Annotated in this window: 50 protein-coding genes and 1 pseudogene (1 of these 51 running past the window's edge); 20 read left to right on the top strand and 31 right to left on the bottom strand. The window is 61.9% G+C overall.

All coding sequences use genetic code 11. The features are described from left to right. Together LAN64_11940 and LAN64_11935 are read left to right on the top strand one after the other, a co-directional pair. On the top strand, positions 1-692 hold the 3' portion of the coding sequence (locus tag LAN64_11940) for a VWA domain-containing protein (GenBank protein MBZ5568550.1). 550 nt of this gene lie to the left of the window's left edge; 692 of the gene's 1242 nt are visible here — the last part of the coding sequence; its start codon lies beyond the left edge, outside the window; it ends in the stop codon at positions 690-692. Between the two features lie 172 nt (positions 693-864). Next, on the top strand, positions 865-1116 hold the full coding sequence (locus LAN64_11935; protein MBZ5568549.1) for a hypothetical protein: 252 nt from the start codon (positions 865-867) through the stop codon (positions 1114-1116). 27 nt (positions 1117-1143) lie between these two features. Here the strand turns inward: LAN64_11935 and LAN64_11930 are convergent, their stop codons facing one another. From LAN64_11930 to LAN64_11895, 8 genes and pseudogenes are all read right to left on the bottom strand, one after another. After that, complete coding sequence (locus LAN64_11930) at positions 1144-1644, bottom strand: DinB family protein (protein MBZ5568548.1); 501 nt, start codon at positions 1642-1644, stop codon at positions 1144-1146. Next, positions 1641-1910: a CDGSH iron-sulfur domain-containing protein gene (locus LAN64_11925; protein ID MBZ5568547.1), complete on the bottom strand. Its 270-nt coding sequence runs from the start codon at positions 1908-1910 to the stop codon at positions 1641-1643. The genes LAN64_11930 and LAN64_11925 overlap by 4 nt, the downstream gene beginning before the upstream one ends. 528 nt (positions 1911-2438) lie before the next feature. Next, on the bottom strand, positions 2439-2927 hold the full coding sequence (locus tag LAN64_11920; protein ID MBZ5568546.1) for a hypothetical protein: 489 nt from the start codon (positions 2925-2927) through the stop codon (positions 2439-2441). 202 nt (positions 2928-3129) lie between these two features. Beyond that, positions 3130-4447, bottom strand: a pseudogene (locus LAN64_11915) (sigma-54 dependent transcriptional regulator). Beyond that, complete coding sequence (locus LAN64_11910; protein MBZ5568545.1) at positions 4444-5910, bottom strand: response regulator; 1467 nt, start codon at positions 5908-5910, stop codon at positions 4444-4446. Before LAN64_11910 ends, LAN64_11915 begins: the two are co-directional and overlap by 4 nt. Positions 5911-6191: 281 nt before the next feature. After that, positions 6192-6881 (bottom strand): hypothetical protein, encoded by a 690-nt coding sequence (locus LAN64_11905; GenBank protein MBZ5568544.1) that lies wholly within the window; start codon positions 6879-6881, stop codon positions 6192-6194. Between the two features lie 196 nt (positions 6882-7077). Beyond that, complete coding sequence (locus tag LAN64_11900) at positions 7078-9129, bottom strand: transcriptional regulator (protein MBZ5568543.1); 2052 nt, start codon at positions 9127-9129, stop codon at positions 7078-7080. A gap of 213 nt (positions 9130-9342) precedes the next feature. Continuing rightward, positions 9343-10929 (bottom strand): hypothetical protein, encoded by a 1587-nt coding sequence (locus LAN64_11895; protein MBZ5568542.1) that lies wholly within the window; start codon positions 10927-10929, stop codon positions 9343-9345. Between the two features lie 481 nt (positions 10930-11410). Between LAN64_11895 and LAN64_11890 the strand changes: the two genes are divergently transcribed. From LAN64_11890 to LAN64_11875, 4 genes are all read left to right on the top strand, one after another. Further along, on the top strand, positions 11411-12805 hold the full coding sequence (locus LAN64_11890) for a sigma-54 dependent transcriptional regulator (GenBank protein MBZ5568541.1): 1395 nt from the start codon (positions 11411-11413) through the stop codon (positions 12803-12805). Positions 12806-12887: 82 nt separating this feature from the next. Next, positions 12888-14786, top strand: coding sequence for a PAS domain-containing protein (locus LAN64_11885; protein MBZ5568540.1), 1899 nt, complete (start codon positions 12888-12890; stop codon positions 14784-14786). Between the two features lie 40 nt (positions 14787-14826). Continuing rightward, complete coding sequence (locus LAN64_11880) at positions 14827-15426, top strand: hypothetical protein (GenBank protein MBZ5568539.1); 600 nt, start codon at positions 14827-14829, stop codon at positions 15424-15426. A 62-nt stretch (positions 15427-15488) separates the two neighbouring features. Then, the gene (locus LAN64_11875) at positions 15489-17087 is read left to right on the top strand and encodes a hypothetical protein (GenBank protein MBZ5568538.1); all 1599 of its coding nucleotides are present in this window, start codon (positions 15489-15491) and stop codon (positions 17085-17087) included. 140 nt (positions 17088-17227) lie between these two features. Here the strand turns inward: LAN64_11875 and LAN64_11870 are convergent, their stop codons facing one another. The 4 genes from LAN64_11870 to LAN64_11855 form a co-directional block, all read right to left on the bottom strand. Continuing rightward, positions 17228-17458, bottom strand: coding sequence for a hypothetical protein (locus LAN64_11870; GenBank protein MBZ5568537.1), 231 nt, complete (start codon positions 17456-17458; stop codon positions 17228-17230). A gap of 459 nt (positions 17459-17917) precedes the next feature. Next, on the bottom strand, positions 17918-19039 hold the full coding sequence (locus LAN64_11865) for a hypothetical protein (protein ID MBZ5568536.1): 1122 nt from the start codon (positions 19037-19039) through the stop codon (positions 17918-17920). A gap of 138 nt (positions 19040-19177) precedes the next feature. Beyond that, positions 19178-20233 carry a sigma-54 dependent transcriptional regulator gene (locus tag LAN64_11860; protein MBZ5568535.1) on the bottom strand — a complete coding sequence of 352 codons (1056 nt, stop codon included), beginning with the start codon at positions 20231-20233 and terminating at the stop codon, positions 19178-19180. Between the two features lie 223 nt (positions 20234-20456). Next, the gene (locus LAN64_11855; protein MBZ5568534.1) at positions 20457-20810 is read right to left on the bottom strand and encodes a PilZ domain-containing protein; all 354 of its coding nucleotides are present in this window, start codon (positions 20808-20810) and stop codon (positions 20457-20459) included. Between the two features lie 326 nt (positions 20811-21136). Between LAN64_11855 and LAN64_11850 the strand changes: the two genes are divergently transcribed. Both LAN64_11850 and LAN64_11845 read left to right on the top strand, forming a co-directional pair. Next, a complete protein-coding gene (locus LAN64_11850; protein ID MBZ5568533.1) occupies positions 21137-22024 on the top strand; it encodes a HAMP domain-containing histidine kinase in 888 nt (295 codons plus the stop codon). Positions 22025-22072: 48 nt separating this feature from the next. Beyond that, positions 22073-23473, top strand: coding sequence for a sigma-54 dependent transcriptional regulator (locus LAN64_11845; protein MBZ5568532.1), 1401 nt, complete (start codon positions 22073-22075; stop codon positions 23471-23473). 103 nt (positions 23474-23576) lie between these two features. Here LAN64_11845 and LAN64_11840 read toward each other — a convergent pair whose 3' ends face one another. Then, positions 23577-23948 (bottom strand): hypothetical protein, encoded by a 372-nt coding sequence (locus tag LAN64_11840; GenBank protein MBZ5568531.1) that lies wholly within the window; start codon positions 23946-23948, stop codon positions 23577-23579. 240 nt (positions 23949-24188) lie between these two features. On the opposite strand from LAN64_11840, the gene LAN64_11835 reads away from it, so the two are divergent. Continuing rightward, positions 24189-24365, top strand: coding sequence for a hypothetical protein (locus LAN64_11835; GenBank protein ID MBZ5568530.1), 177 nt, complete (start codon positions 24189-24191; stop codon positions 24363-24365). A gap of 86 nt (positions 24366-24451) precedes the next feature. Continuing rightward, positions 24452-25801, top strand: a complete 1350-nt coding sequence (locus LAN64_11830; GenBank protein ID MBZ5568529.1) for a DUF4147 domain-containing protein — start codon at positions 24452-24454, stop codon at positions 25799-25801. 140 nt (positions 25802-25941) lie between these two features. On the opposite strand, the gene LAN64_11825 is transcribed toward LAN64_11830, so the two are convergent. Together LAN64_11825 and LAN64_11820 are read right to left on the bottom strand one after the other, a co-directional pair. Continuing rightward, on the bottom strand, positions 25942-26100 hold the full coding sequence (locus tag LAN64_11825) for a hypothetical protein (GenBank protein ID MBZ5568528.1): 159 nt from the start codon (positions 26098-26100) through the stop codon (positions 25942-25944). 222 nt (positions 26101-26322) lie between these two features. Continuing rightward, a complete protein-coding gene (locus tag LAN64_11820) occupies positions 26323-27207 on the bottom strand; it encodes an MBL fold metallo-hydrolase (protein MBZ5568527.1) in 885 nt (294 codons plus the stop codon). Between the two features lie 114 nt (positions 27208-27321). Here LAN64_11820 and LAN64_11815 point away from each other — a divergent pair, with 114 nt between their 5' ends. The 3 genes from LAN64_11815 to LAN64_11805 are packed head-to-tail and all read left to right on the top strand — an operon-like array spanning position 27322 to position 29928. Beyond that, entirely contained in the window at positions 27322-28203 is an 882-nt protein-coding gene (locus LAN64_11815) for an NAD(P)-dependent oxidoreductase (protein ID MBZ5568526.1), read from the top strand. Continuing rightward, the gene (locus LAN64_11810; GenBank protein ID MBZ5568525.1) at positions 28139-28492 is read left to right on the top strand and encodes a DUF3311 domain-containing protein; all 354 of its coding nucleotides are present in this window, start codon (positions 28139-28141) and stop codon (positions 28490-28492) included. Before LAN64_11815 ends, LAN64_11810 begins: the two co-directional genes overlap by 65 nt. Further along, positions 28489-29928, top strand: coding sequence for a sodium:solute symporter family protein (locus LAN64_11805; GenBank protein ID MBZ5568524.1), 1440 nt, complete (start codon positions 28489-28491; stop codon positions 29926-29928). Before LAN64_11810 ends, LAN64_11805 begins: the two co-directional genes overlap by 4 nt. A gap of 93 nt (positions 29929-30021) precedes the next feature. Here the strand turns inward: LAN64_11805 and LAN64_11800 are convergent, their stop codons facing one another. The 3 genes from LAN64_11800 to LAN64_11790 form a co-directional block, all read right to left on the bottom strand. Continuing rightward, the gene (locus tag LAN64_11800) at positions 30022-30810 is read right to left on the bottom strand and encodes an SDR family oxidoreductase (protein MBZ5568523.1); all 789 of its coding nucleotides are present in this window, start codon (positions 30808-30810) and stop codon (positions 30022-30024) included. Between the two features lie 101 nt (positions 30811-30911). After that, positions 30912-31088, bottom strand: a complete 177-nt coding sequence (locus LAN64_11795; GenBank protein ID MBZ5568522.1) for a hypothetical protein — start codon at positions 31086-31088, stop codon at positions 30912-30914. 77 nt (positions 31089-31165) lie between these two features. Beyond that, positions 31166-31822 (bottom strand): alpha/beta hydrolase, encoded by a 657-nt coding sequence (locus LAN64_11790; protein ID MBZ5568521.1) that lies wholly within the window; start codon positions 31820-31822, stop codon positions 31166-31168. 102 nt (positions 31823-31924) lie between these two features. Between LAN64_11790 and LAN64_11785 the strand changes: the two genes are divergently transcribed. Then, complete coding sequence (locus LAN64_11785; GenBank protein ID MBZ5568520.1) at positions 31925-32923, top strand: M20/M25/M40 family metallo-hydrolase; 999 nt, start codon at positions 31925-31927, stop codon at positions 32921-32923. Positions 32924-33029: 106 nt separating this feature from the next. Beyond that, positions 33030-35159 carry a thioredoxin domain-containing protein gene (locus LAN64_11780; GenBank protein ID MBZ5568519.1) on the top strand — a complete coding sequence of 710 codons (2130 nt, stop codon included), beginning with the start codon at positions 33030-33032 and terminating at the stop codon, positions 35157-35159. A gap of 88 nt (positions 35160-35247) precedes the next feature. On the opposite strand, the gene LAN64_11775 is transcribed toward LAN64_11780, so the two are convergent. The 9 genes from LAN64_11775 to LAN64_11735 all read right to left on the bottom strand — a co-directional run bounded on the left by LAN64_11775 (position 35248) and on the right by LAN64_11735 (position 44716). Next, on the bottom strand, positions 35248-36606 hold the full coding sequence (locus LAN64_11775; GenBank protein MBZ5568518.1) for a 4Fe-4S dicluster domain-containing protein: 1359 nt from the start codon (positions 36604-36606) through the stop codon (positions 35248-35250). A gap of 50 nt (positions 36607-36656) precedes the next feature. Continuing rightward, positions 36657-38027: an FAD-binding oxidoreductase gene (locus LAN64_11770; GenBank protein ID MBZ5568517.1), complete on the bottom strand. Its 1371-nt coding sequence runs from the start codon at positions 38025-38027 to the stop codon at positions 36657-36659. After that, the gene (locus LAN64_11765) at positions 38021-39460 is read right to left on the bottom strand and encodes an FAD-binding protein (protein MBZ5568516.1); all 1440 of its coding nucleotides are present in this window, start codon (positions 39458-39460) and stop codon (positions 38021-38023) included. Before LAN64_11765 ends, LAN64_11770 begins: the two co-directional genes overlap by 7 nt. Positions 39461-39671: 211 nt before the next feature. Then, a complete protein-coding gene (locus tag LAN64_11760; protein MBZ5568515.1) occupies positions 39672-40100 on the bottom strand; it encodes a CBS domain-containing protein in 429 nt (142 codons plus the stop codon). A 159-nt stretch (positions 40101-40259) separates the two neighbouring features. Further along, positions 40260-41243, bottom strand: coding sequence for a hypothetical protein (locus tag LAN64_11755; protein ID MBZ5568514.1), 984 nt, complete (start codon positions 41241-41243; stop codon positions 40260-40262). Between the two features lie 195 nt (positions 41244-41438). Continuing rightward, complete coding sequence (locus LAN64_11750; protein ID MBZ5568513.1) at positions 41439-42833, bottom strand: DUF58 domain-containing protein; 1395 nt, start codon at positions 42831-42833, stop codon at positions 41439-41441. 12 nt (positions 42834-42845) lie between these two features. Continuing rightward, positions 42846-43151, bottom strand: a complete 306-nt coding sequence (locus LAN64_11745; protein MBZ5568512.1) for a PGPGW domain-containing protein — start codon at positions 43149-43151, stop codon at positions 42846-42848. A gap of 65 nt (positions 43152-43216) precedes the next feature. After that, the gene (locus LAN64_11740; protein ID MBZ5568511.1) at positions 43217-43810 is read right to left on the bottom strand and encodes a DedA family protein; all 594 of its coding nucleotides are present in this window, start codon (positions 43808-43810) and stop codon (positions 43217-43219) included. Between the two features lie 54 nt (positions 43811-43864). Beyond that, on the bottom strand, positions 43865-44716 hold the full coding sequence (locus LAN64_11735) for an alpha/beta hydrolase (protein ID MBZ5568510.1): 852 nt from the start codon (positions 44714-44716) through the stop codon (positions 43865-43867). Positions 44717-45442: 726 nt separating this feature from the next. Here LAN64_11735 and LAN64_11730 point away from each other — a divergent pair. The 5 genes from LAN64_11730 (at position 45443) to LAN64_11710 (ending at position 52124) form a co-directional block, all read left to right on the top strand. Further along, positions 45443-48265 (top strand): GAF domain-containing protein, encoded by a 2823-nt coding sequence (locus tag LAN64_11730; protein ID MBZ5568509.1) that lies wholly within the window; start codon positions 45443-45445, stop codon positions 48263-48265. Continuing rightward, on the top strand, positions 48262-49701 hold the full coding sequence (locus LAN64_11725; protein MBZ5568508.1) for a sigma-54 dependent transcriptional regulator: 1440 nt from the start codon (positions 48262-48264) through the stop codon (positions 49699-49701). The genes LAN64_11730 and LAN64_11725 overlap by 4 nt, the downstream gene beginning before the upstream one ends. A 260-nt stretch (positions 49702-49961) precedes the next feature. Then, positions 49962-50363 carry a hypothetical protein gene (locus LAN64_11720; GenBank protein MBZ5568507.1) on the top strand — a complete coding sequence of 134 codons (402 nt, stop codon included), beginning with the start codon at positions 49962-49964 and terminating at the stop codon, positions 50361-50363. 151 nt (positions 50364-50514) lie between these two features. Next, a complete protein-coding gene (locus tag LAN64_11715) occupies positions 50515-51297 on the top strand; it encodes an ABC transporter permease (GenBank protein MBZ5568506.1) in 783 nt (260 codons plus the stop codon). Next, positions 51297-52124 (top strand): ATP-binding cassette domain-containing protein, encoded by an 828-nt coding sequence (locus LAN64_11710; GenBank protein MBZ5568505.1) that lies wholly within the window; start codon positions 51297-51299, stop codon positions 52122-52124. The genes LAN64_11715 and LAN64_11710 overlap by 1 nt, the downstream gene beginning before the upstream one ends. 184 nt (positions 52125-52308) lie before the next feature. On the opposite strand, the gene LAN64_11705 is transcribed toward LAN64_11710, so the two are convergent. From LAN64_11705 to dprA, 4 genes are all read right to left on the bottom strand, one after another. After that, positions 52309-52779, bottom strand: coding sequence for a hypothetical protein (locus LAN64_11705; protein MBZ5568504.1), 471 nt, complete (start codon positions 52777-52779; stop codon positions 52309-52311). A gap of 154 nt (positions 52780-52933) precedes the next feature. Continuing rightward, on the bottom strand, positions 52934-55468 hold the full coding sequence (topA, locus tag LAN64_11700; GenBank protein ID MBZ5568503.1) for a type I DNA topoisomerase: 2535 nt from the start codon (positions 55466-55468) through the stop codon (positions 52934-52936). 90 nt (positions 55469-55558) lie between these two features. After that, the gene (locus tag LAN64_11695) at positions 55559-55924 is read right to left on the bottom strand and encodes a four helix bundle protein (GenBank protein ID MBZ5568502.1); all 366 of its coding nucleotides are present in this window, start codon (positions 55922-55924) and stop codon (positions 55559-55561) included. A 49-nt stretch (positions 55925-55973) separates the two neighbouring features. After that, positions 55974-57158 (bottom strand): DNA-processing protein DprA, encoded by a 1185-nt coding sequence (dprA, locus tag LAN64_11690; GenBank protein ID MBZ5568501.1) that lies wholly within the window; start codon positions 57156-57158, stop codon positions 55974-55976. Between the last annotated feature and the right edge of the window lie 513 nt (positions 57159-57671).

Raw genomic sequence — 57671 nt, 5'->3', positions numbered from 1 at the left:
ACCTGGACATCACGGCAACGCTGTCGTCGGCGATCCAGCGCGAAGGAGCGCAGGTACCGCTGAACCTGGAGTACAGCGATCTGCAGGTGCATCAGTGCGAGTACCAGTCGTCGTGCGCGACGGTGCTGATGCTGGACTGTTCGCACTCGATGATCCTGTACGGCGAGGACCGCTTCACGCCGGCGAAGAAAGTGGCGATGGCGCTGTCGCACCTGATCCGCACGCAGTATCCGGGCGATTCGCTGGCGCTGATCCTGTTTCACGATTCGGCGGAAGAAGTGCCGCTGTCGCAACTGGCGCGGGTCAAGGTCGGGCCGTACTACACCAATACGCGCGAGGGCTTGCGGCTGGCGCAGCGCCTGCTGGCGCGGCAGCGCAAGGACATGAAGCAGATCGTGATGATCACCGACGGCAAACCTTCGGCGCTGACCCTGGAGGACGGGCGAATCTACAAGAACGCCTTCGGGCTGGACCCGTTGGTGGTGAGCCAGACGCTGGAGGAAGTGTCCAAGTGCAAGCGCGCGGGGATTCTGATCAACACCTTCATGCTGGCCAGCGATTATGGGCTGGTGCAGTTCGTGCAGAAAGTCACCGAGATGTGCCGCGGAAAAGCGTACTTCACGACGCCCTATACGCTGGGGCAGTACTTGCTGATGGACTACATGAGCAGGAAGACGAAGACCATTCACTGACACACCAGCCAGCCGTCCCTACAGGACTGAAAACTCCCCGACAATTCTCCCGGCACTTAAAGTGCCGCGCTATTCTCATCCCGTCCCTTACGGGACACGAGGCGACAAACTCTCGTGTACGGTATTGCGTATCTGGCGCGTGCGAACTAATCTCATTTTGGAGAGGGGAAGCATGGCAGAACCAAGTTATGAGGAGTTGAAGGCGAAGGTGGAGGCACTGGAGAAACAAGCGGCGCGCAAGCGCAGCGGCCCACTGGAATTCCGCGTCAGCGAAAAGGGCGCGGTGAGCGTTTACGGGATGGGGCGGTTTCCAGTGACACTGTATTACGAGCAGTGGACACGGCTGCTGGAGGCGGCGGACAAACTGAAAGAGTTTCTGGAAGAAAACAAGAGCCGGTTGAAGCTGAAAAGCGCGGCGGAGTGAAACAGTTTCCAGTTTCTAGTTTTCAGCTCACGCGTAGGCGGATTCAGGGCGGCGGAATTCGCTCAGTGCGATGCCGATGTGCTGCAGGTGATGGACCATGTGGTCCACGTAATCCTCAATCAAGAATCCCAGCGTGACGGAGTCTCCGCCGGCGATGGTGCAGGTGCGGGCCAGCGATGAGGCGGGAATCCGGCGCGCGGCCGCCAGCATGTGCTGGTTTAAAGCCTTCCACAGCGCAACTAATTCCATCCAATCGCGATCGTCATAGCCCTGGCGCTCGACCCAGGCATCCTGCTCGTAGCCGGGAAGCGCGGGCGCGGATTCGCGTTGCACGCGAATGATGCGCACGTAATTGTTGACCGCAGAGTCAACAAGGTGGCCGAGCTCTTGTTTCTTCGACCACGCGTCGGGCATAGGACGGGCGGCGGCAGTGGTTGACGACAACGCGCTCAGGCGTTGGCCGGCGACGGCGAGTACGGCGGCAAATCGGTCCCAAGTCTGCATGTGGATCAGAGGCTCAGGGTTCATCTCTTCGTGGGGCCGCCGGCGGGGGGATTATTTGCCGCACTATCGGCGGATTTGACGGCGGCTTCGGCGGCCTGGAAGGCGATCTTGGCATGGGTGCCGTCGCAAAAGGGCTTATTCACCGACCCGCCACAGCGGCAAAGCGAGAACGCCGTCCTGCCGGCCAAGTTGTATTCATTGCCGTCGGCATCGGTCAGGGTCACCGATCCCTCGGGCGCCTCCACGCGAAACGGTCCGTTTTTTCTTGCCGTGATCTTCACATCCGCCATGATTTCCCTCCTAGGCTGTAATAGATGACGGGAAGGCGGCGCCGGACACTGAGAAAAGTCTACGCGGCGCAGAACTTCCGGGTGCGCTTTCATGTCCATGCCGGAGGTCCGCCGCATGGCCTAGGTTGTAGTACGGTTCGGGATGCACCAAGCGCTAGGGTCACTGGAGGAGCTCTCGATGAAGTCCATGCAGGGGAAATCCTGGGAGTCGAGAATTCCCTGGTTCCAGACTGGGCAGTTCTCCCCTGGCGTACCAATTCGGGATTCCAGACCATGGTGTGAACACCCCATTACTTCTCATTTTCCCTACGTTATCGCGGGCGAACAGCGGGCAGGCGGGGGGTGAAGCACGCTCATGGAACAGGGTCTCGTCGACAGAAGATCGTCGGAAGCATCGGGATGCCTCGTCGCAGCAGGAAGCAAGGTGATTGGTTGCAATGGGATAGCTAGGGTCCGCGAATGTGGCCCGCCAGTTCTGAGGGGAGCATCGGGACCGCACGGAAGAATGCGGTCCCGGCAATAGACTAGCTAGTTGACAACTCCGAGACGCGAGCGAATCTTGTCTGCCATCTCGTAAACCGACTTGAGCTTGGCTTCGGCCGCGGAAGGCAGCGCAGGCGTCTCGAGCGCCTGTTGTGTCCCAAGCAGGATGCCGGTCAGTTCGCCTCGCAACTGGCTGCGCAAGTCGGCCTCGGCGGCGTGCCGGGCGAGGCTGCGTTCCTGTTCCGCACGGCGGAGGGCGGCCTGGACATCGCGAACCACGCGTTCCATGCGGCTGAGCGCGAGATTCACGAAGATGGGCACCGCTCTTCCGACATGTTTGACCAGCATGTCAATCGTCTTGGGGCTGGGCTCGAGCAGGCTCTCGTCGATGACTACGGCGGCGAATTCCTGCTCGCGCAGACGGACCAGCGCGGTACGAACGTCACGCGCGACTTCAGTCTTGATGCGAGTAGCGGCCAATAGCGCGGTGGCGCACTCCTGGCCGCGGGCGGAAGTAGTGATCAGAAGAATCATGCGCTGGTAATTGCACTTCGTATGCCATCGCGGTGCAACTGAAAACGCATCAGATTGCGCTACTTGGCGTCATCGTTACTTCCCGTAATGGGAGCCTGAAGAGGGAATCGGGAAGGAGCCAAGCGCAATGCCAAGTTTGCCGACATGTCCCGGCACGAAAGAAAAGCCCGGCCGGATTTCGGCCGGGTGCGCCGCTGATGAACTAGTCCTCAACCGCGTACTCCTTGAGCTTGCGATACAAGGTGGTCTTGCCGATGCCGAGCAGGCGGGCGGCCAGCAGCTTGTCGCCCTTGAGCTGTTCAATGGTGCGCAGAATGGCTTCCCGCTCCAGTTCAGCGATGGACACTATCTTGCCCGCGCCGGTGGCTTCCGGCGGCATGGGGTGATTGGCATTCTGGATGGGCGAGGGCAGGTCGGAGGTCTGGATGTGGGGGCCGGAGCTGAGGGCACAGGCGCGCTCCAGGCAATTTTCCAGCTCGCGCACGTTGCCCGGCCAGTCGTAACCCATCATGAGGTTCAGCGCCTCCTCGCTCAAAGTGCGCTGCGAGCCGGTGGCGCGCGACAGCCTCTCCAGGAAGTGCTCCGCCAGCAGCGGGATGTCCTGCTTGCGGTCACGCAGGGGCGGAATCTTCAGGCTGAGCACGTTGAGGCGGAAGTAAAGATCGCGGCGGAAGGTGCCGTCGGCAACGGCCGCCTCGAGCTCGCGATTGGTGGCGGCCAGGATGCGCACGTTGATGGGGACGCGCTTGGTGCTGCCCACCGGCCGGATTTCCTTCTCCTGGATGGAGCGCAGCAGTTTGGCCTGGAAGTCGACGGTCAATTCGCCGATCTCATCGAGGAAGATAGTGCCACCCTGGGCGATGGCGAGTAGTCCTTCCTTGGCTCGCACCGCGCCGGTGAAGGCGCCGCGCACGTACCCGAAGAGTTCGCTTTCGATCAGCGTGGGAACCAGGGAACCGCAATCCACCGGGATGAACGGCTTGTCATGATAAGGCCCGGAGTAGTGGATGCAGCGCGCCACCAGCTCTTTGCCAGTGCCGCTTTCGCCCATGATGAGCACGGGGTGAGTGCTCTGCGCCGCCTTGGCGATGATGCGGTAGAGCTTCTCCATTTCCGATGGCGCGCTCCAGCATGACGCGGAGCTCGTCCAGGGTGAACGGCTTGCTGATGTAGTCAAACGCACCCATCTTCATCGCCTGCACCGCCGAGGGAACCGTGGCGTAGCCGGTGATAATGGTGACCACGGCATTGGGGCGGCGGCCTTTGATCGTGGCCAGCGCTTCCAGACCGCTACCACCGGGCAGCTTGAGGTCGAGCAACACGATGTCGATGTTCTGGCTGTCGAGCACCTTGTAGGCGTGCTCGGCGGAATCGGCGACGAAGGTGTTGAAGCCGGCACTCTGCGCGGCTTCGCGGCAACCTTCGCGGACGGCGCGCTCGTCGTCCACGATGAGCAGGTTGAGCAGATTTGCGCCCGGTAACTCACGGGGTCCAGTGATTGTATCCAAAGCGGAGATCATGGCAATTCCCTCTCCATCGGCGAACCGGGGCCGCCGGCGACAGCAGCCGACGGCCGGTGATCAAGGACTTCGCGCACCTTCTCGGCCAGCATGGCGCGGGAGAAGGGCTTGTATAAGAGCTTGGCTCCGGCAGCGGCCGTGTTGGCCTTGGCCGGATAGCCGGTGATAAAAAGAGCTCGGGTTTCCGGATGAAGCTGCTGGACCTGACGGACGGCGTCGCAGCCACACATCCCGGGCATGACCACATCGCTGATGAACAAATCAATGTTGCCGGTGTGGGCGCGGGCCAGCCGGACGGCCTGTTGGCCGTCGCGCGCCTGCAGCACGCGATATCCCGTTTCCGTCAGCAGATGAGCTACGGAAGAGCGCACGGCAGCGTCATCTTCGGCCAGCACGACCGTTCCCGTGCCGATGCCAGGCTGCGCGATGACGGCACCGGCAGCATCGGCGGCGAGGTCCGCGGTGGAACATGGCAGGTGGATGGTGACGCGCGTGCCCTTGCCGGGCTTGCTGGACACGGAAACCGCGCCGCCGCTCTGGCTGACGATGCCGTACACCATGGACATGCCGAGCCCAACGCCCTCGCCGACACGCTTGGTTGTGAAAAACGGCTCGAATAGGCGCTTGCGCACCTGCTCATCCATGCCGCAACCGGTGTCGGAGACGGTCAGGGTGGCGTATTCGCCGGGATGCAATCCGGGATGGCGCTGCGCCGCGCGCGCGTGCAACGTGCAGGCGCCGGTTGAGATGCGAACCTGGCCGCCCTCGGGCATGGCATCGCGCGCGTTCATCACAAGATTGAGGATGACCTGCTGCATCTGCGCTGGATCCACGTACACCGCGTCGTGATCGCCTTCGGAACGGGTGATGAGTTCGATGTTCTCGCCCAGCAGCGGTTCCAGCATGCCGCGCATGGAGGAGACGATGGCAAACAACGAGACCAGCCGCGGCGCCAGCGGTTGCTGGCGCGCGAAGGTCAACAACTGGCGCACGATGGCGGTGCCGCGCTGTGCGGCGAGATGGATCTCCTCGGCTTCGCGACGGCGCTGGGTGCGCTCCAGCAGCAGGTCGGAGTAGAGCGTGATGGCGGTCAGAACGTTATTGAAGTCGTGCGCCAGGCGGCGGCGATCGGAGACGTCGCGGACCACGTGCAAGACCAGAGGGTAGGAGCCGCGGCGAAATTCCAAGCGAATGGTGTCGAGCTCCGGCGGACCTTCATTGCCCCCAGCGCGTGATTTACGCGCGGCCTTGGCGGGGATGGAGAGGGCCTCTACCGGTTTCCCGATCAGGGAAAGAGGTGTGGAAAAGCCGGCAAGGCGGGCGTAGGCCGGGTTGGCGTAAACCACATGCCCGGCTTGCTCAATCATCAGGCCGTGCGGGCAATCATGGGCAGCCGCCTCCAAGAATTCGGTGCCGCCTCTGAGGAGAGCAGGAGCCGCCGATCTCGAAACGGAACGGGACATATCTGCCGCAAGTTGAGCCCAAGTTGGTACAGACGACCCGAGCAAAGAATAGATTTTTCCGTTTTGGAATGAAGTGACGTAAATCACAGGTGTGGCGGACATTACGAGAGGATATTAGGCTGTAATCGCCCTACTCGCTCCCATAAAAAGACACGTAGGCACAGACACGAAACCCGGAATGGGACGGGGCGGTCCACAGAGTTTCATTTTGGGACGTTTCTGGGTGGGAAAAGCGAGGCGTCAAGAAACGCCAACACTGGCCCGTCGTGGAAGGAGGCACCCTATGCCTTGGTGACCAGGGGTTGGGTGAGGCGGAAAGTGAGCCGGCGTTCCGGCGCGAAGGAGACATCCTTCTTGCCGGTAAAGTACGCACCGGCAGTGCCGCTGCCACCGCCGATGGCGGTGCCGATAAGGGCGCCCTTGGCGCCGCCGGCAATGGCCCCGATCAGCGCGCCAGCGCCCGCGCCTCCACCGATGAGCGCGAGGTTGCGTTTTTTGTGGGAGCCGCCCACCACGAAGACGCTGGAGGTATGCACGGGCTGCGATTTTCCGTCCATCTCAAGGGACACCAGCGAGAGGCGGAGGTAACCCGACTTGTGCAGGTGTCCCGAGGAGCGAGCAGCCACGACGCGGCCGCGAACCATGGCGCCGCGCGGAGCGATGGTGGTGCCGTCAACCACGATGGGATCGTCCAGCACGGCGGCAAATTCGTCGCCAGGCCGATTGGAGGCGCTGGAAATAGCGTTTTGCAAGCGCACGGAAATGGGAGTGCCGGCGGGAACGGTCACCTCATCCAGCGCCAGCGAGGGAGGGGAGAGGACTCCCTTCTTGGCATCGGAGAACGGTGGATTGGAACCGCCGGCGGGTGGGGCCGTAGCGGCATTGACGCTATCCGGGACGGTGCCGCAAGCGACGGCAAACAGGAGGGGGAATGAAATCACGACCAAAGCAACAGCCGATTTGATTGTCATGATAGACCCCATTGCATGGTTACGGGCCACCCGGCAGCAGGGCACTCCTGGTGCCAACTTTTGGCTATGATTTTCAATCACCTGTGGGAATGGCTCAGGTATCCCCGTGTAGTTTTTTCCGGCTTGGAGGGTAATACGGAAAAATGGGAGTCCGGGAAGCACTGGACTCCCATTCGGTCTTCCTGACTGCCGCGGGTTATTGCAAGCTGCCGCCCGCAGTGGCACGCAGCGAGGGTGCTTCGGACTCGGGTTGGGCAACAATGCCCCGGAACGGAGTGATGCCGAGCAGTCGTCCGCCGGCGATGCTGATGGAGCGGATGTGAAGTCCGGCATCGGCAGCGCGGCGCCATACTCGGCCGTCGTGCGTCGAGTAGATTTCGCCCGAAGGCGTCAAACCCAGGAGGCGCTGCGCATCGGCGTCGAAGCGCACCGACATCAGGTTCTGCGGCGGCGTTCCGACCAGCACATGTACCCAGTTGGCGCCATTGTCCTGGCTGTAAAACACACCGGCATGGGTGGCAATCCAAAGGCTTGCGGGAGAGATGGCGACGCCACGCACAATTCCCACATACGGGGGCAGGGCAATCTTTGACCATGCGGCGCCGCCATCGCGCGAAAACACCAACGAGTTCGGGGTTGCGGCCAAGATTTGCTCGCCGGCCGCGTCCATGGAGAAGAAGCTGCGCTCTGCCGCCACCGGCCCTCCACGCCAGGTCAGGCCGTGGTCAAGAGTAGTGTAAACGCCGTCCGAGGTAGCGGCAGACCAGCGATCGCCGGAAACCACGATGCGCGCCACGCGGGTGTTGAGCTCCGATTTCACCAATTCGCGGCGGGTGGTGATTACTTTCTTTTTGGTTTTCTTGGAAGTGGTCTTTACCGTCACCAGCCTTTCGGTGACGACGACGTTAATCGGCCGCCAGCGTGCAACCTTGTTCTCGTATAAATAGACGCCGCGGTGTGTGCCGGCGAGCAGGTCGCCGTTGGCCGATTGCGCCAGCGTGAAGATGTCGTGGCCGGCGAGTCCGGCGTTCATCTGCTGCCAGTGGCTGCCGCTGTCGTGGCTGACAAAGACGCCGCCGAATTCCTTGTCATTGAGCACTCCCGCATAGAGCGTGCTGGACTGGTTGCGATCGGCGAGCACGGTGGAAACCTGGCGATGCGAAAAGCCGTGGTTGGAAGCGCGGACGCTCTGCCCGCCGTCGTCGCTGGCAAGCACTCCGCTGCGGTCGGTGGCCAGCAGTATGTGCGACGACTGGTGCGGATCGGCCAAGACGTCATTCACGATCACGTTGGACGCGGTCGTGCGGCGCCACGTCTTACCGGCGTCAAGGGTCTTCCACAGCCCCTCCGTCGTACCGGCATAAACGACGGCCGGGTTGGCGGGGTCCTGGTGCAAAACGCGGGTGCGCCGCGCCGAGAACGGGATACCCTGAATTTTGTGGAACAGTTCGCCGGAATTCTCGCTCTTGTAGATACCGGAGCACGCGCTCAGGTACACGGTCGTAGGATTCTGCTGGTCAATGATGATGGAGAAGACATCGGAATCGTCCACGATGCCCTGCTTCATGGAGCGCCAGTTGAGGCCGCCATCGGTGGTCTTCCACGGCAGGTGCCAGGTGCCGGCGTAGAGCACGTCGGAGGAGCGCGGGTCTATGGCGATGGACTCGATGTTCTTGATCTCGGCATGGTTGGCAGGCGAGATGCGCTCCCAAGTGTCACCGCGGTTGGGGCTGCGGAAAACACCGTCCAGCGTGCCCGCCACCATGATGCGGGGATCGCGTTGGAAGACGGCGAAGCTGCGCACCGACTTGCCATGCATGGCGGGCAGCGCCTGCCAGGTGCGGCCGGCGTCGCGCGAGCGGAAAATGTCGCCGCCGTTGTTTTCGATGCTCCAGGCTGCAACGTAGATCGTGTTCGCGTCGGTGGGATCGACCACGATGTGGTCGAGGACATAGTCGTTGCTATCGCCAAAGTGGGCAAAGTGCGACCAGGTGGCGCCCGCGTCGGTGGAGAGATAGAGTTCGCCGGCGCTGGTACCCAGGAAGACGCGGCTGGGATCGTGCGGATCGAGCGCCAGGCTACGCACGTCGCCACCCTCGGGACCAAGCGCAATCCAGCGGCTATGGGAAGCCGGGGTCTGCGCCGCGGCAAAACAAGTGGCCAGAAGCAGAATGGCAGCCAAGTGCCGGGTGCGAACACGAAGGGCAGCCAAACTCACCAACTCGCCAGATGCAGTGGATGTGGTCACGTTTTTCATGCGGGAATGGTGTCGCGATTCTAGCCCAGGCGCTACAGCGCAATAGTACCAAGTCTGGTGACGAAGGTCGTGAGACGAAAGACCCCATTTGGCGGGACCAAATGGAAGTGCAGATCCGATTCGTTCCCGGCAGGCGGGGTTGCCGCGAGAGAGGAAAAGGCCGGTCGGAGACTACCGACCGGCCTCACTGCGACCGTTCTCAAACTACTGCTTCGGAGCCGCAGGCTTTGCTGCCTTCTTCTTACCCGGCGCGGCTTTCGGGGCCGGCGCCTGGGGATAGGCGTTCTTGCCCGCCTTCATTTTGCTGGCATCGAACGCTTGCGTGCCTTGAACGTTGAAGGTCGCCCCGGCGGGAACGAGGTAGATCTCGGCGGTGCGATTGCCAGCGCTGCCGGTACGCAACTCAAAGCGGCTCGGATCGATTCCCCTTTCCTGCGTGAGGTAGGCCTTGGTGTTGACCGCGCGCTGCTCGGCAAGCTTCTGGCCATTCTTCTCGCCAGCCTCGTAATTGCCGACAATGACAGCTTTGGCATCGGGTTCGCGCTGCAGGCGGAGAGCAACGTCGTCCAGGATGGCCTTGGCTTCGTTGTCCACGCGAGCCGGCAGCTTCGGATTCTTGAACTGGATTTCGTTGAGCTTGCTGGCCGTCGGCGGTGGTGGAGGAACCTCCACGTTGACCGACGTAGTGTTACTGCCGCTGAGCCCGCGATCGTCAGTCGCCGTACAGGTTATGGTGATCGGACCGGCGGAAGCGCCGGCGGTATCCATCGTGGCCTGCGCGCCGCTGGGCGAAATGCGGCCGCCGCTGGCGGTGAAGTTGTAAGTTAGCGGGCGATTGTCGGGACTCTGTCCGGTAGCGGTAACGGTGGACAAAGTGCCGGCTTGGACGGTGGCGGGGTTGGCGCTGCAGACAACGGTCGGCGGATGCTTGGGCGGCTCCTGCACGTTGAAGGCAGCGTTGCAGGTGGCCGGCGCCATCTTCTTTTCCTTCGGATCCGTTACCGTTGCGCTGACAGTGTATGAGCCGGGCGCCAGACCGGTGGTGTCCAACGCGACGGTATTATCTTTCGGGGTGGCCTTGCCGCCCGTTGTCTTGAAGTCGTAGGTGACGGTGTGGTTCTTGATGATGTTACTGGCGGTAGCCGTCATGGTCACCGGTTCGCCGGCCATGACCGAGGTCGGACTCAGGGAGCAGCTCGCGGCCAGGGGCGGCGGAGGCTGCCCGCCGCCGAGATTCAGGATAATGCCGGAGCGGACGCGCGCGCCCTGAAGATCCTTACTGTTGAGAATGACCGGCTTCCAAGTATGATGCCCCCACACGTAGTCCGCCTCGACCAGACGGAAAGAAAACCGCCGTGACAGCGGGATATCGAACCCGCCGCCCAGGACCGCGCCGATGCGGTTGTCGGTTCCCACGCCGTCCACCGAGAGGCGATGCAGTCCAACCAAGGTATGGAGGAACGGCTCGAAGTGCTCCTCGCGGAGTTTGAGCCGCGGGCCGAACATGAAAGTGGCGACGTTCACGTTGTCGCCATAATGCGCGTCGATATCAACGCTGAATCCGGCCCAGCGGTTGAAATTGAAGGTGGGGGTGACCCCGAATCCCTTGCTGATGGACGGCAGCTTGAAGTTGCCGACGTTGCCCCCGGGGTTCATCCAGGAGTAACCGGCGAAGATGTCGACCGTCGGAGGAGTCGCCTCCTGTGCGAATGAAGTGAAGGACAAAAGTAGGAGGGGGATTGCCGCCACGTACAGCCAAGTGCGGCCAAGAAACATTTCACGAAGTGACATGCCTGATCCTCCGGGAGATTCTCAGGGACCAACTACACCAGACTATCGAGGACAGATTAGCCGAACAGAAAAGCGGAGCCCACAACCGACATCCAGACATGGACCACAAACTGAAAATTGTAATCGCAACACGCTCGAAGTGCAAAGATTAGAGCCTGTTTAGGTGTGGGCCAGTTCCAAACTGACCCACCACCCCTGTATTGTCGGCGCGCAGCGGCGTAGGCGCGGCACTGTCGGGTAGCCGATTTCGACCTTTCAGCTGCATGATATAGATACCGGCTGGAGAGAAAAAACGGCCGAGTTACTGTCAGGCGGAATTGCGCATCTATGCAAGAAGTACTCGGCACCGGGCCGCGCATAAGCGAACCACATCTCTAAATCTTAGTCATTCTGTACGCATGAACTCCGCCGATGCGGATTCGTGGCGCACACGGTTGCCGAATGGGTTCCGAGCCTGAATAATGGAGCCGGACAAACGTTTATGAGCCAGGAAAAGGTACTCATCGTCGAAGACGAGGAAAACGAACGCAGTGGTTTGGCCGAGCTGGTCACGCTCTGGGGCTGCAAATGCGAGACGGCGCGCGATGGCATCGAAGCTCTGGAGAAGATCGGGTGGTTTGCGCCCGCCATCGTTGTGACCGATCTCATGATGCCGCGCATGGACGGCATGGAACTGCTGCGCCGGGTCGCCGAGCTGCCGCAGGAATGCAAGGTGATCGTCATGACCGCACACGGCAGCGTGGACAGCGCGGTGGAAGCGATGAAGATCGGCGCCTACGACTACATTCAGAAGGGCGGCGAACCGACGCGCCTGCGCACCATCCTGAAACACGCCGTCAGCCAGCATGACACCGAGCGCGAGCTGGAAGTGACGCGCCGCACGCTGCGCGACAAGGGCGTCATGGGACCGATGGTGGGCTCGTCGCGGCAGATGCAGGAGATCTTTCACCTGGTGGAAATGGTCGCCCCGAGCACGGCCTCGGTTCTGATCACCGGGGAAAGCGGGACGGGAAAAGAACTGGTAGCGCGCACCATCCACGAACTCAGCCCGCGCAAAGGCAAGCCGTTCATCGCGATCAATTGTGCCGCCATCCCTGAGACACTGATCGAGAGCGAGGTTTTCGGCCATGAGAAGGGCGCATTCACGGGCGCGCTGGAGCGTCGTGTGGGCTGCTTTGAGCTTGCCGAGGGCGGCACGCTGCTGCTGGACGAAATTGGGGAGATGCCGATCGGCACGCAGGCCAAGCTGCTGCGCGTGCTCGAGGACCGCAAGCTGCGGCGTCTAGGCAGCAAGGTCGAAACCCCCGTCGACGTGCGCGTGCTAGCGGCAACCAACAAGGTTCCGGAGGAGGCAGTGGCGCAGGGATATCTGAGGAATGACCTTTTCTATCGGCTCAACGTGTTTAACATTGCCATGCCGCCGCTGCGCGATCACAAGCAGGATCTGCCGGATCTGGTGACGACGCTGCTGGCGGAGATGAACGAAAAACACGGGCGCAAGGTGCAGTTGGTCAGCGACTCGGTGATGTCGCTGTTTTCCGCCAATGCGTGGCCCGGCAACGTGCGCGAGTTGCGCAACACCTTGGAGCGCGCGGTGATCGTGTGCGACGGCGGCGTCATGGAAACCAGACACCTGCCGCCGGGATTTGGGCAGGTGACACCGCGTCCCCCGGTGCAGGAACCCAACGCGGTGCGGCTGGGAGTGGGCACGACGGTGGGCGAGGCGGAAAAGCTGCTCATCCTCAAAACGCTGGAAGCCACCAACAACAACAAGACGCGGGCCGCGGAAATTCTGGGGATCAGCCTAAAAACGTTGCATAACAAGCTCAAGGAATACGGAACCAGCAACGTCGCGGCGGCGGGTATGGGGCAGTAAAGTCGTTGGTCGTTGGTCGTTGGTCGTTCGCAATTATGTGTCGCACCCGGCCAACGACTGACGACAAACGACTAACGAGTTCATGAGACTTCGACTCAAAGCAAAGTTGGTAATTGCCATCAGCGCCATGGTGGTGGCGCTGGTGGCGACGCTGTCGTACATCTACATGTCGCAGATGCTGCGGCAGCGGGTGAGGGAGGAGTACCAGACCGGGGACTTCATCGCCCACCAGATTTACCACGGCGCGCGCGAAGCGCTGGAACTGGATCTGGTCAACGCCAACGTGGACGCCGACGACCCGCAGGCGGTGGCGGCCGCCATCGAGGACAGCCTGCAGACCGACCCCGGGCTGAATTCCCTGCTGCAATCCATTGTGGGTTACTCGCCGACTATCTATGACGCAGCCATCACCGACACCTCGGGGCGTGCCCTGCTACACACCGATGCCGACGCGCAAGGCAAGCCGGTGCCGCCGCGGCCCGATTTCGCCGAGGTAGTGAAAGGCGGCTTTCGCCAGCAGATGGACATCGTGTTCGGCAAGCCGCGGGTGTACGAAGTCCGCCTGCCGCTGAGCCGCGCCGGCAAGCCGTTCGGGCAGATCCGTATCGGACTTTCCACCGTTTTCCTGAAAAGCGAGTTGCAGCCGCAGATCACGCACGCGCTGGAGTTCACCGCAATATCCATCCTGGTCTCGTTGCTGCTGGCGGCCGCGCTCTCCCACTTTGCGCTGCGCCCGCTGGCAGCCATCGGCGAGCGGCTCGATCGAATGGCCGCCGGCGACATCGAAGCCGCACCCGCCAAGCGCCCCGCGCGCTACGACGAGTACGGCCTGGTGACCACCAAGATCGACCGCCTCGGCCAGCAGATGCGCGACGTCAAAGAGGTGTTCTCCGCGTTGAAGGAAAACCTCGACCAGCTCATGGGCAACCTGCAGGACGGCCTGATGCTGTTCGCCCAGAACGCGCGCGTGGTGCTGGTGAGCGCTTCGGCGGAACAGTTTGTCGGCCGTGCGCGCGGTGAGATGCTGGGCCGCCAGGTCAGCGACGTGTTCGCGCGCGACACCCGCCTGGGCCACATGGTGCTCGACGCGTTTGACCTGCGCCAGCCCATCAGCCAGCGCGAAATCGAGGTGGAAGGCGGGCGCACGGTGCAGGTGTCGCTTGATTTCATCGAGCAAGACGGCCAGAACATCGGCGCGCTGCTCACCATGCGTGATGCCGAGTCGGTGCGCAAGATTGAGGACGAGATCGAGTTGTCGCGCCGCATGGCCGCCATCGGCCGGCTCACTTCCGGAGTCGCCCACGAAGTTCGCAACCCGATCAACGCCATCCTGTTGCACCTGGAGGTGCTGCGGGAAAAGATCCAGCAGATCGATCCCGAATCGCGGCGTCACATGGACGTGATCGGCAACGAGATCCAGCGGTTGGATCGGGTGGTGCAGACGCTGGTGGACTTCACAAAACCGGTTGAGTTGCGGCTCGGCGATACCGACCTGCGCCGGGTGATCGATGACGTGTCCGTACTGGCAGCGCCGGAAGCGGCAAAGCTGGGGGTCGCCCTGCACAGCGAGCTTCCGCCGGCGCCGCTGGTGGTGAAGGCTGACGCGGACCTGGTCAAGCAGGCGGTGCTCAATATTGCCCTCAATGGCATTCAGGCCATGCCCGGCGGAGGCACGCTGGTTATCGCCGCCCGGCACGAAGTCAACGCCGTTGAAATCGAGATTCGCGACCAGGGGCCCGGCATTTCACCGGAGGTCCGCGACAAGATTTTCAATCTCTACTTCACGACCAAAAAGTCCGGCAGCGGCATCGGCCTGGCGATGGCGTACCGGGTCATGCAACTGCACAACGGGTCGCTGCAATTCGAGTCGCAGCCGGGACAGGGGACGGTGTTTTATCTGCGCTTCCCCGCCCCCGAACCAATCCGCAGCGCGGCTTCGCGCGAGGCCGCCCAGGCACAGAAAATCTCGGCGGCCTCGTAAACGGCTTGCGCTCGAATCGAAAGGGATTTAGAAGAGTACTATGCGGTTGTTGCGCGCCACGGCCCTGGGGGTTCTTATTGCGTCCGTGCTGGCGCTGGGCGGATGCAAGAAGAAGAAGCCCGCGCTGCCGCCGCCGCAGGCGCAAGCGCCTACCATCACGCAGCCCCAGCCTGAAGAGCAGCCACCCGCCCCGGCTGCGTCCGAACCGAATCGCCCGCAGCCGGAATCGACGCAGCCGCCGCCTGCCACAGGTGAACCCGCGCCGAAACCGATACCCAAGCCACGCCACACCGCGAAAAAGGCCCCTCCGCCGCCCGCAGCGGAGAAACCTGCCGAACCGCCCTCCAAAACGGTGGTTCCCGAGGGCGGCGCGCAGCCGGCCACACCGCAGCTTTCCGCCAGCATGCCGCATGATGCGGCCATCCACCAGAAGCTCAACACGGCACAACTGCTGGAAGCCACCGAGTACAACCTCAAGAGCATCACGCGCGAGCTCAATGCCGATGAGCAGGCGATGGTGCAGCACATCCGCAGCTACATACAGCAATCGCGCGATGCCAGCAAAGACGGCGACACCGAGCGCGCCTACAATCTCTCCCTCAAAGCCCACCTACTCTCCGACGAACTCATAAAACGTTAGTATCCGAAATTGACCGGCGCACATCGAACCTCTAAAGTCTTTGCACCTGGCGGGGGTACCATATGGACCAGTGGCGCGGGCTCCTTCTGGTGGTTTGCCTTTCCCTGTTGAGTTCCACCTCGATGGCGGACGATTCGCATGCCGGGCACAACATGACGCTGGGCAGGGTCGGCACGGTGAATTTCGAGGTGAGCTGTTCTTCGGCCGCGCAGAGGGCGTTTCCGCACGCGGTGGCGCTGCTGCACTCGTTTGCCTACGAGCAGGCGCTGGCCGAATTCACTGCCATCGCCAGCCAGGATGAAAAGTGCGCCATGGCGTACTGGGGCGAGGCCATGACCTGGTGGCGGCCGCTATGGTATCCGCCTGACGCCGATGCGCTGCGCAACGGCTCGGCAGCCATCGAGAAGGCCGCTTCGCTGGAGCTTCCCACCGGGCACGAGAAAGGGTACGTTGCCGCGCTGCGCGCCTTTTACTCGGACTACGACAAAATCGACTATCGCACGCGTGCCATGAACTATCGCATGGTAATGCAGGGGCTGCACCAGCGCTTCCCGAAGGACAACGAGGTATCTGCATTTTACGGTCTTGCGTTGCTGGCCACCGCGTCGCCCACCGACAAGACTTTCCGCGATCAGCACGAAGCCGCCACCATCCTGGAAAGGGTTTTTGCCGAGGAGCCGGACCATCCCGGGGCGGCGCACTACCTCATCCACAGCTTCGACAGCCCTGCGCTGGCCAAGGATGCGCTGCTGGCGGCGCGCGCCTACGCCCGCATCGCACCCGATGTGCCGCACGCACTGCACATGCCCTCGCATATCTTCACCCGTCTCGGGCTGTGGCAGGACTCGATTGATTCCAACGTGGCGGCGGAAAACGCAGCGCGGCATTGGGCTGAAGCCAAACCCATGCCATACGCCTCGGACCAGCAACTCCATGCCATGGATTACCTGATGTACGCCTATCTGCAACAGGACCGCGAACGCGAGGCGGAAGGCGTGCTGAAGGAAATGAATACGCTGCAGAAAGTGCAGCCCACCGGAGCGTCGTTCTATGCGCTAGCGGCCATTCCCGCTCGCTACGCGGTCGAGCGCAGCCAGTGGACCGCGGCTGTGGCCCTGCAGCCGAACCATGCCGGCAGTCCGGAAACCTGGGCGATCACGCACTGGGCGCGCGCGCTGGGCGCCGCCCATACCGGCAACTTCGACCTGGCGCGCGCCGAATTGAAGGAGCTTGAAATCATTCGTGACGCGTTGCAGCAAAAACATCAGGGTTACGACTGGGCGACGCAAGTCGAGATCCAGCGGAGGGAGGCGGCGGCCTGGCTGGCACACGTGGAGAAGAATAACGACGAGGCCGTGTCCTTGATGCAATCGGCGGTTCAACTGGAAGATTCGACGGAAAAAAATCCCGTGACCCCCGGCGCGGTGCTGCCGGCGCATGAGCTGTTGGCCGATCTGCTGATGGGAATCCATCGCCCCCGGGATGCGTTCCAGGAGTATGAGGCCTCGCTGAAAACGGCGCCGCACCGCTTCCACGCCGTGCAGGGCGCCACGCGCGCGGCCGAAGCCGCGGCGAACCACGAGGCCGCGCATAAGTACAGGCGCGAGCTGTTGGAGTTGACCAGGTCGAATCAGGGCGGAGTTTACCTGGCGGCGAAGTAAGACGGCGAGTTTGCGCGAATACCGCCTCGATTTCAACTCTGACGCCTCCTCGCTTTTGTTGCAGCGGGGAGCACGACGGGTGGGCACCCACACTTGTCTCACAGCAGAAAGCGTGCGCTACCGCCCAACCGGCAACCGGGTTACTGCTGTGCAATCATGTAGAACACGAGGGCGAACGCGATGGCTCCTAGAACCCAAAACGCGGGGCGTGTAGCAACATGAGGAAATACGCCGATGCCCAACGCCAGCCCAGAGCGCCCCGCTTTCACGAATTCACGTGCCACAAAGACTAGATAGACAACCAAGACCGCCGCTAGCCCTATGAATGTGCTCAAGAGAATCACAGATGCCGACATCCGCTCTTTCATCATGGCTAAGGATTCCTCGTGCAAGCGAACTTCGGGTAACTGTCAGGAGCGGGAAATAAATCCTTAGAGTGCTCCGCCCACGCACTCCCATGGCAATCCCAAAATCCTGTCACAGAGACCGAGCGTCATCCAATCATATGCGGGTATCTAAGGGGTCGCTTTGGGCACCTTTCTGAACTTAGGTGAGATTTCTTTCTGAGTCATCGCGCCCCCTTATTACGACGCCAAAGGAAGACGCTGAGAAAAGTACGCCCCCGAAGGTACCAGGCGTCGAGACGAAGAGTTGTTACGAAAACAGATTCCCATTCTTGCAATTGACTGACCCGAAGCCGTTTGCGTCGCCGCCGAAATGCTTGGTCTCGGCGCAGCAACGGGCCGTTTTGTTCTGTTTCCAGAACAAGAAAGACTTCAAGAACGAGGCAAATACACGCCACCAGAAGCACAAGGTCGACCGGACTCTCACTACTTCCTCGACCGGGCCGCCTTGATCTTGGCCAGCAACTCCTGCGCCGGCTGTTGATACGGGCCTTGGATATTGGCGGCCTGCGTCAGGGTGTTGATCGCGTCCGCCGCGCGCTCCATCTTCGCGTAAGCGAATCCCAGGAAATACAGGACGCCGGCGAGATCCTCGGGCGAGTTCTGCAGCAAGGTGGTTGCGGTCTTGAGTTCAGCAGCGCCGGCGGAAATTTTGTTTTCTTGCAGCAGGACGCGCCCCAGCACCGAGTGGGCCACGCCCGCCAACTTGCGGTCCGCCGTCTCCGGGGCATGCTTTTTTTGCAACTCGATCACCTTGCGCGCGTACGTGCCGGCGGTGGCAACGTGCCCTCCCGAGGGGTCATTCAAGTAAGCGCTGGCCAGCACGGTCAACAGGCGAATGTCGTTGGGATGCTTCGCCAACATCTTGTCGCCGAACGCCGCTAGGCCGGCGGAATCCTTCATCTCTTGCAGCGTCATAATGGCTAACGTCGCCAGCGACTCGCTGAACTTCGACGACGGAAACGCTTCCAGGTACTTTTCGATTTCGGGCATGCGCATGCGCGGATCCTGCTCGGTGGTGATCGCGTTGTACCCAGCGACTTCGATGAACTGATAATTCGGCTGCAGCGCCTCTTCTTGCGCCGCCAATTGGCTGGCGTACTCCTCGGGCGTCACTCCGTCAGGCTTGGGCGGCTTGCCCACCGCGTTGATCACCGTGGCGCCGCGCACTGCGTAGTCCACCACCTTCGCCGAATCCTTGAGCTGCTGTGCGAGATCCACCTGCATGACCAGGATCTCGACCACGCCGGGCATGGCGGCCAGCGCCCTGTCACCGTAGGCCAACGCTTTTTGGGGATCACCGGCGGTGACGGCGTGTTGTGCCAGTTGCCAGTTGCCGTACGCGACCGCCGCCGGATTGGAGGAGAACTTCTGCACAAACTCTTCCAGCATCGCGTTGCGCTGCTGCAGGTCGGCCTGGTTGGTGATCGCCTGCAGAGCCTTGTCCTCGGGCGTGCCCGCCGCAATAACGATCCTCGATTGCGCTCCCAACCGCGGCGCAAGCAGGGAAAAGAACAGCGCAATCGCCAAGCATCGGTTCGTTTTCATACGGGGACCTCCCGGAGCGTCGCTTGAGAGGAATGCTATCTCTGAAACAGGAGACTCGGCAAGGCGCGCGTCACCAGCGTGGGCGAGCGAAAAAAGGCTGCCCCGGCGGGCAGCCTGCGTAAACAGCGAGACAACCTTTTAAGCGGCCGGCGGAGGCGTTTGCGCATACGCTTCGGCCCGCCCGCGTCCACGCCCCGCGGGCAGTCCAACGTCCCGAATCTTGTACAACAGCGCGCGATAGCTGATGCTCAGCGCGCGAGCAGCGCGCTTACGGTTCCAGTGGTTTGCCTGCAACACTTTCAGGATGATCTTGCGTTCCAGTTCCAATACCGCCTGGCGCGTCACCTTCTTGAGGGAAATCGGGCCATCCACCTGGATGTCGTCGTCGAACAGGTCCTGCTTGCGCGGCAGGAGTTCGGAGGTGATGGCTTCATCGTTCCCGAGGATGGTGTAGCGCCGCATCAGGTTTTCCAGCTCGCGGATGTTGCCCGGCCAGTGATAACGCTGCAACTGGGTAAGCAACGGCGGCGACAACGGGCGCACGCGCGCGTTGTATCTCTCGCTGTAGATATCCATGAAATACTGGACCAGGACCGGAATGTCGGCAGCGCGATCGCGCAGCGGCGGCATTTGGATGTTCACGACATTGATGCGGTAGAACAGGTCCTGGCGGAAGTGCCCGATTCCGACCTCGTGCTCCAGGTTACGGTTGGTCGCACACACCATGCGGACTTCAACCTTCTTGTCCTCCTGCGCACCGATGCGGCAGAACTGACCATCCTGAAGAACTTGCAATAACTTGGACTGAAGGCTGTAATCCAACTCGGAAATTTCGTCGAGGAACAAGGTTCCCCGGTTCGCCAGTTCGACACGGCCGGGCTTGTTGGCGTAGGCGCCGGTGAAAGCTCCTTTTTCGTAGCCAAACAGTTCGCTCTCCAGCAGCGTGCCCGGGATCGCGGGACAATTCACCTTCACCCAAGGCCCGTTCGACCAAGCCGAGAGCTGATGAATCATGCGCGCAATAATATCCTTGCCCGTGCCGCTTTCCCCCAGGATCAGCACCGGAAGGTTCGCGCTGGCGATCTTTTGCACGCGCTCGCGTACTATCTGCATGGCGCGCGTGCTGCCGAACATCACCGGGTCCGGCGGAACGGGCGAGGGGGAGCGATCAAGCGGCAGTGCAGTTGCGGCCACGGACATAGCTCCTTGGTTCCTGTTCCAAGACTCATGCGACCCTGCGGAAGAGTAATGCACTCAAATCACCGAACTTTCATCTAGCTTGTGGGGCATCCTAGCACGGACGTTCGCACGCCAATCGTACATCGTGTCTTTGTTTTAAACAACTTAGAATAACTCTTTGGGCAAATCTTGGATTTCCTTGCCGGGGAGAGTTTGGCAAATGTGGGAAAACTATTTCCTACGCGGAATTAATTTTCTCTTTCCCTGTGTCCAGCAGCGGCTTATTAAACTTCAGCCCCACCAGATGACATCGTTCGCCATGGGTGATGCGTACCAGCTTGGCTTTCAAGCTGCGCACCGATTGTGGAGACTCGGAACTTGGGGGTAAGGGAGCAACCGGAATCTCCAGCGCCAGGCTGCTAGACCGCGGCAAACTGCGGCGCGTAGCCAACAGGATGCCACCGGCGCTGATGTTCAAAGCGGTAGCAAACTCAAGGAATTCCTTGCCATCTTGATCGACCCCGCGCACGAAAACCGGTATCGATAAGGGGAGGCGTTGGTGTTTTCGTCGCTCGGACCCAGGCTTGATCATCGTACGTTTTCCCATGCGGCTTGGCGCACATCAGGGGCCAAACATCAACCAGCTTACGACCGACAAGGAAAAGGACTGTAACTAGCAGCCACTGAGGTATTTACGCATATCTGGATCGCGATTCTCGCAACATTTTTCGAGCGCACCTTAGCAGTAAATGCAGCAACCTTTTGCGACTTTCGAGTAAAACCGCTGCACCGGTGAACTTGACTTCCCCAACATGGTCTCCTATCATCTTACAACAACAACGCAGCATCCCGTTCAACCTTTCTCCCCCTGATATCATCAGGGTTATGTCTGAGCACTCCGACAATGGCGCTGCCGCGATGCCCGCAAGACGCAGCGGCGATTTGTCGGCGGCCTTTCCCGTTCCTGGAAAGCGCGGCGCCGATCCAAGTCCCAATCCTTGTCCGGACGAACTGCTGCGCTCTTACCAGCAATTAGAAACGCAGTATCAACGGTGCGCACAAGCTTTGGCCACCGCCGCGCATGACCTTCGCACTCCCTTGGCGGTGGTTTCCGGCTACATCGAATTGCTCATGAGCGGCAAACTCGGACCGCTGACCGAGCGTCAAACCCGCTGTCTGGAAGATATGTATTCCAGCAGCCAGCGCTTGCATCGGCTGATTACGGATTTTCTTACCTTCAGCGCTCTCCAGACCGGCAACATGAACTTGCAACTGGACGAGCCTCGCGATCTGCACCTCTGTCTCACGGAAATCTGCAGCTTCTGGATGCCGCGGTTCCAGAGCAAGGGAGTCGCATTCTACTACCTCCCCAGCGAACACCTGCTACCGTTTCCCTTCGACTATGACCGCATCCAGCGGGTGGTTTCCAACCTGCTGGAAAACGCCTTAAAATACACGCCGCAAGGCGGGACCGTCTGGCTGAACGCGGAGCCGCAACTGTGGGAACGGCGCACGCTCGAAACGCGCCCGCAAGCCCGCGAACGCCGCAAGCAAGCGGTGGCGGCGCCTAACGCTGTGCGTGTGAGCGTGGCTGACACCGGCCCGGGCATTCCGCCGGAATATCACCAGGAAATTTTCGGCGACTTCTTCCAGGTCCCGAACGGTGAAATCAGTGGCGGGGGCATGGGACTGGGGCTGGGCATTGCCCGGCGCCTGGTGCAGGCCCATGGCGGGAAGATCTGGGTCGAAAGCGAACCTAGTTGCGGCAGCAAGTTTTCTTTTGTTCTTCCCCTAAAGCACGGATAAACGTGCATAATCGGCAGAGCGAATTTGGAAAGGCAGAATGCGAAACTGATGGGGAATTCTCCGAGGATACTGGTCGTCGATGATGAACCGAGCATGCTGCGCTATCTGCAGACGCTGCTCGAGGTGGAATCCTACAACGTCGATACCGCGGTCAGCGGCGAACAGGCATTGATCAACCTGCAACAAAGCCTGCCGGACGTCGTGTTGCTCGACGTCCTGATGCCCGGCGGGATGGATGGGCTGGAGACGCTGGAGCAGATGCGGGAACGTTATCCGCAACTGAAGGTCATCATGCTCTCCTGCGTCAGCGACACTCGGAAGGTGGTGCAGGCGATCCGCCTCGGGGCGCAGGACTACCTCACCAAACCCTTCCAGAAGAACGATCTTGAAGCCGTCATCCAGCAATGCATTGGCGGGACCGCCACCGTGGCGGCGCCGCAGGGGGAAATCGAAGACCTGGGTGACGATGTCTTCTTCGTCTGCGGCAGCGCTTCGATGCGCAAGATCCGCTCCCAGGCCAAGCTGGTGGCGAACGTTGATATCCCCGTGCTGATCCTGGGGGACAGCGGCGTCGGCAAAGAAGTTATCGCCAAGATGATTCACAAGTACTCGCCACGCTCGCACCGCACGTTTCTCAAGGTGAATTGCGCCGCAGTTCCTGCCGACCTGCTGGAAAGCGAATTATTCGGCTACGAGCCGGGCGCTTTCACCGGCGCCACGCATGCCAAGCCGGGCAAGTTCGAGCTCTGCAACAAAGGCACGATCATGCTGGATGAGATCGGCGAAATGCCGCCGTCGCTCCAGGCCAAGCTGCTGCACGTGCTGCAGGACCAGCAATTCTCACGCCTTGGCAGCCGCACCGTGCAGAAGGTGGACGTCCGCGTGCTGGCCGCCACCAACATCAACATTCAGGAAGCCATCGCGTCGCGCAAGCTGCGTGAAGACCTCTACTACCGCCTCAACGGCTTCTCCATCACCCTGCCGCCGCTGCGGGATCGCAAGGAAGAAATCCCGCTGCTGCTGAAACACTTCATGAGCCAGGTGGCCGAACACTACGCGCGCCCGCCTCTGCCCCTGACTCCGTCGCTCATCCAGGCTTGCGAGCGTTACCATTGGCCGGGCAACCTGCGCGAGTTGAGCAACTTCGTCAAGCGCTATCTTGTGCTCGGCGACGAGGAAATGGCAATCACGGAACTGGCGCCGCAGGGAGAGAGAGGGATGACGGCTGCGCCTGGCGCCGGCGCGGGAGGAATCGGCGCGGCCGACAACGGCCTGAAATCACTGGTACGCGGCGTCAAGGACGAAGCCGAAGCGGAAGCCATCAGCCGCGCGCTTACGGAAACCAACTGGAACCGCAAAAAGGCTGCGGCGCTGCTGAAGATCAGTTACAAAGCCCTGCTCTATAAAATCCGTCAGTACGGCATCCAGCCGAACGGCAACACGCATTGAAATCCTCTTCACCAATCCTTCCGCCCGGCCGGTGGGATGGACCTTAGTTCTTGATGCGATCACTCTCGCGGCGCTCCCGCTTGCGAAATCTGCCGCACTCCGGTTAGCGGCCGCTCTTCATTTTCTCTTTGACCTGGTGGGCCAGCTTCTCGATTTCCTCGGCTTTCTTCATCACTTCCAGCGATAGAACATTCTCGTTTGTCTTGTCCACGTACTGCTTCAGCTCGGTGGCGAGAGACAGCAGCTTATCCGTGTCACGCTGGATCGCCGCTTGGCGTTCCTTGTTCAATCGCTTGTCCCGATCACGTTCCATGCGCTGAATGTCCGGGTTGCTGTCGTTGCGGCGTTGCTCGAACTGCGGATCGCCGCTGGCAGCTGCGCCGCCGGGCCCACGGCGGGGAACACCGGCCCTCTGGGTTAAACCGGATCCGCATATAGTCAGGAGAAGGGTTACGAAAAGGACGGCTTGCCGCACGATGGCCTCATCAGAATCGGGATGCGGCGATTATAAGATGAAGAGCAGGTGGCGCAAAGGAACGAGGCGTTTTGTCCCTGTATAATCGCGTGCTGAAAGCGCGCATGGTCGAGCCATCCATCAGGGCGGAAGTCAAGGCACTTCCCGGCGGCCTGCGCGCGCAGCAATTCCGAGTTTCTCGTCTCCGACCCGCAGCTGCCGGACATCGAGCGCGTCAGCGGTAACGAGGTGGATTACGTGATGCTGGTGAAGACCCGTCCCGGTCGGCAATGCAAGGTCATGCGCGAACTCCGCCGCCGCATCAAGGAGGGCGTCGAAAAGAATCACATCGCCCGGCGTCCCGGGTGGCATGTTTGTCATGCAGAGCGTGCCGGGAAAGGCTCTCTGATTGGCAATTTGGAATTTGCAATTTTGTGATTTCTGACCGGGGAGAGGGTGCAACTTGCCGGAGATCAGTCGCGGTAGCAATACTGGTCTTTGGCTTGAAACTAGAAGCTACGTCTATGGCAGAGCGGGCGGCAGCTCGCAGTACGTCCGAGCGGGAGCGCAGCGCGCGCGGGCTGCGGCTGGCGGCGCGCGAGGTGTTCCAGGAAGCACTGGCTCAGAGCACCATTCAGAAGGCGTTCGCGCGACACGTCAATTACGAGCGCGGGGTTCTGCGCGTCTGCGAGGACCTGTACGGGCTGCCGGCGTACGACCGTGTGTCGGTCATCGCCATCGGCAAGGGCGCGCACAACATGGCCGAGGCGCTGGCGGAACAGATGGGAGACGGCCTGGAAGGGATTGTCGCTGGTTCCACTCATCCCGGCACGCAACGGCGCGGGTTCCGTTACTTTTGCGGCGGACATCCTCTGCCCAATCGCGAATCGCTGGCCGCAGGCCGGGCGATCCTGCGCTACGTGGCGCGGCAGCCGGAGGAAGCACTCTGCCTTTTCCTGATCAGTGGCGGCGGGTCGGCGTGCGTGGAGCATCCGGCCGACGACGCGATCGCACTGCAGGACATCGTCAAAACCTACGAGGTGCTGGTGCATTCGGGGGCGCCGATTGCGGAGATCAACGCCATCCGCAAGCACCTGTCGGGGATCAAAGGGGGACGGCTGGCGAGGGCGGCGGCGCCCGCGCAGCAACTGTCCATCATGGTGTCGGATGTGCCCGACAAGGCGCTGGACTCGCTGTCGTCGGGGCTGACGATGCCGGATTCGACTACCGTCGAGGATTGCTACCGCATCGCCGAGCGCCACCGCATGGTGGAGGAGTTTCCGCCATCGGTGCGCGAGTTGTTTACGAAAAAAATCCTGGAGGAAACGCCGAAGGCGGGTGACCCGGCGTTTGCCAACTCGCGCTGGTGGCCGGTGCTGTCGAACGCGTCGCTGCTGCAGGCCGCGGCGGCACAGGCGGCCGCGCGCGGGTTCGCCGTCGATGTGGACAACTCCTGCGACGACTGGGACTACGCCAAAGCGTCTGATTATCTGTTGAACAAATTGCGCAAGCTGAGGCAGGGCGTGGCGCGGGCGTGCCTCGTATCGGGCGGAGAAGTGACAGTGAAGGTGAAGGCGAAGCACGGCGTCGGCGGGCGGAACTCGCATTTCGCGCTCTGTTGCGCACAAAAAATCGCGGGCGAAAGCATCACCGTGCTCAGCGCCGGCACCGACGGCATTGACGGCAACAGCGCCGCGGCGGGAGCGATCGCGGACGGGACCACGCTGGAGCGCGCGAAAACACAGGGGCTGGATGCGGCGAAGTCGCTGGCGGGCTGCGATGCGTTTCCCTTTTTCGATCGTTTGGGGGACGCGATCGTCACCGGACCGACGGGGAACAACCTCAGGGATCTGCGGCTGTTGCTGGCTTGGTAGATGTGAGCAGTTAGAGTTAGGAGTTAGCGAGCAGCACCCGACCTTCGTTGCGACCTGGTAATTCGAATGCGAGGCAAGACCTTCAGCGACCGCCAGAGACACTCCGGGCTAACTACCTATAGCTACTGACTCCTGTTTTTCTAATCCAGCCGCACACCGCGATGCGAATTCCAGGCGATGCTGGGGAAGGTCTCGGGAAAACGCGCCTGCTCATGCTCGGGCGCTTGGGCCTCAGTAGACGGATGGCAGAAGCAAGGACGATCGTTGGTGTAGTCGGTGTGGCAGTACGGGCACAGCATTGAATTTCTCCGCCGCCGCGATTCAAACAATCAGGATGCAGGCGACTAAGCGGATTGTGGGCGTGCCGGCGGGGAAAGGGAAACGCATAATTTCGATTGGCTTGATAAGCAAAGACAGTAATTAGTAACTAGTAATTAACAAGACAGACTTGTGTTCAGGGGTGGGAGAAACTGTGAATTTAAGCGGAACAAACTAGTTACTAATCACTAACTACAGTTTCCTCATTCAAACACCTGCGTCACACCCTCTTGTAACACCAGCACCCGGTCGTCGACGCCGTGTTTCTTCGCCTCGGAGGCGAGGAACTGGAGCGGCTGGTCCATGGGCTCGTGCGAGAGGCGGAAGGTGCCATAGTGCATGGGGACCATGTAGCGGGCGCGCAGGTCCAGGAAGGCGCGCACGGCGTCGGCGGGCGAGGCGTGCACGTTGCGGAAGGAGGGCGGATCGTAGGCGCCGATGGGCAGCATGGCGAGCTGGGGGCGGAGGCGCTCGCCGATTTCGCGGAAGCCGTTGAAATAGGCGGTGTCGCCGGCGTGGTAGAGACATTCGCGTTGGGAGCGAATCACGTAACCGCCGAAGCCGCGGTGCATGTCGCGAACGACGCGCGCCCCCCAGTGGCGCGAGGGCGTATGCACGATGCTGAGGCCATTCTGCTGGTGCTCGCCCCAACAGTCGAGCTGGATGATGTCGCTGAAGCCCAGGTCGGAGACGAGGTCGGCCACGTTCCGCGGCACCACGATCGTGGGCGCGGGCCGGTGCAGGCGCCGCGTGTGTCGCACCAGCGCGCGCAAGGACGGGCGATGCAGGTGGTCGAAGTGGGCGTGGGTAACCAGCACTAAGTCGAGCGGCGGCAGGTCTTTGATTCGAACCCCCGGCTGGCGGAGGCGCTTGAGGACGAAGAGCCAGTGGGCGAAGTTGGGATCAATGACGAGATTCATCCCGGCCATCTGGACGAAGAAACTGGAATGTCCGATGAAGGTGAGCCCGAGTTGTCCGCTGCGTGCCAGAACCGGTTTGCGCGGCTGGCCGGTGCGCGGCGTCAGCGCGGAATGGCGTACCAGCTTGCTAAACTGGCGGGCGCGTCGCCGGAGGGTCAGATTGATCATCCGCATATTAGACGCCGAGCGGGTGGCAGATGATTCTAGTGCGAGAGTACCCGCGCAACGCAATTTCAGAACTCGACTTTGTATAATCACCTGCTGTTGTTTGCGAGGCAAGACATGCGCGTAGCGTTTCTGGGATTGGGGATCATGGGCCGTCCGATGGCGGCGAAACTGGCACAGGCGGGTCACGAGGTCACCGCATGGAGCCGCAGCGCCGGCAAACACGTGGAAGGCGCGCGGATCGCGGTGAGCCCGGCGGAGGCAGCGCGCGGCGCGGAGGTGGTGTGGGTGTGCGTCTCGGACACGGCGGCCGTGGAGCGCGTGCTTTTTTCCGCCGATGGGGTGGAGAGCGTGCTTGAGCCGGGGATGATCGTCGCCGATTCCAGCACGATTGCGCCTTCGGCGACGCGCAAGTTCGCCGAGCGGGTGCGGGCACGCGGCGCCGACTACGTGGACGCGCCGATTACCGGATCGAAGGTCGGCGCCGAGAGCGGGCAACTGATCTTCATCGTCGGCGGGGCAGAGGCCACGATCGCGCGCCTGGAACCACTATTCAGTGTGATGGGAAAGAAGGTCCTGCACATGGGGCCGACGGGACACGGCCAATCCGCCAAGCTCGGCGGCAACCTGATGATTTCCATGATGTTCGAAGGCTTCGCGGAAGCGCTCACCCTGACCAGCAAGCTGGGCGTGCCACGCGAACGTTTCATGGAACTGGTGAACGCGTCCATGATTCGCTCCGGAGTTTCAGATTACAAGGCGCCGTTTGTCCTGCGGCATGATTTCTCACCGAACTTTCCGCTGAGACTGATGCACAAGGACATTCATCTCATGCTGGAAGCCGCGCGCGAGGCTCGCGTCAAGCTGCCGGGGTTGGAAACGGTGGAAGAGATTTACGAGGTCGCCACCGAGGAAGGCAGCGCCGACCTGGATTATGCGTCCACGCTGGCTCTGCTGGAGAAGTGGGCGGGCATCGATAGCCATAGCAGCACGTCCTGAATCGTTTTTTTCGTATTCCTTGCTCCTGGGGAATGGTTTTCCACTGCACAGGGAGGCCCGCGTGAAACCGCCCTCGCTCGGCGCGCTGCTGCTGGGGCTGATTCCGTTCGCCGCCGTCTGCTTCTCGGTACCGCTCTGGGACCGCATTCACCCCATGGTCCTGGGGATTCCGTTCAACATGTTCTGGCTGATCTCGTGGCTGGTACTCACGCCGCTGTGCATGTGGGGCGCTTACGCGCTGGAAGTGCGCAACGGGAACGCCGGCGATCGCGAGGGCACGCCGCGATGAGCCCGAGCGTGGTGGCGCTGACGGTGATTTTCGTTATCGTGGTGCTGGGTTCGGGGATCGGATTCTACGCCGGCGCCCGCCACAAGATGGACTTGGAGCAGTGGACGGTGGCGGGGCGCGGCTTCGGCCTGCTGCTGGTCTGGCTGCTGATGGCGGGCGAGATCTACACCACCTTCGCGTTTCTGGGCGCCAGCGGGTGGGCGTACTCGCGCGGAGGGCCGACACTTTATATCCTCGGCTACCTCACCCTGGCCTACGTAGTGTCGTTCTACATTCTCCCGCAGGTGTGGGAGGTGGGGCGAAAACACGCGCTGCAAACGCAAGCCGATTTTTTTCGGCAGCGATACGGCAGCAAATACCTAGCCGCGTTTGTCTCCCTGGTCGGCGTGGTGTTCATGATCCCGTATTTGCAGCTCCAGCTCACGGGGCTGGGAATCATCGTGGAGGTGGCAAGCTTCGAAGGCATCGGGCGCACGCCAGCGATGATCATCGCCTTCGCGCTGGTAGCGGGGTTCGTCTTCGCCAGCGGTGTGCGCGCTGTGGCCTGGGTCAGCGTTCTGAAAGACATCTTGCTTCTGGCGGCGGCGTTCGCCATCGGGATCGGCGTGCCGTATCACTACTTCGGCGGCATCGGGCCGATGTTCTCCGCGCTGCTGAGGGTCAAGCCGCAGCATCTGACGATGCCCGGCTCCACGCCCAACCTGGGACACTCCTGGTACATCTCGACCGTGCTGCTGACCTCGTTCGGCTTCTATATGTGGCCGCACGCGTTTGGCAGCAGCTACACGGCAAAAAGCGGCAACACGCTGCGCCGCAATGCGGTGGTGATGTCGCTGTACGGGATCACGCTGCCGCTGATTTTTTTCGTAGGCTACGCCGCCATCCTGGTGGTGCCCGGATTGAAGAATGGCGACCTGTCGCTGCTGACGGTGGTGCGCAAGACTTTTCCGGCGTGGTTTCTGGGGCTGATCGGCGGGGCCGGCGCGCTGACGGCGATGGTGCCGGCGGCCATCCAAATCCTGACCGCGGCGGCCTTGTTCGCGAAAAATCTCTACCGCCCAATTTTCGCGCCGCGGACAACGGATGTGCAGGTTGCCAGGCTGGCCAAGCTCATGGTGCTGGTGATCACTGCGGTCGCGCTGTACTTCGCGATCTACAGCTCGACGACCTTGGTTGCGCTGCTGCTTTTGGGATATGCCGGGGTCACGCAATTCTTCCCCGGGGTGGTACTCGGCCTGTATTCGCGGCGCGTGACCACATCCGGCGTATTCGCGGGCCTGGTAGCGGGCGTGGGCACGGTGGCGTTCCTGATGTTGACCAGGCGCGATCCCTTTCACGGGCTCAACGCCGGGTTTTGCGCCTTGTGCCTGAATTTTGTGGTGACGGCGATCGTGAGTTTGTTCACGCCGGCGGAAAGTGTGCGTGCTGAGTTCTGAGTTAACGGATTTCACGACCGATGCAGCAGCCCGGAGAACCCTTGCCGATTTCGCCCAAATGCAGGAAGAGGCTTGCACACGGCCGCGTTTGAGCTACAAGCCTTTGTAAGCACCGCCGTCAACCAGGAGGGTTTGGCCGGTGATGAAGGAGGCGCGCTCGGAGGCGAGCCAGACGATGGCGTCGGCGACCTCTTCGGGCCGGGCGATCCGGTGCAGCGGAGAATCAGCCGCCCAACGCGCGAAAATCTCTTCCTCCGCCACCCCCGCGGCCTGCGCCTGCGTGCGGGCAAGCTGCTTCAGGCGATCGGTGGCGGTGTAGCCCGGCCCCACGTTGTTGACCGTAATCCCGTCCGGGCCGAACTCGTTGGCGAGGCTTTTCACCAGGCCCACTGCCCCGGTGCGCACCGCGTTCGAGAGCACGAGTTGGTCGACCGGCTGTCTTACGGTGAGCGAGGTAATGGTGAGCAGGCGCCCCCATTTCTTACGCTGCATGAGCGGGATCACGGCGCGCGCAAAATGGACGATGCTAAGCAGGTTTTGTTCGACCGCTTGCTGCCAGTCCTCGGCCGTGGTGGCAAGAAAGCCTTTCGCGGGCGGACCTCCCGCATTGGTGACGCAGACGTCCACGCCCCCGAAACGGCTGGCAACATTGGCGACAAATTGGCGGACGGCGGCGGCATCGGTAACGTCCAGGCCTTCGCAGTGCACCGGAACATGATGTTTGCCGGCGATGCTGGCGGCGAGCAAGCGCAAGGTCTGGGTGCTGCGCGCGCAGATGGCGAGTTTGCAGCCCTCGGCGGCGAACGCTTCCGCCGTCGCCTGCCCAATGCCCCGGCTCGAGGCGGCAACGATGACGACACGATCCTTGAGGCCCAAGTCCATTGGTAATTTTGTAATTGGTAATTTGTAAGATTGTCGAGGACCGGCAAGTTGCACCCACTCCCGGTCAGAACTCACAAAATTACAAAATCAGTACCGCCCCATCATAAGGGGAACACGGGCAGTTGGACAGCGGGATTGGGATTTTCGTTCGGGTCGTGAAAGTCGGCGAACGCCTGTATTATCGGGCCTTTGTCGAAAATGGTGATGCTCAGGAATGGCAGCATTTTGCGTGAGGTCAGGTCCAGGTGCAGCCGTTTCTTGGCAATGGCGATCAGCACGTGTGTTTTGTTTGGCGCGGGTGATGATGAAGGCGCACGTATGCGTGAACCGGCAGAGACGAGCCAAGTCCAGATCGCTAGAAGCTGGAAATTTCTTCCTGCACCCACTGCTCGATCGCCCGCTTCATGTCCGCCAGATGCCGCGCGAAAAAATGGTCCGCGCCCTCGATGATCACCAGTTTCTTTGGTTCCGGCACGCGCGCCACCAATTGCACTAAGTCATGCCGCGGCCCGAACGCGTCTAATGCGCCGCTGACAAACAGCTTTGGCTTCGTGCACTCGCGCAAGAACTTGTACCCATAGGTGCGATCCTCCACCCGCACCGGAGCCCCCAGCGCGATCAGCGAATCCACACGCGGATCAGGACATGAGGCGATCAGTCCCGTGGAGGCGCCGAAGGAAAATCCCGCGAGCAGGATGGGCAAATGGAATTCCGCTTCCAGCCACGCCAGCGCCGCCTGGACGTCCTCCACCTCGCCTCGCCCTTCGTCGTGCGTACCCTCGCTCAGCCCGGCGCCGCGAAAATTGAAGCGCAGCACCGGAAACCCAAAGCCGTTCAGCGCCTTCATGGCGTGAAACACAACCTTGTTGTGCATGGTGCCGCCGAAGAGCGGATGCGGATGACACACCAGCGCGGCGTGCTTCGCGCCGGGCGCGCCCTCATTGAGCAACGCCTCCAGCCGCCCTGCCGGCCCGGCCATAAAAAATGCGCGGATCGCGCCTGCTTGCGTCATCGCAGCATTGTAGTCGCGCCGACACTCCTAACCGTCTCTGCTGTCTGTAAGGACCGCAGCCGGCCAACTGAAACTGAAACTGTCCCTGTTATCCTCTTGCGCATGGATCTGTTCGCCTTCACCCGCGAGCTAGTTGACATCGAGTCGGTCACCGGAAACGAGGGCGCGGTCGGCCAGTTCCTCCACCGCCGCCTCCGCGACCTCGGTTACGACGCCCGCCTCGATACGGTTGAGGCGGACCGCTTCAACGTCTACGCCGTCCCGCCCGGCCAGCCGCGTCCCGACGTTTTCTTCTCTACCCACATGGACACTGTCCCGCCCTTCTTTCCATCGAGCGAAGACGAAACGCGCATCCACGGCCGCGGCGCCTGCGACGCCAAGGGCATCATCGCCGCCCAGGTCGCCGCCGCCGAAAAACTTCGCCGCGACGGCCTCGCCGCCGGCCTGCTGTTCGTGGTCGGCGAAGAGCGCAACAGCGCGGGCGCGAAGTTCGCCAACGAGCGCCCCACCGGCGGGCGCTTCCTCATCAATGGAGAACCCACCGACAACCGCATCGCTCGCGCCACCAAGGGCGCCGTGCGGGTGGAATTTTTTGCCGAAGGCCGCATGGCGCACTCCGCCTATCCCGAACTCGGCGAATCCGCGATCGAGAAATTGCTCGATGCCCTCGAGCGCGTCCGCCGCATTCCCCTGCCCCGCGACGAAGACCTGGGCCCGTGCACGCTCAACATCGGCCTGATTGACGGCGGCCGCGCGCCCAACGTCATTGCCGACTGCGCCCATGCCGAGCTCATGTACCGCATGATCGGCCCTTCCGACGAACTGAAGCGCCAGATCGTCGCCGCCGCCGAACCGCTCGTCCGCGTGGCATGGGGCCTGGAACTGCCCTTCCTTCGCCTGCGCACCCTCGACGGCTTCCCCACCATGGTTGCCGCTTTCGCCACCGACGTCCCTTCGCTTACCAACTGGGGCGAACCGCTGCTCCTCGGCCCTGGTTCCATCCACGTCGCCCACACGGCCAACGAGCACGTCGAGAAGAAAGAACTGCTGGCCGCCGTGGATCTGTACGCCGACGTCGCGCGACGGCTGATGCGACAGTAGCTGGTAGCTGGGAAAACGACTCTGCCCGTGTGCTTCGCCGAGCTACCAGGTACGAGCTGCCTGCTCTTCGCATCTTCCTCGCCAACGGAGTACTCTAACCCTTGCCATGGCACACGACGTTGCGAACTCCCTTGCCCGCGCCTCCTCCGCCTATTTGCGCTCCGCCATGCACCAGCCCATCCGCTGGTTTCAATGGGGCGAGGAAGCCTTCGCCGCCGCCCAGCGCGAGAACAAGCCCATCTTGCTCGATATCGGCGCCGTCTGGTGTCACTGGTGCCACGTCATGGACCGCGAGTCCTACGACGATCCCGAAATCGCGCGCATCGTCAACGAGAACTTCATCGCCGTGAAGGTGGACCGCGACGAGCGTCCCGACATTGACAGCCGCTACCAGGCCGCCGTCCAGGCCATGACCGGACAGGGCGGCTGGCCGCTCACCGCTTTTCTCACCCCGGAAGGCAAACCGTTCTACGGTGGCACCTACTTTCCACCCGACGATCACTGGGGACGCCCCGGCTTCAAGCGCGTGCTGGCGGCCATCGCCGACGCTTTTCGCGCCAAGCGCGACGAAGTCACCCAGCAGGCGGACATGGTGCTCAACACCATCGGTCACGCCGAATCGTTTGCCGGGAGCGGCGGCTCGGTTCCGCCGAACATCGTGCGCACCGTCGTCGCCTCCGCTCTGAAGATTTTCGATGCCGACCACGGCGGCTTCGGCAGCGCGCCCAAATTTCCCCACCCCTCGACCATGGACTTGATCGTCCACCTTTACTCGCGCACCGGCGACGTACACCTGCAGGAGGTCATCACCACCACGCTCGAACACATGGCGCGCGGCGGCGTCTACGATCAGCTAGCCGGCGGCTTCCATCGCTACTCGGTGGACGAGCGCTGGGTGGTGCCGCACTTCGAAAAAATGTCCTACGACAATTCCGAGCTGCTCAAGAATTACGTGCACGGCTACCAGGCCACCGGGAATGCGTTGTTCGCCGCCGTCGCCCGCGACATCATCCGCTGGATGGACGCCTGGCTCAGTGACCGCACCGAGGGCGGCTTCTACGCCTCCCAGGACGCCGACATCGACCTCGAGGACGACGGCGACTACTTCACTTGGACCTTGGAGGAAGCTCGCGCCGTGCTTAGCGAAGACGAGCTCAAGGTGGCACAGCTTTATTACGACATCAACGAAGTCGGCGAGATGCAGCACAGTCCGGAGAAGAACGTGCTCTACGTGCGCACTCCCATCGAAGAGATCGGCGTGCGCACCGGCATGAACCGCGACCGCATCTCCGCCCTGCTCGATTCGGCCAGGGAAAAACTCTATGCCGCGCGCCTGGCCCGGCCCACGCCCTTCATTGACAAGACGATTTACGTCGGCTGGAACGCGCTCTGCATCTCCGCTTACCTCGAGGCTGCGCGCGTGTTGTCGCTGGAAGACGCCCGCCACTTCGCGCTGCGCTCCCTCGACCGCATCCTCTCGGAAGCCTGGAGCACCGATGGGCGACTCATGCACGTCCTCGCCTATGCCGACCCCGAGGCCACGCACTGCAAGGTCCCCGGCATGCTCGACGACTACGCCTTCACCGCCCTTGCCTGCCTCGACGCCTACGAGGCCACCGCCGACCTCAGCTATTTCAACTTCGCGCGCAAGCTCGTGGACGCCATGGTTGCCCGCTTCCACGACCAAACCTCCGGCGGCTTCTTCGACTCCGAAAGCAAGGGCGCACTCGGCGCGCTCACCGCCCGTCGCAAGCCCTTCCAAGACTCGCCGACGCCCGCCGGAAACTCCGCCGCCGCCATTGCGCTCTTCCGCATGCACGCCTACACCAATCAGGCGGGTGACCGCGAAAAAGCTGAGGAGACGCTTGAGGTATTCGCCGGAATGTGTGAACAGTACGGCATGTTTTCCTCCACCTATGCAATAGCGGCGGTGTGGCTGTTGGAAGGCCACACGCAAGTGGTGGTGGCCGGCAACGACGAGCGCGCGCGGGAACTTTATGCTGCCGCCGTTGCGCCCTTCGCCGTGAACAAGGCGGTGCTCAAGATCAGCGATAGCGCCGCCGCGCCGCAGAATCTTCCTCCGGCTTTTGCCGACACCGTGCCCAATCTTCCTCCGGCCAAGGAAGGAAAAGCGATTGCGATCATCTGTTCCAATTTCACCTGCCAGCCGCCCATCTCCGACCCCGACGATCTGGCCAGAGCCCTGCACGATGTCCTGATGGCCAAGGCGGCGTGAAGAGAGTGGTCAGTGACCAGTGGTCAGTTGCCCGTGCTCTCAGGTATAAAGCTGTTCAGTTTCCGTTTCTGTAGTGAGGACGGCGAAATCACGAATCGGGTGCTTCCCTCTTGCGTTTGCGCCGGTGGTGCGAGTGCTGTTCCTCAGCAGGCGCCAGCGGATCCTCGTAGGCTTCATTGAGCAATTCGATCACGTGCGCCACGCGCGCATGCAGCCCTCTCGTCTTTACTCCGGCCCGCAGTTGCAGCATGCATCCGGTATTGGCGGTCGCGATGATCTCCGCCCGTGTCTGGGTTACCTCGTCCATTTTCTGTTCCAGGATCTTCATGGACAGCTCGTTCTGGGTGACGTTGTAGGTGCCCGCGCTGCCGCAGCAGTAATCCGGATGCGCCATCTCCACGAGTTCGGCGCCCAGCGCCTTGAGCAGCTCGCGTGGCGCCGATCTCACCTGCTGCGCGTGAGCCAGGTGACACGGGTCCTGGTAGGTGACGCGCGCCTTCAGCGGACGCTGCGGCGGGCGCAGTCCGACTTCGGCGAGAAACTCGGTCACGTCCTTGACCTTTGACGCCACATCACGCCCGTGTTCCCCGTACTTCGGATTGTCGTGCAGCAACTCGCCGTATTCCTTCATCATCGCGCCGCATCCGGCGGAATTGGTGATAATCGCATCCCGGTTCGGCTCAAAGAAAGCACGCAGGTTCCGCCGCGCCATCCTCTGCGCCTCTTCCCGATATCCCGCGTGCGCCTGCAGCGCCCCGCAGCAGCGCTGCCCCCGGGGGATGAAGACTTCAAACCCATTCTTGTTGAGCACGCGAACCGTCGCCTCATTCAGGCCGGAAAACGCCACGCTGGCAATGCATCCCACGTGGAACAGGACCCGGCCACGCCACTCGCCCTCAGCGGGGTGCAGCATCCCGAGCTGCGGAAAGAAGAACACGCTGTCCACCTGCGGCGCCAGCGCCTCGACTTTATCCAGCCCCAGCAGCTTCAGCATGCCGCTGGCTCGCGCCACCTGTTGCAACCCGGAGCGTTGATACGCCCGCAGCCACTTTGCCCACCGCTCCAGGCCTTTGCGGCGGTGCAGCACCTTGGTGAAGAACCAGTCGCGCAGCCGCCGCTCCAGCCACGGCCGCTTGTAATTCGATTCGATCTCCGCCCGAGCCCGCTCCAGGATCCTGCCGTACTGCACGCCCGACGGACATGCTGTCTCGCAAGCCCGGCAGCCCAGGCACCGGTCCATATGCGTGACGAAGGAATCACCGATTTCCAGCCGCCCCGCGTCCACCTGCAGCACCTGGTAGATGCGCCCGCGCGGCGAATCCGCCTCTCGTCCCAGCACGCGATAGGTCGGGCACTGCTGCAGGCACAACCCGCAATGGATGCACTTGGAGTACAGATCCCAGGTTGGCTGGTCCGGCCCGGTGAAATTAGAGTGCTGCGGATGCACCGCTGGTGCGACGCCGCTCACGCCAGGGTCCGCATTGAGAGGGCTCGCGCTCAGAACAGGAACCTCCCCCGGTTCAATATGTCCTCGCCGTCGAACACGCGCTTGAGCGCCTTCATCGCGCCGATATCATTGGGTGTGCTGCCCCATACGCTGAAGTGCCGCTTGGCCTCCAGCGGGCAGCGCAGCACGATCGCCGATCCGTCGTGCGGCGCCATTCCGCGCAGGTACGAAACCGCATTGACGTACTGCATCGCCGACGGCGGATCCACCGCGATCGGCGCGAAACCCAGCAGCAGCGAACCCGCCCCAATCCTTCCCGTCGCCGCGCACACGAAACTGTTGTCCAACGCCGCGCGCTCCGCCGCTTCCAGCACCGGCGCCACGTCCTGCAATGCGACGTCCACGCGCAACAGCATGGCATTATGACTGCGTTCAAATAGCATGTGCGGGAACTCGGCAACGTAGCGCCACATCCGGGCCTCGTCCTCGCCGTCCATCTCGCTGGTCACCGCCAACGCTCCTAACTCTGCCCGATACCGCGCCAGCACCCTGTCGCTTCCCGCGGCACGCACGAGTACGCGCCAGGTTTCGTCCGCTTGCCCTTCCCTTGCTGCTCCCGAGTTTGGTGCAACAGGGTGGGAAGTTTCCGCGGGCATCTGTTGCGCGTGCGGCGACACCAACTCCAGACACACCGGGGTCAGCGGCGAGCGCAGCACGCAGTCGCGAAACGTCATTGCCTCCGCCAAACGCGGGAACACCGCGAGGAACGTCCGCGTCTGCGACGGCCGCGAAAACAGCTTGAAGCTCGCGCCGGTGATCACGGCCATCGTGCCGTAGCTGCCGATCAGCAGCTTCATCAGGTCGTATCCGGCGACGTTTTTCACCACCTTCGCGCCCGCCTTGGCGATCTTCCCGTCCGCTGTAACGAACCGCACGCCGGTGCAGAAATCGCGCAGCCCGCCGTACAGGTGCTTCAGCGGGCCGTGTGCCGCCGTCGCCAGCGCTCCTCCGATCGTGCTTTTCTCTGGCTGCGACGTCTCCAGCGGAAGCATCTGCTGGTGCGGCCCGATCTTGCGTTCGACCTCGGCCAACGTCGTGCCCGCGCCCACCCCGATCATCAGGTCTCCGGGGTCGTAATGCTCCACCGCCTTCAGCCGTTCGGTGCGCAGCAGGATGTCAATCCTTTCGGGAATTCCGCCGGTATGCTGGTGCGTGCAGCCTCCCGCCGGCACCACCACCAGCTTACGCGCGTGCGCGTACTTCAGCACCGCAGCCACTTCTTCCACCGAACCGGGCTCCACCGCGGCTCGCGGCACGACTTCGTCAATCGCGAACGCCGCCGTGCGCGCCGGATCCTCGGTCGCGTGCTGTTCCCCGGCGATCGCCGCCAACTCGCGCGCCAGTCCCGCCGCCGCTACCATCGCGCTGACCGCGATACTCCGATTCTGCCCGCGATGTTTGTCTCCCGGCAACTGCGCGGCGTCGGAAACAGCTTCTGCGGGTTGAGCACCGACTTCGGATTGAACGCGTCATGCACCCGCTTCATGACCTCGAGATCGTCCTCGCTGAACAGCAGCGGCATCAGCTCGTTCTTTTCCATGCCGACGCCGTGCTCCCCGGTGATGGTCCCGCCACAATCCACGCAGTACTGTAGAATCATGTGCCCCGCCTCGTGCGTGCGCTTCACCTGGTCCGGGTCTCGCATGTCGAATAGGATGCACGGGTGCAGGTTGCCGTCGCCGGCGTGAAAGATGTTCCCGATTTGCAGGTTGCACTTCTGCGCTACCGTCTCGATGTAGCGCAGCACCTTGGCGATGTGGCTGCGCGGCACCACGCCGTCCTGCGTGTAATACGCCGGGGCCAGCCTGCCCAGCGCCGCGAACGCCGTCTTGCGGCCCTTCCATAGCAATTGCCGCTGCCGCTCGTTGGCCGCGCGCCGCACCTCGCGAGCGTTGTGCCGCTCGCAGACCGCGCGCACCGCCTCCGCCTGTTCCGTCACCACCTCGCGCAATCCTTCCAGCTCGATCAGCAGCACCGCGCCGGAATCCATGGGATATCCCGCGTGCGTAGCTTCCTCCACGCAGCGCAGCGTCTTGCCGTCCAGCATTTCCAGCGCGACCGGCGTGATGCCTCCGGCTGTAATGGACGCTACCGCGTTCGCCGCGTCGTCAATGGTGTTGAAGATCGCCAGCAGCGTTTCCACCGCTTCCGCCACTTTGGTCAGCTTCACCGTGATCGAGGTGACGATCCCGACGGTTCCCTCCGTCCCGACAAACAACCCCGTCAGGTCGTAGCCGCACGAATCCACCGCTTTGCCGCCCATCTGCACGACGCGGCCGTCGGGCAGCACGACTTCCAGCCCGGTGATGTGGTTCACCGTAACCCCGTGCGCCAGCGTGTGCGGCCCGCCGGAATTCTCCGCCACGTTGCCGCCGATGGTGGACGCCTTCTGGCTCGCCGGATCGGGCGCGAAGAACAACCCGTGCTGCGCCACCACCGCCGACAGATCCGCGTTCACCACTCCGGGCTGAACCACGGCGCGCCGGTTGGCTGCATCGATCTCCAGAATCCTGGTCATGCGCGAGCACACCAGGACAATGCCGCCGGCGCGCGGAATCGAGCCGCCGCTCAATCCTGTACCGGCGCCGCGCGGCACCAGCGGAACGTTCATCCGCGACGCCAGTCGCACGATCTGCGACACCTGCTCCGTCGTCTCCGGGAACACCACCCATTGCGGCGTGCCCGTGGACAGCCCCGCGTCATACTCGTAGAGCATGAGGTCTTCGGCGCCGTCGAGCACCGCCTCGAGACCGACAATCGTCGTTAGTTCTTTGCTGATCCGTGAGCGCGGCATGTGCGGGTTAAGCAGGCGGATTGTATAACGACCTCCGCCGCACGCAATTGGAACCTCACACGATTTTCCTGCGCAGCGGCCACCCAACGGTCTATCGGTCGTCCGGTGTATCAGGTGAGGCCGAGCAACCGAACTGACCGACTGACCTTTAGGCCAAAAAACAAACCGCGGAAACCTCCGCGGCCACTGAAACTCGAAACTGAAACTGTGTTTACGTGCTCTGCGCGATGTACGCCCTCATCATCTGCACTTCGCCGTCTTTCTCCACGACGGCATGAGCCAGAATGTCGCGCAGCGAAATCAATGCGCGCAACTGCTTCCCCTGGCAGACCGGCAGATGGCGGAAGCCGCGCTCGCGCATCAATTCCAGGCAATCCTCCAGGCTGCATTCCGGCGGCACCGTCACCAGGTCGCGCGTCATCACCTCGGCAATTCTGGTCGTTCGCGGATCGCGCATTTCGTGCACCACGCGTTTCATCAGGTCGCGCTCGGAAAACAGTCCCGCGAGTTCTCCGTTACGCAGCACCGCCACCGCTCCGATGTTCCAGTCCACCATCTGCTTCACCACCTCGGCGACCGTCTGCTCGGCCTCGACGTGGTAAGTCTCCCGATCCCTGATCAGACTATTGACCGCTGCCATGGTGACCTCCTGCTCCCCACGCGCCGGAGTCGTTGAGCCGCCTACTATATGCCTGATCTGATGTCCGGCCAAGCCCTCCTGCTGCCATAAATGCGGCTTGCCGCCCAATGACAGATTCCGTCCCAGGCACCGTGATACCTGACGCCGGGAGCCTGAAGCCTACCTGTCTTCGTCGTCGTCCAGGCTGAATAGATCGGCAATCCGGTGGTCCGGGTCCAGCAAAAGCACGAAGCGGCCGAGTACCACCCGACTCCAATCCACGGGCAAACGCGGCAAACGCGCGCTGCAAACATCCGGCAGCGGCTGTGCTCGTTCCTGCAGACCCGGGGGAAGCGTGCCGTTGCGCTCGACCTGCTTCTCCAGTCCTGGAGGCAGGCTGTCTCGTTCCTCCCTTACCGGCGGCGGGTTCGAGGTGTCGTTGAAGCATCCGCGGATGTTTTGCCGGTCGTAGTTGGTGAATTCCGGCTTGAACGGCGGCCCTCCACGGGAATCGTCAGGGGAGTGAACATCGGAATCGCGCCGCGTCACCGGCTTGCCTACGAATTCCACGGATTCCACGGGCGGGGCTAAGGCTACGAAGCTCAGCACCGCTTCCGATTCGACCACTGCTTCCTTCTTTCCCGTGGCCGCCGCGACGCCCGTGCCCGCCGCCGCACCCGCGCCGGCGCCGATCGCGGCACCCTTGCCGCCGCCGGCAATGGCGCCAATGACCGCGCCCAAGGCCGCGCCGCCGCCGACCTTGCCCACAGTGCTCTTGGTGTGTGACTCGCCCTTGAGCGTCCACGGCTGGGTGTTCATCGGGTACCGAAACCTGCCGATGGCGATGGTCGTCAACACCAGTTCCAGTTCACCGGGATCGCTGAGCCTTCCCGAAGCATGCGCGTGCGCGACTTTTCCGGTCACGTCGCAGCCTTTTGGATACAGCGTTCGTGCGCCGACCATGATCGGTTGCTCCAGGGTGGCATGGAAGGTGTCGCCGTCCTTCGCCGTCTCGCTGGTGACAGTGTCAATCATCCGTATCTCGACCGTCGTGCCTTCGGGGATCAGGCCGCCGACGCGCCTCACGCCCCCTCGCTGCGCCGAAGCCAACAGGGAAAGATCCAGGATAACCATGACTGCCACAATCGTCCGCCGAACGCTCATGTCGGGATTCCTCCTGCAACCATGAATGCTAATGCCGCGGTTTGCCGAGTTCAAGCGCAGCGCTCCAGACTCTCTTGCTTCTCGTCCATATTCGCTGGACGCAATTGACGAATTGTCGAAGGGAAGAATTGACGAATTTCAGGACCACCGTCCGAGGGCGCGAGAATCCGCAAACTCTTCAACTCGTCAATCAATTCACCTTTCCTCTCCAAAAAAGAAGAAGTACGAACAGGTCCACAGCGCGGTCGGAATGCTGCCCCGCGGGCGCGCGGTAAGAATGACGTTGTAATCGTCGCTGGCCTGGAGGTGATCCAGCACCGATGGCGGCGTGGGGTCCGCCGGTTGCGGCCCGACCAGCGCGAGATATCGCAGAAATTCGTAAATGTCGTTTCCGCCGTGGTATTCGGGCGCGGTGAACGAGAGGTCGGTGGCCTCGCCCGCGAAGTGCCACGCCAGCGACGCCGCCAGCGCGATCCCGCGCTCGTACGAGGCTTCGTTCACCACGGCTTGGGGCGGATTGTCGAACACGATGCGCAGCTTGCGCTCGTCCTCACGCGTGAACTCGCGCACCTTCATCGACCCGGTGCGCGCTGAAGCCTTCCAGTCCACGTGCCGGGCCGAGTCCTCGGGCAGATACTCGCGGATGCGATACAGGTCGTGCCCGCGCCCGCGGATGAACGCTTCGAACTCGCCGGTAATCATCGGCAGAATTTCCAACAGTTCGTCGGTAGGTTGCACGCTGGGGTATACGACAATTTCGCGCGCCAACGGAACGCGGCGTGTCTTCATCAGAAACGAGAAGGGAAAGCGCGTGGACAGCCCAAACCCGTCCTGCACGTAGCGGCCGCGGCGGGCGAAATCGAGTTCCAGTTCCCGGCTCACGGTGGCGCGCGCCGGCACGTAGGGAAAATATGCCTGGCCGTTGAAGATGCCGGGCGGACTCTCCTGTTCGGCCACCAGGCGCAGCGAAAGATCGGGCACGTGCACCCACTGCTTTGCGCGCGGCGCCTTCGCCGGATACACGAAGCTCGAGCGCTCCCATTGCAGGCGCCTGTGCCCGTGGTGTCGTTTGGGCGGCACCACGCTCACCGACAACGACGGCAACACGCGGCGCAAGTTCTGCAGCGTAATGCGTCCCAGCACCGATTCGCCCGCGAACACGTGCTCCGGCAGGGCGACATCGAGTTCCAGGCTGCGCAGGATCGCCGCCGAGGCGATGCCCGACACGATGATCGCGGCCAGCATCGCGGAAACGACGATGAACAGCAGGTTGTTGCCGGTGTTGAGCGCCGCCACCCCGATCACCAGCACCATGGCCAGATACACCAGGCCTTCGCGCGTGACGTCGTAGTCGAAGGCTTCGCGCACGCGGTGCAGCGCCACTCGCCGCGCCAGATAGGGCACGGTGGCCAACCCGACCAAGCCCGCCAACAGCAGCGCCGCCGAAGCGAAGATAGCGGTGGCGATTACGTTTCCCGCCTGCCGCGTGACGGTGGAGAAGATGGCGGCGCCAAACGCCAGCGTCAGTCCGGCCAGCGCCACCAAGAAGCGGAGCCAAGCTTCCTTCTCGATATGGAATGATCTGAACAATCTCTCAGCCTATCAACTATCAGCGTCGGTTCCGGGCGCTCTTGCTTTCACGGGTGGTTTTTTCTTGTGGAGCGTGCGCGCCATCCAGGCTTCACTACGTTGCCGGGCATGTTCGAAATGTTCCGCGATGTGGGGGAAGCGGAGCTTCAGTTTGTACAGCAGCTTGTGGGCCCACACGTACTCGCTGGAAAGGATAAAGAGGCCGATCAACAGGAACAGGATACCCTGCAGCACCGGCAGAAACAGCCCGGCGATGCCGAGCAGGATGAAGCCCCATCCCACCGCCAGCAGGGCCACGCGCTTGAGCTGCTCCTTCATAGGTTGATCTTACGCGATTCGCGGTACGCTGGTTTCGCCGGCTGTTCCCGCTGGCTTTGCTGCGATCATTTTCTGTTTTGCCGCAAGAGGTGAAGCGCGACCAGCACCACGGCGAGGAGAATCACCAGTTCGGTCTGCTTGACCACGCCGGCCAGCGCCTCGTACTGGCTGCCGAAGAAGTATCCGGCACAGGCGATCGCCGTGGCCCACACCGCCGCTCCGGCAGCATTCGCCGCCAGAAAACGCTTCCACTCCATGCACAGCACGCCGGCGAGCGGACCGGCGACGATGCGCATCCCGGCGATGAATCGCGCCGCGAAGATGGCGACGGAACCGCGGCGGCGCAGGAAGTCCTCGCCCGCGTGAATGGTGTCATCGCTGATGCGAAAAAAATGTTTCCACTTCTCCAGCAGCGGGCGCCCACCGCGACGTCCGATCCAGTATCCGATGTTATCGCCCATAGTGGCGGCGCAGATACCGACCACGATCACCCACGGCAACTTCAGGTGCTCGCCCTGATAGGCGACAAAGCTGGCGAGGATGAGAATGGTTTCGCCGGGCAGCGGCAGGCCCGCGTTTTCCCCCAGCAGCGCCACCAGGACAGCCCAGTAGCCGTAGGTTTGGAGATAGTGGCGGGTGGTCTCGACGATCCAGTGCATGATGGGCGATTAGCCTCAAAAAGCATGTGATCGCTAAATGCTAATCGCTAATCGCTAATTGCTCCGAAGAAATTCCAGCAGCACGCGGTTAAATTCCGCAGGCGATTCCTCGTAGGGTAGGTGGCCGACGCCCGGCATCATGACCAGCTTTGAGCCGTGGACGGCGCGCTGCACCTGTGCGGCCGAGCCTGGCAGTACGGCGGCATCGCGGTCTCCCCAAACCAGCAGCGTGGGCACGCGGATGTTTCCATAGAACGGCTCCAGAGCGGGGACGTCGCGGTGCCAGCAGCGCACCACTCCGAGCAGGTAATCCACCGACCCCGGGATCTTCAGCGGCTCGGCATAGCCTGCGAGCGTTCCCGGCGGGATGCGGGTCGGATCGGCGTAAAGACGGGCGAGAACCCAGTTGTTCAGCCGATCCAGTCGCAGATAGGTCATGCGGAAGAGCCATCCGCCGGGCGCAGTCGCAATCACGCCAGTGCGCTTCCATCCGGTGCGCGACCAGGGGTTAACCGGCGCCACCAGCACCAGGCGGCGAATGCGCTTTCCGATTTCGGCGGCCACGATGGTGGCCAGTGCTCCCCCATGCGAGGTGCCGACCAGGTCGAACTCGCAAAGTCCCAGCGTGTCCAGGTATTCGATCATTCGCGCCGCCGAGGCCCGCATGCTGCAATCCAGGCCCGGAACACGGTCCGAGAAGCCGATGCCGAGCACGTCGGGAGCGTACACGGTGCAATGTGGCGCCAGCGCAGGGATGGTAAATCGCCAGGAGAAGGCAGAGGCGAGCAGGCCGTGAAGCAGCACGACGGCAGGACCGGAGCCACTGCGCAGGTAGCGCACGCGATGGCCGGAGACGGTGACGTCACATGCGGCAACCTCGCTGGCGGTCTTTTCCACAGAGTTCACGGTTTTCGCCGCCAGACTGGCAACCGGACTGTCATCTCGGGAGTCCAATGGTGCGTATTGCCTCTGTCGCTCGTGAGGCGGAGCCGAATCGTGGCTCCCCTTTCTTGTGATCGCTAGGTCCTCGGTCGCTCGGCCTGTCGGCTAGTAACTTTATGGTAAACCTTTGGCGATGGCGACCCCTACCCCAGCCCTTTAATGGAATCAACAGCTTAGCCCTAGGATAGCTGCAGGTGACCTTGGGTTACCTGGAGCAGCCGGGGGCCAGAAATGCACAGGGCCACGGGAGGGTTCGCGACCGCCCGCAGCCCGGATATCTGCCAATCATTCTGCCGCCTATATTATACGACGGGCGTCAATAGCCATTGATCGCAGGTTTGGCCGTGATTGTCCAAAACTGGGGGTCGACTTCTGCTTCCGCAGACGGAAACTTCCCTACAAAAGGCAATAGTTCCTGCCACCAAGTGGGATTCAGCTACCAGAATTGGAAGCAAAAGGCAATTTGTCGAATTCCGTAGAACCTCCGTCATTCAGGAGGTGGTTCCCAAAAACTGTATTTTCTTAGTCCGGTCACTGCTATCATTTTGTAAGTCTCGCAGTTGGTGTGGGATGCAAGTTTCAGGGATGGATGATGTGGTGGCAGCCGAGTTGCAATCTAAGTTTGTGGAGCCTTTCGCGTCCGCGCGATTACCCCGCGCTCTCAGCGGCGGATCGCCGCCGCGTGCCGCGATGACGAAGGATGTGCAAATCCGGTTTGTGGCGGTGGTTTTGGCCTTGCTGACCATCGCTGCGGGCGTCTTCGGCTGGATCAATTGCCAGAAAGAGCGCCAGTTCGCGGTTCCGTACGACGGCGTCTGGTGGGTGGAGGACAGCGGGCGCCTGGTCGCCGAACGGGTGGAGGCCGAGGGGCCCGGGGGGCGCGCTGGAATCAAGGCTGGGGATCTGCTGCAGGGCGTCAACGACCACTCTATCGGCAGTATCTCCGAACTGACACGGCAGATGTACCGCACCGGCACCTGGTCGAAGGCAACCTACAACCTGCGGCGCGGCGGGGTGACGGTCAACGTTCCGGTGGTTCTGGTGCCGTTTGACAAATCGCTGTTCGTCGGGCTGCGTTTCATCTCCCTGATCTACCTCGGCATCGGGCTGTATGTGCTGCTGCGGCGCTGGACCGCGCCCAAGTCCACGCACTTCTACGTGTTCTGCCTGGTTTCCTTCATCTTCTACGCCTTTCACTACACCGGGAAACTGAACCAGTTCGACTGGATCGTGTATTGGTCGAACGTGGTGGCGGAGCTGCTGCAGCCGGCGCTGTTCCTGCACTTCGTGCTCACCTTCCCGGAAGTGAAAGACCAGGTGAAGCGGCGCCCCTGGCTGGTGCCGGTTTGCTATGTGCCGGGACTGCTGCTGCTGGCAGCGCACTTGGTTTCGCTGCGGCTGCTGGCGCCGAGCGAACGGCTGCGCTACAACCTGGACCGTATCGAGATGCTGTACCTGGCGCTGTTCTTCATTGGGGCGGCGGGAGTGCTGTGGCACACCTACCGGCATGCGTCCACGCCCATCCTGCGCCAGCAGATGAAGTGGGTGACGCGCGGCACCATTCTCGCCATCGCGCCGTTCACCCTGTTTTACGTGATCCCGTACATGAACGGGACGCAGGCGACGGTGCTGATGAAGGTTTCGGTGCTGTCGTTGGTATTCCTACCGCTGACCTTTGGCTACGCCATCTTCCGCTACCGGCTGATGGACGTGGACGTGATCTTCAAGCGCGGCATGGCGTACACGCTGGCAGCGGCATCGATCGCGGGCGTGTACTTCGCGGCGATCGGGCTGGCGGCGGTGCTGCTGAACCGTCATCTGCCGAGCACCGGAACGATAGGCATGATCGCGGTGATCGTGGTCACCGCCCTGTTATTCGATCCGGTCAAGAAATGGTTCCAGGAAAGCCTGGACCGCTTCTTCTACCGCAAGCGGTACGACTACCGCAAGACGCTGATCGAGTTCGGGCGCGAACTGAGCTCGCAGCTTGATCTCGACACGATGCTGAGCTCGATCGTGGACCGCATCGCACGCACCCTGCTGGTGGACCGCATGGCGATATTCCTGGCGGCGCCGGATTCTCCCCAGCGCTTCGCGCTCGCCAAGTCATTCGGCATTTCCGAGCTGCCCGACCTCGACCTGAGCTTCCTCGGACGGGAGCGACCGGAGATGGATGCCGGGCACCTGTTCTTCGACAACACGCACGCGGTTGTGCGCGAGACACCGGGCGCGCAGCAAACCATCGCGCAGCTCGACCTCAACTATTTCATTCCGTGCTCGGTGCAGGGCCGGACGAATGCCGTCATGGGGCTGGGCAAGACCAGCGAGGGCGATTTCCTTTCCAGCGAAGACGTGGAACTGCTGGAGGCGCTGGCGGGATACGTCGGCATCGCCATCCAGAACGCGCGGCTGTATGCCTCGCTGGAGCAAAAGGCCGCCGAGTATGAGCGGCTGAAGGACTTCAACGAGAACATCGTGGAATCCATCAGCGTGGGCGTGTTCGCGGTGGACCTGGAAGACAAGGTCGAGTTCTGGAACTCGCAGATGGAAGTGATGTACGCGCTGCCGCGCTGGCAGGCGCTGGGCAAGCCGCTCCGCGAGGTCTTCCCTGCCGGGTTTCTGGAGGAGTTTTACCGCGTGCGCACCAACCCCGGCATTCACAACCTGTACAAGTACCGTCTGCATACGCCGGCGGGCGAGACGCGGACGACCAACATCGCCATCGCGCCCCTGGTAACGAAGAAGTTCAACGTGATCGGGCGGTTGGTGTTGGTGGACGATATCACCGAGCGCATCGAGTTGGAATCGCAGTTGAGCCAGGCGGAAAAGATGTCGTCGATCGGGCTGCTGGCGGCGGGGGTGGCGCACGAGGTCAACACCCCATTGGCGGTGATTTCGTCCTACACGCAGATGCTGTCGAAACAACTGCGGGGCGATGAGAAGCGCTACGGGCTGCTGGACAAGATCATCACCCAGACGTTCCGGGCATCGGAGATCGTCAACAACCTGCTGAATTTCTCGCGCACCAGCGGCACCGAATTCGGCGCGGTGGACTTGAACAAAGTGATCCGAGAAACGCTGGCGCTGGTGGAACACCAGTTCAAGACGGCGCACGTGAAGGTGCAGGAAGAAATCTGCGAAAATCTGCCGACCATCCACGGCAACACGGGCAAGCTGCAACAGGTATTCTTGAACTTGTTCCTGAACGCCAAGGACGCCATGCCGGACGGGGGCACTCTGCGGGTGAGCACCGCCAACGGCAACGGCGTGTATGTCACCGTGTCGGACACCGGGTCGGGGATCGCGCAGGAGCACATTGACCGCATCTACGACCCGTTCTTTACAACCAAGAATCTGCCGCGCGACGGACGGCGCGGGACCGGGCTGGGACTGTCGGTGACCTACGGAATCATCCAGGAGCACGCAGGCAAGATCCGGGTAGAGAGCCGGGTTGGAAGCGGGACCACATTCCACCTGGAGTTCCCACTGATGAGAAAGGCAGTGAATATTTGAGCGAAGCCGCCGTTGTCACCCGCCGCGGCGCCGGGAGGGAGCAAGCCGGCGCGCAGGGTGCCATTCTGATTGTCGATGATGAGGCCTCCATCCGGGAGTCGCTGCAGACTCTGCTCGAACTGGAAGGCTTTACCGTGGAAACCGCCGCAACCGGCGAAGAAGGGCTGGCGAAGATCGCCGAGCGGCCCATGGACCTGGTGCTGCTGGATTTCGCGCTTCCCGACCGCAACGGGCTGGAAATTCTGCGCGACATCCGCGACCGCGATCCCGAGCTAGGCGTGATCATGATCACTGCCTACGGCACGGTGGAGAACGCGGTGGCCGCCATGCAGGCGGGCGCGACCAACTTCATCCAGAAGCCGTGGGACAACGAGAAGCTGGTGGCCGACGTGCGCGCCGTGGTCGGGCGACGGCGGGCCGAAGAAGAAAACATCCAGCTCAAGCGGGCGCTGAAGCAACGCTACAACTTCGAAAACATCGTCGGCAAAAGCGAGCCGATGCTGAAGATCTTCGACCTGGTGGCGCAGGTTGCGCCCAGCCGCTCCACGGTGCTGTTGCAGGGCGAAAGCGGAACCGGAAAAGAGCTGATCGCCAAGGCGATCCACATGAACTCGCCGCGCAAGGATCGCCCGTTCGTGCCGGTCAACACTGGCTCGACTCCGGCAGACCTGCTGGAATCCACCCTCTTCGGCCACGTCAAGGGCGCGTTTACCAGCGCGGTGGCGTCGAAGAAGGGGTTGTTCGAAATCGCCGACCGCGGCACGCTGTTCCTGGACGAAATCGGCACCATGAGCATGGAGACGCAGGCCAAAATCCTGCGCGTGCTGCAGGACCGGAGATTCATGCACCTGGGCGGGGTACAGGAAATCCAAGTGGACGTACGCATCATCGCCGCCACCAACGTGGATCTGCGGCAGCTTACGCGCGACGGGAGGTTCCGCGAAGACCTCTACTACCGGCTCAACGTGATCATGATCGATCTGCCGCCGTTGCGGCAGCGGCGCGAGGACATTCCACTGCTGGTGGACCACTTCATTCGCAAGTTCGCCGAGGAGAATGATCGCCCGGTGCGGCAGATGGCACCCGAGGCGCTGCGCGCGCTGCTGGAGTACGGCTGGCCGGGAAACGTGCGCGAACTGGAGAATGTGGTGGAGCGCGCCGTGGTGCTGTCCTCGGGGCCGACGGTCACGCTCGATCTGCTGCCGGACCACATCGTCGGGCGCAGCGCCGGATTGGCGGTGCTGGAACCGCGCGCCGACGCTTCCCTGTTCGAGATCATCGAGGAATGCGAGCGGCGGATCATCGTGGACATGCTGGAGAAGTGCAATGGGAACCAGACCGAGGCGGCCGAGCGCTTCCACATTCCCCTGTCCACGCTCAATCAGAAGATCAAGCGGCTGAGCATCGAAATCAAGAAGAAAGCCAGAGAGTCGTAACACCCTCGGATTAAGGTATTTCTTTCCTGCTTACAGCCTGGCCGCGGCGCAGGCGGTTCTGGGGATCTTCTTCGCCACAAATAAGTTGTTGGCCCCGCCATATTGTAGGGTTACAGCGCTTACAATTCTTTACCTCCCGCCATCAATTCTTGACCCTCCCCAGCCCTGTTTTGGGGTTCTAACCAGGTAACAGTAGTTTCACACCAGCGGTGAACAAAGCTGCTGACAGCCGGGGTTCCGAGCTGCAGCGGAGGTGAATCATGAAACGATGGAAAGCATTGCTGACGGTATTGACGCTATGCGTCGGAATGAGCGGAATTGCGCTGGCGCAGGACTGGGACCATGACCATGACCGCGACCACGATCGCGACCGCGACTACATCTACCACGGCGACCATGACCGCGGGCCCTATGGCAATGGGGCGGCGCAGTTCGGTTACCGAGACGGGTTCAACGACGGTCGCAACGATGCCGTCACCGGTCACAGCTTCCGGCCAACCCAGGACAGCAACTACAGACATGCGGAGAACGGCTATAACGGCGCCTACTGGAACAAAGGCGCCTACCGGCAGGCGTACCGCGAGGCGTACCTGCAGGGCTACCAGAACGGCTACGGACGCGGGCAGTCCAGTGCCTATCGCCGGTGGCCCTGGGGACGATAGTCCGAGAATCGAAACGAATGAATCCTCAACAGGGCTGCGCACAGCGGCCCTCATTTGTTTTGCGCCTCAACTGAAATGCAACGCTTCTTTCCGCTTCCACATTCCTCACTAGCTTCCGAGCGCCCACCGCTGTTATATTCCGAAGCTCCGCATGGAAATCGTCGCGCCCATTGACTACGCGAAGCAGGCAGTGCTGGAGGTGCAGGACTATACCCTGCTTGCCTGGCGGTCCGTCGCCAACCTGTTTGCGCACCCGCGCTATCTTTCCGACACCTTGCAGCAGGCCGACACCATCGGCGTGGGATCGGTGCCGGTGGTGGTGCTGACCGGCATGTTCACCGGCATCGTGCTGGCGCTGCAAAGCGCGAATTCGCTGGCGCGTTTCGGCGCCTTGTCGCTGACCGGGCAACTGGTGTCGCTGTCCATGGTGCGCGAACTCGGCCCGGTGCTGACGTCGCTGCTGGTCGCCGGCCGCAACTCCTCCGGCATGGCCAGCGAACTGGGCTCGATGAAGGTGACCGAGCAGATCGATGCCATGCGCGCGCTGGGCACCGACCCAACGAAGAAGCTGGTGACCCCGCGAGTGGTGGCGACGGTCGTCATGATGTTCTTCCTCACCATCATTTCCGACCTGGTGGGATTGATCGGCGGTTTCCTGGTCGCATACTTCATCCTCAAGCTCGACAGCAACCAGTATTGGAACAGCGCCTATCAATCGCTGGTGTACGCCGACGTGTTCATGGGCCTGACCAAGCCGCTGCTGTTCGGCTTTATCCTGTCCACGATCGGCTGCTTTTACGGCATGACGGCGCACGGCGGCACCCAGGGAGTCGGCCGCGCCACCACTCAGGCGGTGGTGGCCTCCTCGGTGCTGATCCTGATGGTGGACGCCTTCTACACCCGGCTGCTGCTCTCCATCTTCGGCATGCACTGATGTCCGTCGCGCCTCTCCAGCCCGCCAATGGCCACCAGCAGGAATACACCATCGTATTCGACGACGTGGCCATCGCCTTCGACGAGAACGTCGTGCTCGACGGCATTTCTTTCCGGCTCCATAAGGGGGAAACCAAGATGCTGCTGGGCGTGGCCGGCTCCGGCAAAAGCACCATCCTGAAACTGGCGCTGGGGCTGCTGAAGCCGGACCGCGGGAGCATCTGGGTGCTGGGCCAGGATGTCACCCGGATGAAAGAAGAGGAACTGTTTGACTTACGGCGGCGCATCGGGATGGTATTTCAGGAGAGCGCTCTGTTTGACTCGGCCACGGTGCGGGAAAACGTCGCGTATCGTCTGATCGAAGAGCACGTTCCCGCGGACGAGACCGAACGGCGGGTACGCGAGGCATTGCGCTTCGTCGAGCTGGAACACACGCTCGATCTGTTTCCCGCGGAGCTGTCCGGCGGGATGCGGCGCCGCGTGGCGATTGCGCGCGCCATTGTCGCCCAGCCGGAGGTGCTGCTGTACGACTCGCCGACCGGAGGCTTGGACCCGGTGACGTCAACCACGATCATCGAACTGGTGGTCAAGCAACGCGACGTTTATCACACCAGCGCGCTGCTGGTGACGCACCGACTGCAGGACGCCTTCACCATGGCGACCCATTACTTCGATACCCGGGCCAACGAGATGCGCCCGCTGCCCGACAAGAAGGTCAACCTGGAGACCACGTTCATTATTTTGCGCGACGGCAAGGTGATCTTCGACGGCACCACGCTGGAGCTGGCGCGCTCGAAGGACGAGTACATCCGGGAGTACATCTCTTGAGTTTCGAGTTTCTGGTTTCTAGTGGCCGGGTCCGCTTCGGGGTTGGAGGCGGATTCGATCAGCCCCGAGGAATTCCCCACAACAATTCCCCAGAAATGACTGCGCCCGCAGAAGACGCTCCTGCGGGCGTAAGCTCGTCATGGGAGATCAAGTATCGGAGGCGCCGCGTTTTCTGTTCTGGAAACTAGCTCTTCCCCGCCGCCTGTTTCTTCATTATCTCGCCCCATTTCTTGAACTGGCCTTCCATCCACTCCACGCGCTTTTTCAGAGCCGGGGTGCTGTACAGCAACTCCTCGGTGGTCCGCATGAATTCGTCGTTGCCCGACACTTCACGGATTTGCTTGATGTAGGGTTTGATCTTGACATAGGTGAAGAAGATCTCGCCGTTCCAGTCGAAGAACAGATCGTGGTGAACGGCGCCGCGCAGGACGAGCGAAGCAGCGTTTTCCCAGTAGCTGAGAACCTGGCGCAGCCACGCATTCTCCGGCGTGCCCCAACCCATCATGACCTTCTGGAAGGCTTCCCAATTGCTGAAGTCGGCATTGCCATACCAGGTACGCGCCTTGCGCATTTCGGCTTCACGGCGCAGGTCGTACAACTTCATTACGGTGTCGGCATCGGCCGCAGTGGCTTTCTTACCGGCAGCTTTCGGCATTGAGTTTCTCCTTGGCGATCAGTTTTGTTGAGTCCCCAACGGCGCAGAACGCACCGCGATTAAGACGGTTCCAAAAAATATAACACAGAGGGGCAGAAGCGTCAGGAGTTGGCGCACACGCTGACTACCGCCCACTGACCACTGATCACGGTTCCTACGCCACCGCCCCGGCCTGCGGTTGCAGCGGGCGGGAGTAATCGCACTTGACAGCGCTTTCCTCTTCTTCGACCTTCTTGCGGCGGCGTTTGGGCTTCTCGTCTTCATCCGCCGTTGTGCGCTTGTTGTTGGGACAGGCAACGACCGGCCCCGACTTGAGATTTTTCTCCACCAGGTACGGGCTGCCGCACTGCGGGCAGGTTTCCGCCACCGGCTTATGCGCCGAGGTAAACTTGCACTTCGGGTAGTTCGAGCAGCCGTAGAAAGTGTTGCCGCGGCGGCGCGCCTTCTTCTCCACCAGTTCGCCGTCCTGGCACTGCGGGCATTTCACGCCAATGTAGTTCTGCTTGACGTACTTGCATTCCGGATATCCGCTGCAGGAAATGAACTCGCCGTAGCGCCCGTGCCGCAACACCATGTTGCGCTCGCATTTCGGGCATTTTTCTTCCAGAGGAATGTCGGGGATTTTCTTGCCTTGGTCAAGCCGCCGCGTGGTCTTGCAGTCTGGATAGCCGGTGCAGGCCATGAACTGCCCGAAGCGCCCGCGCTTGAGCACCATCGTGCGCCCGCAGTTTTCGCAGTATTCCTCCTGCGTGGTCTCCTGCATGTCGGCCGAGTCCAGGTCCGGCAGGTCAATGGGATTTTCCTTGGTGAAGGTACAGGTATTGGGATCGTCCTTGTCGTAGGTGCTGCAGGCGTAGAACGAACCGTGCCTGCCCCACTTGATGACCAGCGGCGCCCCGCAACGCTCGCACTTCTCATCGGTGGGCTTTTCCATCCGCTTGATGTTTTCCATGTGCTTCTCGGCGTAGCGGAGGTCCTTCTGGAATTTCTTGTAAAAGTCGCCGAGCGCGTCGGTCCACTTCTCCTTGCCCTCCCCGATCTCGTCCAGCTCCTCCTCGAGCCGCGCGGTGTATTGGAAATCGAAGATGTCCTTGAAGTTCTCCACCAGCAGGTCGGTGACCACCAGGCCGATCTCGGTGGGCACGAATTTCCCGCCCACCTTCTGCACGTACTGGCGCTCCTGGATGGTGCTGATGATGGCCGCATAAGTGGACGGCCGTCCTATGCCCCGCTCTTCCAGTTCCTTCACCAGCGACGCTTCGTTGTAGCGTGGCGGCGGTTCGGTGAAGTGCTGCTCCGGTTTCACGTCCTTGAGCGTCAGCTTCTGCCCCGCTTCCAGCACCGGCAGCTTGTGCTTGAGCGCCTCGTCCTCTTCGTCCTTGCCTTCCTTCGCCTCCTCGTAAACCTTCAGGAAGCCGTCGAACTTCAGCACCGAGCCGGTCACGCGGAACAGGTACGAGGTTCCGTTCGATTTCGCTTCGATGTCCACGCTGGTCTGGTCGAACACCGCGGGATTCATCTGCGAGGCGACGAAGCGCTGCCAGACTAGCTTGTAAACCTTGTATTCGTCTTCCTTCAGGTACTGCTTGACGGATTCCGGCGTGCGCGCGGCTGAGGTCGGGCGGATGGCCTCGTGCGCCTCCTGCGCCTCCTTCTTGGACTTGTACACGTTCGGGGATTCCGGCAGGTACTGCGGACCGTACTCACGCCCTATATGCTCGCGAACTTCCGCCAAGGCGTCGTTGGATACGCGCACCGAATCGGTACGCATGTAGGTGATCAGGCCGACCGTGTCTTCCTCGCCGAGATCAATGCCCTCGTACAGGCGCTGCGCGATCATCATGCTGCGCTTGACGCTGAAGCGCAGCTTGCGCGAGGCGTCCTGCTGGAACTTGCTGGTCGTAAACGGCGGGGCGGGCGAGCGGCGGCGCTCGCGCTTGTCCACCGAGCGCACGCTCCAGGCCGCCTGGCGCAGCGCGTCCACGATCTTTTTCGACTCTTCCTCGTTCGGGATTTCGGTCTTTCCCTCGCCGATCCCGATAAAGCGCGCGTCAAACGCCGGTGGCTTGGCGCCCACCAGGTGCGCGTCAATGGTCCAGTATTCCTTTTTGTCGAACGCCTTGATCTCGCGCTCGCGGTCAACAACGAGCCGCAGCGCCACCGTCTGCACGCGTCCGGCGGAGAGTCCGCGGCGGACTTTGTCCCAGAGCAGCGGCGACACCTGGTAGCCCACCAGCCGGTCGAGCACGCGTCGCGTCTGCTGCGCGTCCACCAGGTTCCAGTCAATGCCGCGCGGATGCTGGAAGGCTTCCTGCACCGCGCGCTTGGTGATTTCGTTGAACGTGACCCGGTGAATCCGCTCGTCACGCTTCTTCCCTTTTTTACCGTCATGGGAAAATTCCTCGGCCAGATGCGCGGCGATGGCTTCGCCTTCGCGGTCCGGGTCGGGCGCCAGGTACACGGCGTCGGCTGACTTGGCCATCTTCTTCAGCCGGGCCAGAACCTTTTCCTTGCCGGGAATGATGACGTAATCGGTGGCGAAATCGTTGACAATATCGACGCCCAGAGTGCTCTTGGGAAGGTCTTTGACGTGCCCGAGCGAGGCCTCTACGTCGTATCCGCGACCGAGATACTTGGCGATCGTCTTGGCCTTGGCCGGCGACTCGACAATGACTAAGTTGGACAAAATTACCCCTTATGAATTTCAAACTAACACGGAACTATTCGCTTCGCCGGTATCGGTTATCGGTTTTCGGTTTTCGGTTAGCGCCGCTTTGCCCTAACGTGTTGATGCCGCTCGAACCTTCTGCACCAACGAAGTCAGCATTCTTTTCACACCTGTGACCTCTGTGGCAAGACGTTCGTAGTCGACCGCGGTTATGTACGACAGGTCGCGAGCCAGCAAGAGGTGATATTGCAGTTCGCTAGCAGAGCCGAGAGCAATCTGAAGAAACCGGCCCAATTCCGCTTCGCCTTCTCTGCCGCACCCCTCAGCAATGTTGGCGCCGATCGAGCTGGCCGAGCGGCGAATTTGACTGCTCAAACCGTAAACCTCGTCACGAAGAAACAACTTGGTTTTTCGATACAGGTCCAAGGTCATCGAGTGCGCTCTCTGCCAGACATCCAGCCTCGTGAAGTCTTGCATCACGCCTCCTCAGCTACCGACAACCGACAATCGAAAACCGACAACCCACTCAAAAGCTCTTGACAAAATTCTTGCCCGGCAACTGTCGGATTTTCCCCGCCAGTTCCAAGTCGAATAGCGCGGCAAAAATCTCCGACGACGACATTACGCCCTCCAGCCTCTCCACGATGTCGTCGATCTGCGTGGACTCATCCGGTTTCAGCAGCGCCAGCACTTTTCGTTCCTGCGGGGGCACCGCCTCGGACGGGAAAAGGGATGCCGTGGCGCCCAATTCCGTTGCAGCAGGACGTTCCGCCTCCAGTTTCTGGCGAACGTCGTTGGGCAGCTCCTCCCAGACGTCCTCCCACGTGGCCGTCAACTTTGCGCCCTGCTTGATGAGCGTGTTCGGGCCCCACGAATTGCGGTTCGTAACATTACCCGGCACGGCGAACAGTTCGCGGTTTTGCTCCAGCGCGCAGCGCGCCGTGATGCGCGTTCCGCTGTACTCGCCGGCCTCCACCACCAGCACGCCCACCGACATCCCGCTGATGATGCGGTTGCGGATGGGAAAATTCTGCGGCGCGGCAAATGTGCCCACAGGGAATTCCGTCAGCAGCGCGCCTCCGAGGGCGAGGATCTGTTCGGCGAGCCTGCTGTTTTCGCGGGGATAGTAAACATCGATGCCGGTGCCGAAGACGGCGGCGGTTTTCGCCTTGGCGGCAATGGCGCCCCGGTGCGCGGCCGTGTCCACGCCGCGGGCCATGCCACTAACAATGATGATCCCGCGCGCCGAAAGGTCGCAGGCAAGTCTCTCGGCCATGCCCAGGCCGTACGGCGTGGGGTGCCGCGTCCCGACCATGGCGATCGCGGGTGCTGACAGGATTACCGCATCGCCGCGTACGTACAGCGCCACCGGCGGATCGTAAATCTGCTTCAACAGCGGCGGGTAGACGGGATCATCGAGGGTCACGATCTGCGCGCCCACGCTGGCCGCTCGCACCATCTCTTCCTGCGCCAGTTCCGCCGACTTGCCGAGCGCGATCGACTGCGCTGCTGCAGCCGACAGTCCCGCAGCTTCGAGTTCGGTGAGGCTGGCGGCAAAGACGGCTTGCGTGTTGCCGAAATGCTCCACCAACCGCCGGCATTTGTTAGGGCCCAGCGACGGGGTGAGCGCGAGCGCCAGCCATTGGAGGTGATGCGCGTCGAGCAATGTCTGTGCTGTGGACACGATGCAGAATCTCCCCAATGATGTCATCCTGAGCAAGGACGTGCCCAACAACCAGCGCCCCTGCATTTGGGGCCGGCGTCGCTATTTTGGTGCAAAAACGTCTTTATCTTAGTGCAAGACGTAATTAAATTAGTGCATCCGTGGGCCGATTCCTCCAGGCACACAACCGCGCCGGCTTCTGAGACCAAGCTCCAAAACCGACGAGCTACCCGCGCGCAGCCGAGTGGCAATCAGCGTGCTACCGCGTCAGCCTCTCCAGCTTTCTCAGTCGAAGGCGTGCAACTGCCTTCGCATCCGAAGGCGCGCAATTCCTTCATCGCAGCGCCGAGACTAAACCGCGCTCGTGCGCTGCTGCGCGGCCCTCCACAAAGAGCACTCAGTTCTGATCGCCGCCGCGGGCGCGCGAATCGTCGGCTGCGCAACGCCGGCGCCGATACCCGGCGCGTGGAGCACACCGTCCTACTAACGGAGGGTGAAAGTCAGCAGATTGAATCATCGCTGCCCCGCCTCGCGTCCCATCGTGCGCACGAGTATCTGTGG

This window comes from Terriglobia bacterium (genome assembly GCA_020073185.1).
Classification (GTDB): Bacteria; Acidobacteriota; Terriglobia; order Terriglobales; family Acidobacteriaceae; genus JAIQGF01.
Note: the sequence above shows the minus strand (reverse complement) of the source record. Positions and strands in the feature narration are given on the sequence as shown.

Bases quoted from the DNA above. Each gene is read 5' to 3' on its own strand.
- LAN64_11935 (MBZ5568549.1), top strand. From the start codon at position 865: ATGGCAGAACCAAGTTATGAGGAGTTGAAGGCGAAGGTGGAGGCACTG.
- LAN64_11930 (MBZ5568548.1), bottom strand. From the start codon at position 1,644: ATGAACCCTGAGCCTCTGATCCACATGCAGACTTGGGACCGATTTGCC.
- LAN64_11925 (MBZ5568547.1), bottom strand. From the start codon at position 1,910: ATGGCGGATGTGAAGATCACGGCAAGAAAAAACGGACCGTTTCGCGTG.
- LAN64_11920 (MBZ5568546.1), bottom strand. From the start codon at position 2,927: ATGATTCTTCTGATCACTACTTCCGCCCGCGGCCAGGAGTGCGCCACC.
- LAN64_11910 (MBZ5568545.1), bottom strand. From the start codon at position 5,910: ATGTCCCGTTCCGTTTCGAGATCGGCGGCTCCTGCTCTCCTCAGAGGC.
- LAN64_11905 (MBZ5568544.1), bottom strand. From the start codon at position 6,881: ATGACAATCAAATCGGCTGTTGCTTTGGTCGTGATTTCATTCCCCCTC.
- LAN64_11895 (MBZ5568542.1), bottom strand. From the start codon at position 10,929: ATGTCACTTCGTGAAATGTTTCTTGGCCGCACTTGGCTGTACGTGGCG.
- LAN64_11890 (MBZ5568541.1), top strand. From the start codon at position 11,411: ATGAGCCAGGAAAAGGTACTCATCGTCGAAGACGAGGAAAACGAACGC.
- LAN64_11885 (MBZ5568540.1), top strand. From the start codon at position 12,888: ATGAGACTTCGACTCAAAGCAAAGTTGGTAATTGCCATCAGCGCCATG.
- LAN64_11880 (MBZ5568539.1), top strand. From the start codon at position 14,827: ATGCGGTTGTTGCGCGCCACGGCCCTGGGGGTTCTTATTGCGTCCGTG.
- LAN64_11875 (MBZ5568538.1), top strand. From the start codon at position 15,489: ATGGACCAGTGGCGCGGGCTCCTTCTGGTGGTTTGCCTTTCCCTGTTG.
- LAN64_11870 (MBZ5568537.1), bottom strand. From the start codon at position 17,458: ATGATGAAAGAGCGGATGTCGGCATCTGTGATTCTCTTGAGCACATTC.
- LAN64_11865 (MBZ5568536.1), bottom strand. From the start codon at position 19,039: ATGAAAACGAACCGATGCTTGGCGATTGCGCTGTTCTTTTCCCTGCTT.
- LAN64_11855 (MBZ5568534.1), bottom strand. From the start codon at position 20,810: ATGATCAAGCCTGGGTCCGAGCGACGAAAACACCAACGCCTCCCCTTA.
- LAN64_11850 (MBZ5568533.1), top strand. From the start codon at position 21,137: ATGCCCGCAAGACGCAGCGGCGATTTGTCGGCGGCCTTTCCCGTTCCT.
- LAN64_11845 (MBZ5568532.1), top strand. From the start codon at position 22,073: ATGGGGAATTCTCCGAGGATACTGGTCGTCGATGATGAACCGAGCATG.
- LAN64_11835 (MBZ5568530.1), top strand. From the start codon at position 24,189: ATGCTGGTGAAGACCCGTCCCGGTCGGCAATGCAAGGTCATGCGCGAA.
- LAN64_11830 (MBZ5568529.1), top strand. From the start codon at position 24,452: ATGGCAGAGCGGGCGGCAGCTCGCAGTACGTCCGAGCGGGAGCGCAGC.
- LAN64_11825 (MBZ5568528.1), bottom strand. From the start codon at position 26,100: ATGCTGTGCCCGTACTGCCACACCGACTACACCAACGATCGTCCTTGC.
- LAN64_11820 (MBZ5568527.1), bottom strand. From the start codon at position 27,207: ATGATCAATCTGACCCTCCGGCGACGCGCCCGCCAGTTTAGCAAGCTG.
- LAN64_11815 (MBZ5568526.1), top strand. From the start codon at position 27,322: ATGCGCGTAGCGTTTCTGGGATTGGGGATCATGGGCCGTCCGATGGCG.
- LAN64_11810 (MBZ5568525.1), top strand. From the start codon at position 28,139: ATGCGTCCACGCTGGCTCTGCTGGAGAAGTGGGCGGGCATCGATAGCC.
- LAN64_11805 (MBZ5568524.1), top strand. From the start codon at position 28,489: ATGAGCCCGAGCGTGGTGGCGCTGACGGTGATTTTCGTTATCGTGGTG.
- LAN64_11800 (MBZ5568523.1), bottom strand. From the start codon at position 30,810: ATGGACTTGGGCCTCAAGGATCGTGTCGTCATCGTTGCCGCCTCGAGC.
- LAN64_11790 (MBZ5568521.1), bottom strand. From the start codon at position 31,822: ATGACGCAAGCAGGCGCGATCCGCGCATTTTTTATGGCCGGGCCGGCA.
- LAN64_11785 (MBZ5568520.1), top strand. From the start codon at position 31,925: ATGGATCTGTTCGCCTTCACCCGCGAGCTAGTTGACATCGAGTCGGTC.
- LAN64_11780 (MBZ5568519.1), top strand. From the start codon at position 33,030: ATGGCACACGACGTTGCGAACTCCCTTGCCCGCGCCTCCTCCGCCTAT.
- LAN64_11770 (MBZ5568517.1), bottom strand. From the start codon at position 38,027: ATGGTAGCGGCGGCGGGACTGGCGCGCGAGTTGGCGGCGATCGCCGGG.
- LAN64_11765 (MBZ5568516.1), bottom strand. From the start codon at position 39,460: ATGCCGCGCTCACGGATCAGCAAAGAACTAACGACGATTGTCGGTCTC.
- LAN64_11760 (MBZ5568515.1), bottom strand. From the start codon at position 40,100: ATGGCAGCGGTCAATAGTCTGATCAGGGATCGGGAGACTTACCACGTC.
- LAN64_11755 (MBZ5568514.1), bottom strand. From the start codon at position 41,243: ATGAGCGTTCGGCGGACGATTGTGGCAGTCATGGTTATCCTGGATCTT.
- LAN64_11745 (MBZ5568512.1), bottom strand. From the start codon at position 43,151: ATGAAGGAGCAGCTCAAGCGCGTGGCCCTGCTGGCGGTGGGATGGGGC.
- LAN64_11740 (MBZ5568511.1), bottom strand. From the start codon at position 43,810: ATGCACTGGATCGTCGAGACCACCCGCCACTATCTCCAAACCTACGGC.
- LAN64_11730 (MBZ5568509.1), top strand. From the start codon at position 45,443: ATGACGAAGGATGTGCAAATCCGGTTTGTGGCGGTGGTTTTGGCCTTG.
- LAN64_11720 (MBZ5568507.1), top strand. From the start codon at position 49,962: ATGAAACGATGGAAAGCATTGCTGACGGTATTGACGCTATGCGTCGGA.
- LAN64_11715 (MBZ5568506.1), top strand. From the start codon at position 50,515: ATGGAAATCGTCGCGCCCATTGACTACGCGAAGCAGGCAGTGCTGGAG.
- LAN64_11710 (MBZ5568505.1), top strand. From the start codon at position 51,297: ATGTCCGTCGCGCCTCTCCAGCCCGCCAATGGCCACCAGCAGGAATAC.
- LAN64_11705 (MBZ5568504.1), bottom strand. From the start codon at position 52,779: ATGCCGAAAGCTGCCGGTAAGAAAGCCACTGCGGCCGATGCCGACACC.
- LAN64_11695 (MBZ5568502.1), bottom strand. From the start codon at position 55,924: ATGCAAGACTTCACGAGGCTGGATGTCTGGCAGAGAGCGCACTCGATG.
- dprA (MBZ5568501.1), bottom strand. From the start codon at position 57,158: ATGACATCATTGGGGAGATTCTGCATCGTGTCCACAGCACAGACATTG.